Origin of the sequence: Chloroflexus islandicus (genome assembly GCF_001650695.1) — a bacterium.
Classification (GTDB): Bacteria; Chloroflexota; Chloroflexia; order Chloroflexales; family Chloroflexaceae; genus Chloroflexus; species Chloroflexus islandicus.
Window position 1 is genome coordinate 1 of the sequence record NZ_LWQS01000063.1, and the last position, 43919, is coordinate 43919.

The window sequence follows — 43919 nt, forward strand, 5'->3', positions numbered from 1 at the left end:
CAAGGCCGCTGCGTTCGACTTGCATGCATTAGGCACGCCGCCAGCGTTCGTCCTGAGCCAGGATCAAACTCTACATTATTGGTGCTGAGCCACAGCTTGCGCTGTTTCCCGTCACCGAATTGACGTGGCGTTTATCTCTGGTTCACTCGTCATTCAGTTGTGAAGGTGCTTCTGCGGAACGAGGGAGAAAACAAAACCAGGAAAATTCAGCTTGCTGAAGTTTCCTGGCGACGTCTCTGAATTGTCTTCAGCGCGTTTCGCTCGGGTTTGCTCTCCACTTGTTTGGTCTGCCTCGCTGCTCGCGAGTGAGACCTCGTTCGTTCCAGCCCGCGTAGTATAGCACGCCGGTCGTAGGTTGTCAAGAGGGTGCAAAATTTGACGTTTCTTCCCTTTATAAAGCCTTAAATCAAGTTTCCAAAGCACGAGCAATTTTGTGAATTTTTCACCACTTTCGCAACGAACCGTGCGCGCTAGCTGTGTTACGATTGAAGGAGCATCGGTCAGAACGACGAGCAGTGAGGAGCTATGCTGAACCTTTCGCAAACGTTGCGCGGCGTGTCGGTGATTGAAATCGCCAGCTATATTCCGGGGCCGCTGTGTGCGGCGATCCTTGCCGGGTTGGGGGCAACGGTGATCAAGATTGAACGCCCCGGCGGTGATCCGATGCGTACTCTACCGCCCCTCGATCAGACTGGTGAAAACCCGCTCTTTTCACTGCTCAATCACGCCAAGCAATGCCGGCAGCTCAATCTGCGCCAACCGGCCGATCAGGCTGTTTTGCGAGATTTGGTGCAATCAGCCGATGTGCTGATCGATGGCTTGCGTCCGGGTGCGCTTGGCCGGCTTGGTCTGGCTGATGATGTGTTGTTGCAGGCTAATCCGCGGTTGCTGATCGTGGCAATTGGCGGCGCGCCGGCAACCCATCCGCGCCGCGCTGAGGCGTTGCACGATTTGAATGCCCAAGCTTTGAGCGGGTTGCTCGTTGCCGGCGAGCCGCCGCCGCGCGTGCCCGGTGTTCACGCCGCCGATATGGTGAGTGGCTTGATGGCCGCCAGCGCCGTCTTGGCCGGCTTGATCGCCCGTGCGACGACCGGCCAAGGCGGGCGAATCGAAACGTCAATGCTGGCTGCTGCCCGTTGGCTTAATGCGCCAACACTGGCGCTGGCTATGGCCGGGTTAGCGGCTGATGATACGCTCAGTGGCGGTCTCGCTTGTTACCGTCTCTATCAGACGGCTGATGGCCGCTTTCTCGCGGTCGCTGCGCTCGAAACCCATTTCTGGCAACGAGTCTGCACTACGCTCAATCGGCCCGATCTCATTCCAGTACAGTATGACCCTGCTGCGCAGCCGATGCTCATCGCTGCGCTAGCGACCGCGTTTCGCCAACGTTCGCTGGCTGAATGGATGGCAATCTTCGCGCCGCTCGACGCATGCGTTTCGCCCGTCTTGACCCCGCAAGAAGCGGCGCAAGACGGGCCGGTAAGCGTGGCATTGGCGCTCGAACCCTGCTCTACGGCATCGGGTTGACTGGTTGACCAGCCGCAAGTTGGGCAATCGCCGGTCGTAGCTCGTCGAAGGTGATCCCGCCTTCGTAGCGCGCTTGAATCACACCGTTGCCATCGACAAGGAATGTCCACGGCTCGGTGCGCAGATTCCACTCTTGCATGGCCGGCACGAGTTTCGCCTGTTGGTATGACTCACCGAACGGATAGGGGTAGACCTCGACGTGAATGAAGTTGACCCGATCGCCAAATTCGCTCTTGAGTTGCTTCAAAACACTCATATTCGGTGCGCAGACCGCTGTTTGACAGAAACTTGGCGTCGAGAACGTCACCACGAACGGTTTGCCGCTCGCTATGGCATCGGCAATGGTCATCCGGTAAAAATCAGGATCAGGCCGCGGATCCGACGTCAACTGATCGAGCGCAGGCACGTCAGCCGCGGTCAGATTGCGTGACGGAATGGCTTTATCACCGACCATCGGCGCAAAGGCGCGTTCGCTAACATCGAGCCGGATCCGGCTCTTTTGCGCACCATTTGCCTGCGGAATGGCAATTTCGGCTTCCCAACCGCCGGCCCGATCGAGGTTGGCATAAGCAACGTAGAGTCCGACCGGCAACCCTTGACCACGATAGACGGCTTTGGTGGTCGTGACCGGCTGGGTGCGATCGCCGCCGGGGCCAACGTAGTACAATGTTACGTCAAGCGAAAGATTAGGATCATTGAGCGGCACGCCACCCTGCAATAAGCCAAACGGCAGCCGGTTGAGGCCGACGACGAGTTCCGATGCGGCAATCACTGGTGCAATTGGCGCCGCTTCGGCGGGAGGCGACGCTGCTTGGCGGCCACAACCTGAGATGAACACGGCCACTAGCAACACCATCGCCAAAATAAGACGCAAGCGCATAACAAACCTTCTCCTCTATTGCAAGACATCACGGCGAAACGTGGCTCGATACGTGGTTTCAGCCCGTTCCACCACAACGGTAATCTCCCACCAGCCTTCCATGGTATACGCTGTGCGCGCCCAATAACGCCCCGGCCCGTCCGGCAAGGCGACCGGTCGCGTTACCCCCATTGGCATCTCCGGCATATCGAGATCGAGATACACGTTGGCGTCATTAACCGGATTGCCCTGCGCGTCACTGAGCAACACCACAAAATCGACCGCCGTATTCATTTTGGGCCGGTCGGGTGTGTCGAGGGTGATTGATAAGCCATCAACAACTTTCGTCTCGCGCAACGGAATGGCGCTGTTGCCACACGCAGTTACGAGAACTAGCAGAACCAGAAAACCGAGTGAACCAAGAAATTCCGCGTGATTCATACAACCCTTCTTTCGGTTACGAGAACTAGCAGAACCAGAAAACCGAGTGAACGGATAAACCCCATCATAGCGATTTCCGCACACCCTCGACCAACAACGGCAAGGCCGCCAATTGCACCAGATGAAAGAGGCCGTTGTGGTCGAATGGTATCTCTCCAATCACGACTTCGAGCGAACTGGTCTGAATGCCAGCGGCGGCTATCGTGACTAAAATCCCCAGCGTCATGCGATCAGCGCCGGGCAATTGGCGACGCCGGGCCAAATCGGCGTAGATCGCCAATGCACTGACCATCGCCACCAATTCGTAGATAATGAACGCGAGAAAACCCCGCTGCAACCGCCGGCTGAGCCACGCAAAACCGGGAGCGGCCAGCGCCAGCGCCGGCAAAACCCGCTGCCCGGTTCGTTCGCCCCAGCGATCGCTGACCGCAGCCGTAGCAAAGAGCGCGATGATCAGCGCCAGCAACACGTTCAGCGGCTGCCACAGACGTTCACGGGTTGAGGGTGAGAGGCGCAACCCATGCACAATAGCCCCCAGCACACCGCTGGCGGCCAAGAGGGCAAACGCGGCTTGCCAGATGCGCCGGCGCCAACCTGCGGGACCACGCAAACGTCGTATCGCCAGCAACGCCGCCCCTGCCAGCGCCAAATCGGTCACCGCCGTGGTCTGTTCACGCGGATCGGTCATGAGGTGATCGGCAATCCATTGCTTCACACGGCAACCTTGTCTAGAGCACAATCTTGCGTTCGGCAATTAGGCGCTGGCGCAACCGGCGAAAGAGCGTGTCGTAATCAAGCCGCTCGTGCGTAATCTCGTATTTATACGCCTGCAACATCTGATGCACCTCGGCGTTCAGCCGATCTTCCACCTCGAGCTCATCGGTCATAATATCAACAATAGCCGCCCGCAGTTCCGGATCGCCAGCTTGAAACAGCACCCCATCCGTCTCGGCCAACACATCGACGAGCATCGTCGCAAGTTGCTCAACTTTCGCTGGAGAAAGCTTCATTGGTGCCTCCTCTAAATGCGTCCAGCGGCCCGAAATGCGCGCCGCACCTCGGCTAATTCGGCGAGCCGTTCGGGCGGCAACGGACGCGCGCCGCCGAAGAGATGGGCCGCCAGTAGGGTGCGCGCACAGTGTTCAATTTGTTCCATACGATGAAAGGCCTGCATCAACGTAGCGCCGTAAGTCAAGGCGCCGTGGTAGGCTAGCAAGATGGCTTCGTGATCGGCGACAAACGGGGCAATCGCCGCACCCATTTCGGGTGTGCCGGTTAGCGCGTAGGGCGCGGTTGGGATCGGCCCTAGCGCGATCAGCGCCTCCGGCAACAATGGTTCTGCTAAGTTAACGCCGGCCAGCGTCGCGCCTACTGCTGTGGGCGGATGGGCATGGACGCACGCCATTACATCGGGACGCTGGCGATAGACAAAGAGGTGCAGATAGCGCTCGGACGATGGTTGGCGGCCCGGTGCACCCCGGATCAAGCGGCCATCGAGATCAACCACGACCAAATCGTCAACGGTTAACATGCCCTTCGCCAAGCCCGCCGGCGTCATCAGGATTGTGCCATCTGGCAACCGCGCCGAGAGATTGCCGTCGCCGGCAACGATCAATCCGCGGTCATACAATAAACGACCGCACAGCACCATCTCGGCGCGCAGCGCCGCTTCTACCTCAGTGAGTTCAGTGGTTGTCATAGCGTTTGTGTTGGCGTAAACGGAAGAACAAGAAGGCGGCGACGATCCAGCCCGACCATGCTAGCAACGGACGGCTAAACCGCATCATCAGCATCACGATCAGCAGTACGGTTCGCAAACTCTGGATCACCAGCCGCTTGGCCAGATCAGGCCGTGGCGTCGCCGTCCAATCAATCTGGTTGAGACGCGGCAATAAGCCGCGTTCCACACACCCTTCAAGCGAAAAGAGGTAAATGGTATCGGTGTGATGGGCAGCGAGTTGCAAATCACGTTCGAGCGCATCCCACGCGAGCGGAGGCAAGTCTTCGGCGCTGCTTGATCGCACCGCGCTGCCGACGATACAACCGACCCCGATCGCATCAGCCGCCGGGCCGTAACTGTCGATCAGGGCGCCGCCGAGATCGTTGCCCAATTTTTCGATCGGAATACTGCTAAAGCAGAGCAATACCTCAACGTCAGCCGGCAGATCGACAATATCGAGCGCACGTTGAATGGTCGTAGTCGCGGCGCGCCGATCATCAACAATCAAGGGCAATTGGTAGGTATGCACCTCGTAACCGTCGTGATGCATTTCGGCGATCAGATCGACGTAAGCGGCCCGCGCGCTCTCGTACAAGACATTTTCGTGGGCGAGCCAAATCCGGCGAGCAATGTCACGAATCCCACGCCGCCGGCTCGCGATCACTTCCCCTAGCGGCGGCTCAATATCAAGCCCAATCGCCTGAAAGTGCAGCTTGTGCGCGATCGCCCACTGCCGCGCGGCCCGGTAGCGCTCAATCGCTTGCGGATAGTTCTGGAGGTTAAACCAGAACCCCTCTTCCGCCGGCAACAGCAACCATGCAACCACCGGAATCTGGTGCTGGTTCAGCGTAGCAATTGCTTGCGCCGTCTCTGGCGAGAGATTGTGCAGCGCGACAGCAACGCCGTATTCACCGGCGGCGAGAAAGTCGAGCAACCCCGGTGTAGCGAACAACTCAAGCAGGGCCGGCCCTTCAAGCTCACAGAAGAAGATGATGTGGGGCCGTCCCAGCGTTGATGGTATTACGGCTGGCAGTGATCTCGTTTGCACGTCTGCATTATAGCACTGTCGCTTTCACACCGTCGCCAATTGCGGATGGCGCCGCCAGTGCTGCGTCGCCTGTTCATAGGCGTAAGCCAGTTGCAAGACGCTGAAATCGGCACGGGGACGACCAATGATCTGCAATCCAACCGGCAACCCATCACGGGTGAAGCCTGCCGGCACGGCGATGGCCGGCGTGTTACAGACCGAGATGTAGTAACACGAGCGCATCCACTCGATATAGTTGCGCATCGGCACACCATTGATTTCAGTGATATACGGTTGCTCGACCGGGAACGGCGGCACTTGGCTCACCGGCGCGATGATGAATTCGTAGCGCTGCATAAACTCGTGCAGACGGGCCAGCAACGCCGCGTGCAAACGCATGGCGCGCCCGACTTGCGGCCCACTCAGCGCCCGCCCAGCTTCGATATTCCACACCACCGTATCTTTCATACGCGCACGTTCGCGGTCGAGCAACTCACCGAGGGTCAACTCGTAGCGAAAGGCGCGCATCACCTGAAAGATCTCGTCGGCGTCGCTCAGATCGGGGGTCGCCTCTTCCACAATGCAACCGAGCTGCTCGAACACGGCCCGTTGCGCGGCGATCACATCGCTCACTCGTGGATCAACCGGCAAACCGCCCAAATCCGGACTCCACGCCACCCGCACCCCGCGCAGATCGCGTTCGAGCGGTTGGGCAAAGATGCTGGCCGGCTCGCTGATCGAGAGCGGCGCACGCGGGTCGGGGCCGGCAATCGCTTGCAAGACCAGCGCAATATCAGCCACCGTGCGCGCCATTGGGCCATCGATTGCAAACGGCAGGTATGGGGTGGGATCGGGCCAGACCGGGACGCGACCGGGAGAGGTGCGAAAACCGACCACATTGCAATAGCCGGCTGGATTGCGCAGCGAACCGCCCAAATCGCTCCCATCGGCAATCGGGATCATCCCGCACGCCAACGCCACTGCCGCGCCGCCACTACTACCGCCGCAGGTTTTGCTCAGGTCGTAGGGATTGCGGGTAGCGCCAAAAACGGGGTTAAAGGTTTGCGAACCGGCGCCAAATTCGGGTGTGTTGGTCTTGCCAATGGTCACGGCGCCGGCGGCTTTGAGGCGGGCCACGATCAGAGCATCGAAATCGGGCACAAAATCGGCGAAGATCGGCGAGCCATACGTGGTGCGCATACCTTTGGTTTCGGCCAAATCTTTATGCGCCACCGGCAAGCCAGCCAACGGGCCGGGGTCTTCACCACGCGCCAGCGCCTCGTCAATGGCGCGCGCGCGATCCCGCGCACCAGTCACATCGAGCGTGACAATCGCGTTCACCAACGGATTGAGCTTTTCAATCCGGGCTAGATGCGCCTCAAGCACTTCGCTGGCCGAGACGGCGCGCTGGCGGATCAAACGGGCAATGGCGGTCGCCGGTTGCAAACAGAGGTCGGTGTGCATAGGAATCTCTCGTTCAAGGCAACGGATGATAGCGATCAGTCGTTATCGCAGCTCGCAATGGTTATGATACATCGGATTGCGAGGCTCTCCTATAATGGCGGGCCTGATTTGGGAATAGCCACGAAAAGACACACATGACGCAAAGGGGAACCATCAACATTTTTGCGCCTTTTGCGTCTTTTTGCGACTATTCTAATGCCCGTACCGCCCGTACCATCCCCCGGCCCTGATAGACCATGCTATGATTACAAAGCCCGCTGCACAGGCTGGAGTGGAATCGCCACAAAGAGACACAAGAGAGACAAAACGATTCCCATTGTTGCGTCTTTTGTGTCTTTTGGTGGCTATCGATGCGGGCCAACGGCCCGCGCCCCGCACCCTGTCACGGAGCGCGGGCGGCCCGCCCGCCCACACCAAACCGCGACCAACCGCTTCCCGCTGTGCAGGCCCCCGCCTCCAACCCGCAAGGGCTGGACGATCCTTCCGAAGCCCGCGCAGCGGTTTAGGAATGAGCGGCGATAGCCATAACCGCTCGTAAAAGGGGCGAAACAGACGCTGGTCAACGTGGAGGTTGTGTGTAGCTCTTCATCACCCCTCCCCCAGCGGGTTCAAGGGCGGACAGAACGCATGAGCGCAGGTGCGGTTCATGGCTTTGCAATGCGCCGGTGTACACTCACCCCCAGCCCCGCTCCCGCGCAGTGAGTTTCGTCACTGGGTTCCGGCCTATCCCCCGCTGTCATTGCGAGCGGAGGGGCAACGCAACGCGCTGTCCCGCAGCGAAGCCATCCCCCGCGAGCGCGAACGGAATTCCGCTCAGGCATTGTTCCCGCTCTCGTGGGAGATTGCTTCGGTTGGGCGGCTCCCAGCCGCGCTGGACGCCGCCACTCCCTCGCAATGACAACCGGCAAGCGGGTTTTGTTACCCTAGCCTCGCCCTTCAGAGACAGGATCCGAAACCTATGTTCCGCCCGTCCTTGCCCCTCCCCTTCCCAAACCGCTACGACCCTGCGCGCCTTTCGCGTCTTGGCGTGTACCGTCGTTGCACCTTGGCTTGCGTTGCGTCTGTACAGTATCGCCCCGCTTGCCGGCTATGGAGTGCGGCAGTCAAACTGCCGCACTTCATAGCTGTCCGCCCCTCCCCCGCTAGGGGAGGGGCAAGTGGTGGGAGCCACCTCCTCAACCCGCAAAGGCTGGGCGATCATGCCAAAGTCCGCTCCGCGAGCGGGGATGGAATACGGATAGCCTACCCAATTTTGCGCCTTTTGCGGCTATCGATGCAGGCCAGCGGCCCGCGCCCCGCACCCTGTCACGGAGCGCGGTCCGCTCCGTGAGCGGGGATGGAATACGGATAGCCTGCCTAATTTTGTGTCTTTTGAGTGTTTTTGTGGCTATTTCAAGCCCCACCGCCCACAATATCCCGGCCCTGATGCCGGGCGATCGTTCCGAAACCCGCGGCGCGGACTCGGATGAATACAGATGCCCACCGATTTTGCGTCTTTTGTGTCTTTTTGTGGCTATCGATGCGGGCCAGCGGCCCACCCGCCCACACCAAACCGCGACTAACCGCTTCCCGCTGGACAGAACCCCAACCCGCAAGGGCTGGGCTATCATGCTGAAGTCCGCTCCGCGAGCGGGGATGGAATACGGATAGCCTGCCTAATTTTGTGTCTTTTGGTGGCTATCGATGCGGGCCAGCGGCCCGCGCCCCGCCCCCTGTCACGGAGCGCGGTCCGCTCCGCGAGCGGGGATGGAATACGGATAGCCTGCCTAATTTTGTGTCTTTTGGTGGCTATCGATGCGGGCCAGCGGCCCGCGCCCCGCCCCCTGTCACGGAGCGCGGGCGGCCCGCCCGCCCGCACCAAACCGCGACTAACCGCTTCCCGCTGGACAGAACCCCAACCCGCAAGGGCTAGACGATCCTTCCGAAGTCCACTGGGTGAGCTAGGATGCCACTAACCAAAAGGATGACCATCAGGATCTTTGTGCCTTTTGTGGCTTTTTGTGGCTATTCCATAGTGTATGATGAGAACGAGCAACAAATTGCACAGCACCAGCCTCATCTTCGCTCCGTGGACGAGAGAAACCAAAACCAATGAACGACTGGATCATTTACGGCGCAAACGGCTACACCGGCGAACTGATTGCCCGCGCGGCAGTAGCAGCCGGTCTGCGACCGCGGCTGGCCGGACGTAATGCGGATGCAGTGAGGACGTTGGCCACCTCGCTCGGATTGCCATTCACCATTTGCCGGCTTGAGGATCGAGCAGGGTTACGCCAAGCATTGCAAGGCGCGCAAGTAGTGCTGCACTGCGCCGGCCCTTTCCAAGAGACCAGCGCGCCGATGATTGAGGCATGCCTAGAAACAGGTGTTCACTACCTCGACATCACCGGCGAGATTAGCGTCTTTGAGGCCGCAGCCAAACAAGATGCCGCTGCCCAGCAAGCGGGAGTGATGTTGATGCCGGGAGTTGGTTTTGATGTTGTGCCCTCCGATTGTCTGGCTGCTCACCTTGCTCGCCGGTTGCCGGGAGCGACGTCGTTGGCGCTGGCGTTTCGCGCCCTTGGCAGCATTTCGCGCGGCACCGCGATTACGATGTTGACCATGGCTGCGCGCGGTTGTGAGCGGCGCAACGGCCAGCTTATCATCACGCCGCCGTTGCACGAGGTGCGCATGTTCGACTTTGGGCGCGGGCCGCAGCCGTGCGTAAGCATTCCGTGGGGAGATGTCGCCACTGCCTATTACACGACCGGCATTCCCAACATCAAGACCTTCGTAGCAATCCCACGGCGCTCACGGCGCTGGATCGATCTCACGCGACGGCTGTTGCCCATTGCACAGCTTCCCCTGATCCGAAACGGACTGCGCCGCCTGCTAGCACGGACGTTGCGCGGCCCCGATGCTGCCACCCGCGCCAGCGGGCGGAGCATCATCGTAGGGGAAGTCACCGATGCGACGGGACGGCGCGTCACCAGTCGCTTGACCGGCCCAGAGGGCTATGCGCTTACTGTACAGACGGCGCTGCTGATCGTGCAGCGGGTCTTGAACGGCCACGCAAGCGCCGGCTTTCAGACCCCGGCGGGATTGTACGGCCCGGATGTGATCTGTGAGGTGCCGGGGGTGACGCGGAGCGATGAGTAGCGATATGACACTATGCCGGTAGGTTGTATAAGGCAGAAACACTTGCACTACTACGGTAGCGACTGCTAGGCGGCAGTGGCGCCGCCGCATTCCAACCTTCACCACTGCGGCAGTAATACTGCCGCACTCCATACGAGGGCCGCTGCGGCAGTGCTCCTGCCGCACGCTAGACATTACCAAACAGAACGTAGATCTGCCGGCACAGTGGGTTGAGGGGCGGACAGAATGATTGATCGAGTACAACGCTCGATCGCTGTGCGATGCCGTAAAGCCCCGTACTGCGCTCCTCATCACCCCTCCCCCAGCAGGGGAGGGGCAAGGGGTTGGGGCATCAGCCCGCGCAGCGGGCTTCGTACCCCTAGCCCGGCCCTTCAGGGCCGGGTTCCAGACAAATGTTCTGTCCGCCCTTGAATTACAGTGGGAAAGAGGCTGGGGGGTGAGGGCCATCAGCAGCATACGTTCTGTCCGCCCATGAACACTTGTGCGGGAGAGGGAAGCGCAGAATCGAGCGTTGAGACATCGCACAGCGATCAACAGTTACGATCGACGATACGCTCAACCACCGAATAGCCATGCGTTCTCACTGGTAAACGTGACACACCTATCCAGTACCTATCCACCCAAATGTGCGTGGCGTTTTGAGCGACCACTCCCCACAACAACCAGCGTGCCCGCCGGATGCCGGCGGGCACATCTGCCAAGAGCTGTCTTGTGATTGCGTTGCGCGCCTCTTAGGCGAGCGCGCCTGCCCACAGCGTGATATCCGCGCATCACCCAAACCGCAACCAACCCTTCCCGGCTCACCCCCACCACCTGCCAACCACCAGCTCGCGGTTGCCTCAGACAACGTTTGCCAGCCGCCATAGAACCCTGCTTTCTAACGACCCATCTGGCGCACGATCTGCTGCCGCTCTTCGGCAGTTACGAGACCGAAGCTGTCACCACGATTCAGGTAGACGATCTCTTCATTCTTAATCCCAACCACCAGATCGGGCAAGGCATCGCCATTCAGATCGGCCAAGCGCATCGTGATCGGCGTCAAGTCCTCGTTCGCCCCGACCAAGTACGGCCCGATCAGCGTGCGCGTCTTGCTCACGTCACCACCGGGGATTTCGAGGATCAATACTTGCCGGTCGAGATTCATTGCAATCAGGCGCGTCGGCCCAACGGTCTCCTCGGCGCGACCGACATCCGCCGTCAGGTGGAACGTGCGGGGCCGCCCATATCGCCAGTCGTCAACCACTACTTGCCCCCAGCTAATGACGGCGCTGACCAGCACGTACAGCGCCAACACTGCCAGCAAGCCGGTCACGATATATGCCGTGGTGCCGAGAGCTGGCGCCGGCACGGCCATCGTAGACATCCGGCGCGGTGAACGGATTTCACGACTTGTTACTGCCATAGCAGCCCTCCTCCGCGAAACGGCTAGTGTCATAGTAGAACAAAGGTTCTTTCGCTCACTTGTTCGGAAGTATAGCAGAGATGTGATTGACTGTCAAGAACTTTTGTGCTACTTTTTCCAACAACCGGTGGACAAGACGGTTGTGGTACAATGCAATGCGTGTAGCTATCGCATCACGTTCCGGCAATTAAACGCTCAGACGGGTACTGCGCCTGCCGTATGCTAATTGAGTTGCAGATTCAGGATTTTGCCATTATTGACCGTCTGCATCTGCGCTTTGAGCAGGGCTTTAATGTGCTGACCGGCGAAACCGGCGCCGGTAAGTCGATCATTATTGATGCCCTCGGCACCTTGCGCGGCGAACGGGTTGATCCCACCTTTGTGCGTGCCGGCTGCGCGCGCGCCCGGATTGAGGGCGTCTTTAGCCTTGATGACTGCCCGCATCTGCTCCCCCTGCTCGCCGAACACGATCTGCTAGACGAAGACGATGATCAGGTCATCCTTGCCCGCGAGATTTCGGCGGAGTCGGGGCGGAGCGTCGCCCGCATTAATGGCCGGGCTGTCAATAGCGCCACCCTGCGCGAAATCGGCAGCCGTTTGATCGATATTCATGGCCAGCACGAAGGCCAATCGCTCTTTAACTCGCGCACCCACCTTGAGCTACTCGACCGCTTCGGCGATCTGTTGCCGCTCCGCCAGCAAGTGGCCGAACAATTGGCCGCATTGCGCGCGGTGCAGGCCCAGTTGGCCGATCTGCGCACCGGCGAAGCGCGCCGGCAGGCCCGGATCGAGGAGCTAGAGATGCTGCGCGCCGATGTGGCGGCGGCGAAGCTCAAGCCGGGCGAAGAGGAAGCGTTGCTGCGCGAGCGTTCGATTGTGCAGAATGCGACCCGCATTGCCACGCTAGCCGATGAGGCATACCGGGCGTTGTACACCGGTGGCGAGGGACGTGGCGGGCGTCCGGCGGTTGAGTTGCTATCGCTGGCGGTTGATGCGCTGACCGAGCTGGCCCGTTTCGATGAGCGGGCCGGGCCGCTGGCCCAGCAAGCCACTGAGTTGCATTACCAGCTCGAAGAACTGGTGATCGGGTTGCGCCGCTATCGCGCCGATCTCGACGTTGATCCGCGCCGGCTCGATGCGATTGAAGATCGCCTCACCGTGTTGCGTGATCTGCAACGCAAATATGGCGTCGACTTGGCAACGTTGATCGAACGGGCCGCCAGCGCTGAGGCTGAGATCGAGCGGTTGAGCAACAGCGCCGCCCAAATCGCTGCCCTTGAGACGCAAGAGCAACTCCTGCTCGCTGAATTGGCCCGCCGCGCGCTTGAGCTGTCGCAACGGCGGCGGCAGGCCGGTGAGGAGTTAAGCCGCCAAATCAGCACGGCAATGCGCGATTTGGCGATGCCGAATGTCCAGTTCGCCGTCCAGATTGATCACAGCGATGACCCAAACGGCCCGCTGATCAATGGTCGCCGGCTGGCCTGCGATCGCACCGGTATCGACCGGGTCGAGTTTCTGATTTCACCGAACCCCGGCGAGCCATTGAAGCCGCTGGCCCGCATCGCTTCCGGCGGCGAAAGCGCGCGCTTGCTGTTGGCGCTCAAATCGATTTTGTCGCAGGTTGATGAGGTGCCGACCCTGATTTTTGATGAGGTTGACGCTGGGGTGGGTGGGCGCGCCGGCCATGTGGTCGGCCAGAAGTTGTGGGCGATCAGCCAGCGCCATCAGGTGTTGTGTATTACCCACCTGCCACAAGTCGCCGCTTTCGCCAATGCCCATTACCATATCCGTAAAGAAGTGGTCGCCGGACGCACCCGCACCAGCGTTGAGCCGTTGTCTCCCGAACAACGGATCGATGAGATTGCGGCTATGCTCGACGGTGTACCCAACGACCATAGCCGGGCCAATGCCCGCCAGATTTTGGAACGGGCGCAGGCGTGGAAAGGAGGGATGGCCGGGACTACCCACGAGCCGTCCCCCCAGCGAGCTTCATAACCCGATGAGCAGGGCGGCCAATCGGCTGCCCCACTAGAGAGGCCGTTGTCGCTACTATGTCCCCCCAAAGTTCACTCAGTCGCTGGAGCGCGTGGATTGTTGAGGCGAGCTGGTTGCTGGCGCTGACGCTGGTGCCAATCTACTTCAACCTCTATTCCGCGCGCCATTTTGAGCCTGATAAAGCGGCAACATTGCGTTCGCTGGCGCTGATCGGAGTCGCTGCGGCGATCGTTTGGCTGATCGATTGGCTGAATCAGCGCACTTCAGATCAGCCATCAACGAACGGCTCGTGGTGGGCCTCGCTGCGCGCAACGCCGCTCTTTTGGCCAACGGTTGCCTACACCGCCGTCTTTATCCTGACGACCATTACTTCGATTACCCCCGCCGCCAGTTTGTGGGGTTCGTACCAGCGCATGCAGGGGCTGTACACCTATCTCTCTTACCTCATGCTCGGCGTATTGGTGGCATTCACTATGCGCACCCCTGCCCAACGCGAACGGTTGATCACGGTGAGTCTCGCCGCTGCTGCGGTGGTGGCAGTGTACGGCATTATGCAGCACTACCAGCTCGACCCGCTGCCGTGGCGCGGCGATGTGATTGCACGGGTGGCTTCGACGCTCGGCAATTCGATCTTTGTGGCGGCGTATCTGATAATGATCGTGCCGCTGGCGCTCTACCGGCTGCTCGCGGCGCTCGCCGCCGCTCGCACTGCGCCGCGCGCGCCCCAACCGGCTGCCGAATGGCGCTGGGCAATCGCGCGCGGCTTGCTCTGGCTGGCTGGCACGCTGCTGACCATCGCGATTTTAAAGTTTAGCGTTGCGATCCGCACGATTGATTTCCGCTACTGGTGGCTTTTTCCGGGGGCAGTGATCTGCGCGACAGCGCTCTGGTGGTTGCTGACGATCAACCGCAGCCAACCGCTGCCACGCTGGCCTCTGTTGCTCACCTTTGCGTATCTGCTCGGTTTTGGGCTGGCTTTTGCCGTCAATGCCACCGCCGGCGTGCAACAATTCGCGACTCCCGACCTTGCCGCCAATGCACTCGATTGGTGGCTGTGGTTGGGGTTGGCAGTGGTTGCGCTGCTCGCTGGCTATGGGTTAACCCTGTTTGGCCCAGCGCCGGCGGAGCCATCGCGGTTGGGATGGCAGCTCAAAGCCGCGGCTAGCGCCATCGTGCTCGGTCTTGTCCTCGTCACCATCTTCTTTAGCCAGAGCCGCGGGCCGTGGATTGGCTTGGGAGCAGGCCTGTTTCTGTTCGTATCACTTACGCTGTGGTATGGACGAAAACGGCTACAGGCGAGCGGCAATCTGCGCGGCAGCCGGTTGCTGGCGCAGGCGCTGGCGGCTTGGGTAGCAATCACGCTGGCGACCGGCGGCTTTCTGATCGCGTTTAATCTCTCGGATGCGCCCTTCTTTACCCAATTGCGCGAGGTGCCCTACCTTGGCCGGATGGGCCGGCTGTTGGAAGTCGAGAGCGGCACCGGCTTGGTGCGACGTTTGATCTGGGTGGGAGATGAGCACGCCGGCGGAACCATTGGTCTCATCACCAGCGACCCGCTGCGATTGCTGATCGGTTGGGGGCCAGAGAGTATGTTTGTCGCGTTCAACCGGTTCTACCCGCCGTTGCTGGCCAATGTCGAAGCGCGCGGCGCGTCGCCCGACCGCTCGCATCAGGCTTTTCTCGATGAAATTGTCACCAAAGGATTGCTGGGGCTCGCCGCATATCTCTGGCTGATCGGCAGCTTTGTCTGGTTCTGCCTGCGCCAATTGCGCCAGCCGGCCAGTTGGCGACACCAATTGCTGATCATCGCTATCCTGAGCGCGATCACGGCCCATCTGGTCGAAGGTTTGACCGGCATCCCGATTGTGGCGACGTTGATGATGTTTTGGCTGCTGTTGGGTCTTGCCATTGCGGCTGAACGGATCGAGCGCAGCCAAGAACCGGCGCCGGCGCCTGAGCCGGTCGCTGCAACCAAGCCAGCAGCGCGCCAACCGGCCCGGCGCGGCCAGCAGCGCGCACCCGCGCGCCGGCCCGCCGCGCGCCGGCCTGCTGCCGGTATGCTCGGTACTGCCAGCTTGATCGGCTTCGTCGCTGCCGGTTTGATCTGGTGGCTGAACATCCAGCCGGTCTATGCCGATATGCGCTTCCAGCAAGCGCAAAGCTATAGCGAGCAGGGGCAAACGTCAGCGCGAGCGCTATTGGCCGCCCTCAACGAGTCGATCGCTACTATCCGGGCTAATCCCGGCGAAGATTTCTACTACCTGCATCTCGCCCGCACGCTGATGAACCTCGCCGATGCGCTGCGCGCGCAAGGTGCGGCGATTGGCGATGCCGGCAAGCCCGATCTCGACGCACTGCTGCGGCTTGATAGCGTGGAAGCGGTTTCCGCCTTCGTCCAACGCTCATCGCCGCTGAGCCTGCTCGCCTACGCCGAGGCCGCCTTAGAGCGCGCCCACCAACTGAGCCCCCTTAACAAGGATCACTACGCTAATTTGGGCCGGATCAACACCTTCTGGTATGGGTGGACGGGAGACGCGCAGCGGTTGTATACGGCGCTGCGGTGGTACGAGCGGGTGGCCGAGATTGCGCCGCAGGATGTGGCCCTAATGAACGAACGGGCTGGCGTGTTGATGCAACTAGCCGAACACGCGACGACCAACGGCGACGCCGCTCAAGCCGGAGCCTTTTTCCAGCAGGCTGATGAGCTGTTGCAAACCTCAGCCAGCCTTGATCCGCGTTTTGGCGACACTGCCCTCCGCCGTGGCGATTTAGTGCGCTTCCGCACCGGCGATCTCGATGCGGCCACGGCCTTCTACCTGCAAGCCATTGAACAGGCGCCGCAGCAGATGGTTGATAACCTCGACCGGATTGCGCGGGGTCTCAGCAGCCGGCCCGATCTGCTCAACCAACTCCGTGATGCTTTTGCTGTGCAGGCCGAGCGGGCTGCTCAGGCGTTGGCCGAAGCGCAAGGCAAGCCCGAACGGGCCATCGAACTACCCACCCTCACCGCACAGGCTGCCGGCTTGTACGCCGCCGTGGCCCGGCTAGCGGTGCAGACCAACGATATGGCCGGCGCAGCCGTACCGTATGCACGTGCGGTTGCTATTCAACCCGACAATGCTGCGCTGAGCGAGCAATACACCCTGATCCTCAGCGAAACGCTGCAATACGATGCGGCGCTCGCTGAAGCGCGCCGCATGCGGGCGGTTTTGCAGAGCAGCGGGCGCATCAACGAGCTGGCGCGGGTCGAGCAGTTGATTGCGCTGATTGAACAGGCGCGCAAATGACGCCAAAACCCTACGCGGCTGCTTGGCGCTGAAACGATAGGTTATGGCTAATATCGCCCTCATCTTGATCGCCGCACTCACCTTCTCAATCCTCGCCACGCCGATCGCGCGGCGGGCAGCGCTGCGCAGCGGCGTCATCGCGGTGCCCCGCGCGCGCGACAGCCATACCACGCCGATCCCGCTGCTTGGTGGGGCGGCGATCTACGCGGCGTTCGTCGCCGCCTTGCTCATCTTTGGCGATCAGGCCCATATTCGCGAATTGATCGGGATTTTGCTCGGCGCGACGATCGTATCGCTGTTTGGGTTGGCCGACGACCGCTGGGGGATGCCGGCGCTCGTCAAGCTGGCCGGGCAAACACTGGCCGCGATCGTCCTGCTGCTCGGCGGGACGCAGGTGCAACTCTTTCCATGGCCGGCGCTGAATTGGGCGATCACGCTGCTGTGGGTGATCGTGATCACCAACGCGATCAATTTCCTCGACAACATGGATGGGCTATCCGGCGGGGTAGCCACAATCGCCGCTGCGTTCTTCCTGTTGCTGGCCGCGATGAATGAACCGCGACAGGTGTTGGTCGGCGCGATGTCGGCGGCCCTGATCGGGGCCTGTATTGGCTTTCTGCGCTACAACTTCAACCCGGCTAGCATCTTTATGGGGGACACCGGCAGCCTGTTTATCGGCTTCATTCTGGCCGCATTGGCGATTAAGCTGCGCTTTCTGAGCAATACCCCACTAGTGACGTGGCTGGTGCCAGTCTGCGTACTGGGATTGCCGCTCTTTGATCTCGCGCTCGTCGTCGTGGCCCGGCTCCGCCGGCGGGTCAATCCATTCACCACTGCCGGCAAAGATCACCTCTCCCACCGCCTGCACGCGCTTGGTATGACCAAACGCGAAGCGGTGCTAACCTGTTATTTGCTGGCTGGTGCGAGTGGATTGGTGGGAGTCTATGTCACCCAAGCACGGCCATCCGAGGCTTACCTCGTGGTGGCCGGCCTGCTGGTGCTTGCGATCAGCGGAATCGTCTGGCTCGAACGGATCTGCCCATCGGGGCAGCCACGGCGGGAGGCATAAAGGGGATAGGGCAGCATACATGCTGCCCTATCCTCCTCACCAACCTACCGCTACTCCTCGCGTGATGTCCACGCCTCGTACAGCTCGTCCTTGCTCTTAATGCCGAGCCGTGGCAAGGCATGGTTGACGACGTAGGTCGCCGCGGTGTGGCGATTCTCCCACATCGCCTGATGCGCTTCGGGCAACTGCTCCCACGGCACCACTGCCGGCTCGGTGATCGTGATCAGACCGGCGCTGATCTCCTCGTTCATCCGCACAATCTCGTAGGCGTTCGAGAGGTGCGTACCGAAGATCTGGGCCGTTGGCATATAGATGCGGCGCTGGCGCACCCAGATCTGCGGCGCGAAGAACGAATAGCGCCGCCCGCCGATATCCTCGAAGTAGACGATCCGGCCAGTGAAGGGCTTGATCAGCATCGCGCTCACCGCCAGCGCATCGTGACCGGCGCGCTCGATGATCAAGTCGGGATAGCCGCGCGGGTTGTCGGGCGTGCGCAGGAAGCCGCCGACCGCGCTGCCGATCGGCTTGAAGGTCAGGTCGTTGAAGCGGCGCACCGCCTCTTTGAGACCTTGCGGATCCTTGCGCGAGTCGGGCAGCGGCGGCATTGTCTCTGGCCACTCGAAATCGTCGCCAAACCGCCGCTTGAGATCGGCGATGCTGACCACGCCGCGCAGAGCTGCGCCGAAACCGAGCGAGAGCAAGAACTCGCGCTGGGCATCGCTAACCGTCACCACCACGATCCGCGCCCCCATCAAGCGCGCCGCCTCGATGGCTTCAAGGCCGCCGCTATCAATCAGGTCGCTGCTGCTGACGCCGTAGTAGATCAACACCCCCTCACCGGCGCGCAAGCCGGCCCGCCGCAGCATCTCGGTTGGCGAAGCCGCGCCGGGCTTGCCGATGAAGGTGAAGTGATAGCCGCTGCTCGCGCCGTAGAAGGTCAGAGTTGGGATATGACCATCACGCGGTTCGCCGAGCAGTTGGAAGCTGCGCGGGAAGGCCGTCTCGCCGGCGTGCGAGACGACGTAATCGGCCAAGCGGCCATCGTTCTGGGCCCGGAACATCTCAAGCAACGGATGGCCAGCCGCCTCCCATGCTGCCCATTCAGACGGGTCTTCCGGCACGCGGGTGAAGCAATTGGCGATCGCCGGATCCTTGCGGTTAATCGCTCCCTTGCCGCCGGCCCCGATCACCGTCGCCGCCCGGTCAGCCGAGCTGACCATACCGATCACGTTAAGACCGTTGCGCGCCGCGGTACGGGCCGCATCGAGACCGGTACCAGTTGCGGCGCCCTCAATAAAGATCGTGCGACCGGGTTGCACGCGCAGCGTGGTAAAGAGCGCGCGATAGATCGTGCCTAGATTGAGGATGTAGCTGCCCGCCGCCTCGATAGTCATATCCGGCAGCACCGGCATACACTGCGGCGCTTGCGCCACCATAAACTGCTGGTGCGAACCATCGGGCGTATCGTTGCCTTGGATGACGAAATCGACCGCCATCGGATCAAGGCCCACCAGCGGCGAGAGCAGGTCGTTCTGGCCAGAGTAGATAGCGACCAAATCGCCGATCTTCAGCCGGCCTTCGCGGCGCGCCTCTTCACCAAGCGCCACCACCAACCCGATCCCGCCCGAACCGGTCACGTGCCAGTCACGGTCGTGCTCGTCGAAGCGCGACACCGGAATGCCGGTAATCGCCCAAATATCGTTGAAGTTGACTTCCGAGGCCAGCACATAGATCAGCGCCTGATTCGCCCGTGGCCGCTCGACCGGAATAATGATCTGCTTCTCGGCTACAATCGGGTCGCCATGCATTGCCGCGCCCGTCTCCGGATCGCGGATGAAGGCCTGCGCGTACTGCCACTTCGGAATCCGATCGACGCCGGGGAAGAAGGGCGAACCGATCGGCAACAGCTCTTTCTGCTCTAGCAAGAGTTGCTCCTGTTCGGGGGTGATCAATGGCCGGCGCGTCGGCAATGGCGGGCTGTGGCGATCGAGGAACTCGCGGATACCGCGCTTGCCGCCATTCGGATCAACCACCGCTTCGGCGAACAGCTTCGCCTCGTGCTCAAGGCCAGCCTCGAAGCCGTGGATGAACCCGTAGCGGATCGCCTCGAGCGCGCGATGTACAGCGGCGTCACGCCCAACGGTATGGGCCTGCTTGATGATGCGCTCAACCCGCGGATGGGCAATAATCGAGCGCAGCTCATCATCGGCGAAGTGCGGGTCAGGCTTGCGCCACTCTTCGAGTTGCTCGTGGCGATGGCGGAAGGCCTTGGTGACTGGCGACTCTTCGCGCAACGCGCCATCGGGGCCAATCGCCTCGCGGGCCAGTTCGCACGCCAACGCCAGCGCATCGTAATCGCCGGTCGCAATCCCATCGATCAAGCCCAACTCCAGCGCCTCTTCAGCCGGCACGCTCCGCCCGCCCAAGATCATCTCTAACGAGCGCAGCAGACCGGTGCCGTTGTTGCGCTTGTAGAGCAAGCGCGGCAACCGTTGCGTACCGCCGTAACCGGGCAGCAAGCGCAGGTTGATCTCAGGCTGGCCAAACTCGGCGTAGACATCGGCCACGCGGTAGTGGCAGGCCATCGCAAACTCCAGACCGCCACCAAGCGCCACACCGTTGATCGCCGCGATGCACGGCTTGTTCATGCACTCGATCTTGCGGAAGGCGAGGTGCGCGTTGTTCGGCAGCGCCATCGCCTCTTCCACCGTGTGGATCTCTTCGAGCAACTGGCGAATGTCGGCGCCGGCCACAAAGCTCTTCGCGCCTTGGCCGGTGAACACGATCACAGCCACATCATTCCGCCGGCTCAGGTGATCGACAATCGTGTTCAGCTCATCGAGCGCGCGCTCGTTGAGCGCGTTAACCGGCGGGTTGGTCACCGTCACCACCGCCAGCTTACCGGCGCTGGCCGCCGGCGGATGGTACTCGATGCGGAAGTAGCGGTAGCGCTCGATGATCTGCTGCTCTTCGGCCATGCGCTGCTTGCGCTTCCACTCGGCAATCTTGGCCGCAATCTCTTCCAGCACCTCTGGATTGCGCAGCGTGGTGGTATCGCCCAGCGGCTCATCGAGCATCATATTGCGCAGGAAGCGGCGCATGTACTTGCCGCTGCGCGTTTCGGGGAAGGCGCTGACCTCGATGTAATCTTCGGGCACGCTCACCGCACCCTTCTCGGTGCGCACAATCTCATCGAGCCGCCGGCGATCGGCAGCCGTCAGCCGCCGGCCCGGCGCCGGCTGGATGAAGGCGACCGGCGTCAGACCCTTCTCGCGGTGCGGCGCGCCGACCACGATACAGTTGCCGACCGGCGAGTCGGGCGTAATCTGGCGATCGCGCAAAATCGCGCCCTCGATCTCCTCGGTGCCCATGCGGTGGCCCGACACGTTGATCACGTCGTCCGAGCGGCCATGGAGGGTAAAGCTGCCATCGGGGTACTTCATCGCAAAGTCGCCCTGAATGTAGCCCCACTCGCCGTTTGGCCCGCGCCGCCAGTAGGTCTTCACAAACCGCTCGGCATCGCCCTTCCACGCCCGCAGCGGGATCTCGCCGCGCAGATAGGCTTCAAAGCCGGGCACATCACCCCAGATTGTGCGCGTCAGGTACGGATAGGGCGCCGTAATCACGATCTCGCCCTTCTCTTCGTAATCGGCCACCCGATAGCGCACATTGCCGCTCTCATCCGTTTCGGCCACCCACACCTCGCCGGCAATCCACGGCAACGGATAGGTGTGCGCATCGGGGCGGAGCGGGAAGTCGTTATTGCCGTAGAAATGCGTCCAAACAATACCGCCGTGCTCGGTCGCCCAGTACGAATTGATGTACTGCGGCGTCATGATCTGCATGCCGAACTGCTGCACAGCCGGGCTTACCGGCTCGGCGCAGAAGGTCGCCACTCGCAGCGTTGACATATCGTAGAGCCGCACGTCTTCCACGTTCTGCGGGTTCGACATCACCGTCTTGAGGAAGGTGACGCCGGCCTTGAAGATCTGCACATCGTACCGCTCGATGATGCTGGCATAGCGGCCCGACGAGGGGAAGAGCGGCGACCCCTCGGCGATCACGCCGGTCAGGCGGCCAGCCATCGTCGCGGTGAGCATGTAGCTCTGGCCAGTGATCCAACCCGGATCGGCGATGACGTAGATCGTATCACCCGGCTCGGCATCAAAGCTCACCGGCAACGTATGCAAAATGCCGGCGACATACCCGCCATGCACGTGGATCACACCCTTGGGCTTGCCGGTGCTGCCCGAGGTGTAGATGATAAACATCGGGTACTCGGCATCGACCGGCTCGCACGGAACACTGGCATACAGCGCGCGAATCAGTTGCTCGTCGGGCAGGCTGAGCAGCTCAGATTCGCTATGGACATCAATGCCGGCAGCGCGCGCGTTGGCCAAAATCTTCTCAAGGGCTGCCTCGAGCAGCTCGTGGCTCCAGCGATCGCGTCCCTCATTCCACAGAATCTCTTGGCCGGTGTGGCGCACCACAATCACCGCCTCAACCCGCGGCGGCGTCGCCACCAGCGCCTGCGCCAGCACGGTGCGCACCTTGGATTGGATACCAGCATCAAGATCGCGCATCTGAGCCAGCGCCGCCCCAACCCCACGCATCACGTCCGATCGCTCGATGGTGATCTCACCCTCCAACGCCGCATCAACTTCGGCAAGGATCTTCTGGCGCTGGTCATCGGTCAACGGCAGCGTCGCCAGCGTATCGATCACAATCTGGCGCACCGTTTCCACCGGCACATATTTATCGAGCGCCTGATCGGTATAGGCCTCTTTGTAGGGCACCACTTGCGCATTGCGGTAGGCGCCGTCTGAGGTGATCACTACCCGCGCGCCAGCATTGTGGATGCGATCCGACAGCGTCTTGTCAGAAAAGCCGCCGAACACCGGAGTGTAAATGATTCCCAGCCGCTTAGCCGCCTCGGTGTAATAGATCTGCGGCATAATATTCGGCATATTCAGCGCAATCCGGTCACCTTTCTTCAGACCGAGATCGCGCAACACTTGCGCCGCCTTCACCACCTCGACCAGCAACCGCCGCCGGGTAATCGTCTCTTGCACCACCGGCCCGCCACGGCCATTGTTGAGCGAGCTGTCCCAGCGATCACCCTCAAAGTAGAAGGCCACCTCATCGCCGTAGCCCGTCATGACATGGCGGTCAACTTCGTTGAAACAGGCATTGGTTAAACCGCCAAGGAACCAGCGGTAGAAGGGCGCTTCGCTATCATCAAACGCTTTTTCCCACGGCTGATAGTCGGCTGGATAATCCACCTCGACCGGCGCGCCAGTAGCCGCGTCAAGCCCTTCCCAGCGCTGGCTGGTCTCGTTGAAGCGGATCCAGCAGCGATGGGCCGGATCGTACCAGTGGATCAGCGTCCGGGCAATTGCGCCATGGAAAGCGCCGGGATCGGCCAGCGCAGCAGCGCGCTGTTTTTCCCAAGCAACGCGATCCCGAATTGGATTGGAACGGGGCGCCCGTGGTGGGGCGGGGGGCGCAGTGTCGATCATCGACAGTCCTCCTCGACGCATGTCAAAACCTAATCTACCGGTTGTGATATAGATAACAAGGGGTGCATATTATAGACTACCCCTCGTGACGCAATTCGTCAAGACTTCAATAATTGAGAATTGTTCACCGTTTACTTAACAGAGGCCCACAATCACGCAGATGCTGCTCATGTCGCCCGATCAAATCTGGATTACCGATATGCGTCCTGTGCATAACTGTCACCAACTGTTGCCAAGCGGCAGCTTGCGCCAGAGTCCAGACCAGACAGATCATTGGATTGGCCGGTGAGAACAGCAGCCGGGCCATCGGCATAACGGCAGCGAACCTCCCTACCGGCAATCGTCGCATAAGCTTACACAGCAAGGTGGTATACTAAATTGTATCATCCATGGCGCAGTTACGAACAACCCAGCCACCGCGCCAACCACTTCCGCCGCTCAGAGTATGGTTACATCCATGCCCTTCCAACCTGCGATTGACGAGCAATTAGTGATCGACGGGATCAGCTATCAGGTATGCGCCCATCCGGCCATACCCGGACGCCCGTTTGTGCAAGAGGGTCAAAACAGCCGGGTGGTTCAATTGCGCACTGCTGGCGGGTTTGTCGCGCTCAAGGTGCAAACCCAACTTTGCGAGCCGTCGTTGATCCAGCACGCGCAGCAATTGCAGAGCGTGAGCAGTATTCCCGGCTTGCAAGCAGCACGCCGCATGATTATTACCGCCGCTAACCAACCAGCATTGGTCACAACGCGGCCTGAACTCGACTATGCCATCCTGATGCCATGGGTGTATGGCCCGCCGTGGCAAGAATTGATCCATCACCGTCGCCCGCTCAGCCCTAGCCAAAGTCTGGCGCTAGCCCGAGCACTAACCAATTTGCTAGTCGAGATCGAGCAACGCGGCCTTGTGCATGGCGATCTACAATCCGCCCATGTGATGCTCCCCGGATTGATCGATCCCGCCGCCGCCGCACCGGTTGCGCTCGTCGATCTCGAAACAATGCATGGCGCCGGCGTGCTCCGCCTCCCGATGCCAGCGCCCACCAGCCCGTACCAGCACCCGGTGCCGGCGCAGGGATTGTCCGCCGATCGCTTCGGCGGCGCGTTGCTGATCCTTGAATTGCTTGGCTGGTGTGACGATGCCGTACGCGCAGCCGCCGCGACGGATAGCTTCTTCACGCCCGCTGATCTGCTGCAACCAACCGAACGCTACCATACCCTCCGCGACGCACTTGCCCGCCGTTGGGGGCTAGGCCCAGCCCAAATGCTCGATCGGCTTTGGCAGAGCGCGACCCCGCTGAATTGCCCGCTCCTCAAAGAATGGCAAGCGGTGTTGCCCTCGCCGAGAATGGCTGCCGCCGAACCGCAAGCGCCAGCCACAATTTCCCCATCGCTAACCGACCCGATCGCGCCTCTGATGAATGATGCCGCTGCGTTGCGCACTCACGGCCAACTAGCGCAGGCGCTGACCGTCTACCGTTCGGCGCTCGACCGGCTGCCTGCAGACGATCCGCGGGCCAGCGAGGTGATGCAAACCATCGACACGATCGAACGCGAATTAGCCCAAACCAGCGCCACGCCAACCCCTCAGCGCGATCTACATTGGTCGGCGCCGGTCGCCATCGGCGTCGTTACCATTATCTTGCTCGTTGTGCTGGCCGCGATTGGCCTCAACCGAGTGGCAACACCTTCGCCAACGCCGGTGACTGCCAACCCGGCCATCGTGACGGCGATTCCTTCTCCTACTCTATCACCTTCGCCTACGCCAGCGCCAACCAGATCGCCGATTCCGATCCAGTCATTCCGCGTTGATCGCATTTTTCCCATCGACCTCTTCACCGGCGCGACTCCGCTTGAGTTTACCGTCCAAGGTTCAGGCCTATCCGCCGTCCGCACGGCAACACTGCGCGCCGCCGGCTATGATCCAGTTGCCCTCGATATCTTGGCCGGCAGAAGTGACAACGAATTACGCTTGCGCATCAGCACCCTGAACATCCCGCTCGCTGGTTCGGCGCCCTTTACCCTCGAACTCAATGGCACACCGGTGCCCGGCGCTGCTGTCACCCTGCGCGACTATAGCAGTGTGCGCGTGGTATCGGGTGTGCGTCCCGATTATCGCTATACCGGACGGATTGAAGAAGATGCCCAAGGGGCGTTTACCCGGATCCGGGTTGAACCATCGCCTGAAAGCGCCGTAACTGAGCCGATCCGCAACGGTGATGAAGTAGATATTTTGAGCGAACAACCGGCTGGTTGGTACCGGGTGCGCATTCGCACCAGCACCGACTCGGGTCTGATCGGTTCGAGCGGTTATGTCGAGCGCTGGTTGATCGACAATACCGGTGTGCCACCCCCGCCAACCCCAACTGTACCGCCGGAACCACCCCGGCTGCGCTTTGTGAAACTGAACGAGAATGAAGATACGCGCTGCATCTTGATCCAGATTCGCGGGATTAATACCGCCGGCTGGATCGTGTCGATTGACGGCCTGCGTCTCAGCGGCGCGTTCGACTCCGGAGGCAATGCCCGCGTCTGCGGTTTGCGCCCGCGCCAAGAGGTGACGTTCACCGTGCGCGACGAGCAGGGTGCGCCAGTGCGCGGCGGCGTTGGCGTGCCTACCCGCGGCAGCGATGTGATGTTTGCTGAGTGGCGGTAGGGATAAGGGAGGGATCCGTAAGGGCGGGTTTGAACCCCGCCCTTACGATCCAGTATCTTGGCAACCTACATTCAGCCACTCACACCAGATGGCTATAATCCGCGTGCGGTTCCGCGGCGGCCGGATTGAGCTTATCGACTAGTACCTCTTCCAGTACCGTGGCGGCAATCGGCAGCAGCGGCACTAGGCTGAGATTGTACCGTTCACTGGCCTCGCCCTCTAACCGCAACACCCGCTGCCCAAAGAAGATCAGTCCCGGTAACGAGGCGGGCAGCGCCGCCAAGACAATCCCGCGCGGCACCCACCGCTCACGAGGTAATTTGCCGATCAACGCCTGTCCAATGGTGACAACCAAGAGCGTATTGAAGAGTAACCGGGTGTGCTCGAACGTGCTTTCGTTGCGCAAACTCAAGTAGGGAATCTTTGGCCAAAACTGGCGTGAGTTGCCGTGCAGAATAATCATCACGATCACATTAGCAACGATGAAGCCGAGGGCATGTAAAATTCGTTTGAGCATACATCACACTCCTTCACAATGCCGCACTGTGTTATCCTCATCATAGCATCTCGATGCGCCGGAAAAAAGACGTTTCGCTTCACCGCAACCATAGTTATGAGATTTATACTCAGCAAGGAAGTCTCGCATGGCATCACTGATCTTGATTGGCAGCGGCATCCTCGCCATCCTCGGCGCAGCGGCGCTGGCCGCCGTTGCCTATTGGCACGACCGCCGGCTCGCCGCTATCCAGCAGACCCCAACATGGCCGGTCGGCGATCTGCTCGATCGAGTGCGCGCCGGCTTACTGTCCATCGGCGCCGCTGTTGAAGTCACCGGTATCGCCGAAACGCAGACGTCGCTCCGCGCGCCCTACAGCGATACGCCGTGCGTTGCCTTTCGCTATATGGTGCATGAAGAGCGCGAACAAGCTGCGGGCCGCGCTTGGGACGGCAAGCAAAAAAAGACCGAAACCGCCTTCGGCGACGACTATACCCAGTCCGTGCCTGAGTTTCAGGTGCGCGATCCCAGCGGCGCGATCACGATCGTAACCGCCGGCGCCAGTTTTGATCTGCGGGAAACCGTTGCTCGCTACGAAGAAATGACCGGCCTCGGCGGCAGCGAGCGCGAAATCTGGCGCCAAGAATGGGCGTTGCCGGCCGGCAGTCCGGTCTTTGTCCATGGCTATCTCCGCCAACTCGGCGCTAACCCGCAGATTGGCGCCGATCCCCGCCAACGCGGGCCGTTTCTGATCTCGTTTCAGCCAGAACGATCCTTGCACCAGCATCTTGGCCGCCGCAGCTTGTTGTTCTATGTGTTGGGTGGCATCGCCGCCGGCGCCGGCGTGGTCGCCATCGTGATCGGCTTGCTCGTTTGACGACATGGGCCGTTCAGAGTATAGTACAGGCGAGATGATATGGGTGCGCTTGCCGTCACCTGTCGTTTGGAGTCAGCAGTCGTTGCTATTCCCCTGCGCTGGCCGCGGGGGTTTTTTGTACATCACTACATTGCACGGAGGAATGTATGGGCATCGCTTGGGAGGAAAAATTTGCGCGCGAAGGGCTGACCTTCGATGATGTCCTGCTGATACCGGCTGAGTCGAATGTCTTGCCCGCGACGGTCGATGTGAGCACATGGCTTACACGCAACATTCGCCTCAATATTCCGATCGTCAGCGCCGCGATGGATACCGTCACCGAGCACCGGCTGGCCATCGCGCTGGCCCGCGAGGGTGGCATCGGCATTATTCACAAGAATATGCCAATCGCCCAACAGGCCGAGATGGTACGTAAGGTGAAACGGTCTGAGAGCGGGATGATTACCGACCCCATCACCTTGCCGCCCGATCGCACCGTCGGCGATGCGCTCGATTTGATGGCCGAATATAAGATCTCTGGCGTGCCCGTCACCACCGCCGATGGCGATCTGGTCGGCATTATTACCAACCGCGACCTGCGCTTCGAGACCGACCGTAATCGCCCCATCCGCGAGCTGATGACCTCGCGTAATCTCGTAACCGTGCCCGAAGGCACCACCCTCGAAGAGGCCAAAGAAGTCCTCCACCGCCACCGGATCGAGAAGGTGCTGGTTGTTGATGAACGCGGCAAGCTGAGTGGGATGATCACCGTCAAAGATATTATGAAGCGGATCGAGTACCCCAACGCTTGCAAAGATGATATGGGACGGCTGCGCGTCGGCGCAGCCGTTGGCGTTAGCGGCGACTATCTCGAACGGGCTGCTGAGCTGGTGCGCGCCGGGGTCGATGTGTTGGTCGTCGATACTGCCCACGGCCATTCGCGCGGCGTGCTCGATGCGGTCGTCAAGCTGCGCGAGCTGTTCCCCCGCGTCCAAATTATCGGCGGCAATGTCTCGACCGCTGCCGCTACCATTGCCTTGATCGAGCGCGGCGTTGATGGGGTGAAAGTTGGGCAAGGCCCCGGCTCGATCTGCACCACCCGCGTCGTGACCGGCGCCGGCATGCCGCAGATTACCGCCATTTATGATTGCGCTCGCGCCGCCGAACCCTACGGGATTCCGATCATCGCCGATGGCGGGATCAAGTATTCGGGTGATATTCCCAAGGCGATTGCCGCCGGCGCTCATAGCGTCATGATCGGTTCGATCTTCGCCGGCACCGAAGAAAGCCCCGGCGAGCTGATCCTCTACGAAGGCCGCAGCTACAAGAGCTATCGCGGTATGGGCAGTATTGGCGCGATGCAGCGCGGCGGCGGCGACCGCTACTTTCAGACCAACGTTACCGAAGCGCGTAAACTAGTAGCCGAAGGCATCGAAGGCATGGTTCCGTTCAAAGGCCCGCTCAGCGACACCGTCTACCAACTGGTCGGCGGTTTGCGCGCTGGGATGGGGTACGCCGGCGCACCGAATATCGAAGCCCTCCGTCGCGATGCCCGTTTCATCCGCATCACTACTGCCGGCCAAATCGAGAGCCATCCGCACGATGTCGTGATTACCAAGCAGGCGCCGAATTACGGCGGTCGCCAGTAATGAAGAGGTATGCGCCGTGAATGAGTCGTTGATCCCAAAAGGGTTCGCCGATCTGGTCGGGCCGATGCGCACGGCTCACGAACGCATCTTGGCCGATCTGCGCCACCACCGGATCGAACTGCCACCGCCGCCGCATCTGCCGCCGGCCCGCGCGCAAGGCATCGCCGCCGCCCGCGCGTACCCAATGCAGGGGGTGCTGAAATACCACGGCCTCAGCGACTGGACGCAACGCATCGCCTTTTTGCCTTCAATTTCGCTCAATAACGCCGCGGCTCACACAACAACGCTGGTTGAGTTCGATCCGGCCCTATCCGCCGATAGCGCCATTATCGGCGGTAAACCGGCGCAAGGCCGCGAGCTCGAACGGGTCGTCACGGTGCTTGATGCCGTGCGTGAGTTGGCCGGCGTTACCAGCCATGCCCGCGTCGTCTCGCGCAATGTGCTGCGCACCCGCGTCGCCGGTAAAGGCTTGGGCACTAGCGCCTCGGCTGCCGCCGCATTGGCCTGCGCGGCGGTCGGGGCCCTCTTTGGCCCTGAATTGGCCGGCCACACCCGCTTTATCTCCACCCTCGCCCGCCGGCTGGCTGGCTCTGGCTGCCGCAGCGCCGCCGGCGGCTTGGCCCTCTGGCTCAGTTACCCCGGCATTCCGCCCTCAGAAAGCTTCGCTGTCCGCCTTGACCAAGACCACGAGCTGGAGGATGTCGCGCTGATTACGGTACCGATTGACTCGCGGGTCGGTTTGAAGACCGAACAGGCTCATCACGACGCGCCGAACAGCGTCTTCTTCCGCGCGTGGATGCGTTCGCGCGGCGAGGAGGTGCGCGAGTGCATCGCCGCTGCCCGCCGCGGCGATTGGCAAACCATCGGCCAATTGGCCGAACTCGACAGCATGCGCCTGCACGGCGTCACGATGTCTGGTTCGCGCGAGCAGAAGATTATTGGGTGGGAGCCGGAAAATATCACGCTGTTCCGGCTGTGCAACGATCTGCGCGCCCGTGGCGTGCCGGTGTATGCGAGCACCGATACCGGCCCGACTGTGGTCTTCATCACCCGCCGCGATCTCGCCCCCTCGGTGACAGCGGCTATCCACGATTTGGGCTTGGGGTTAGAAACCGTCCAAGCTCCGATCGGCGGCCCAGCCCATCTGATCTCGGTGGAAGAGGCGCTCAGCGAGCTGTCGTAGGCGCAGATACATCCGGTCATTGCGCGGGCGCGTAGGCATATAGCACGGCTGTATGCCTGCCGCCCGCAACAATCGTATCCCTAGCCCCTAAAACGATAGTCCAATCTGGCAAACGCGCTGCAATCGTCACTGATCTGCAACGGCGCAGCCAGCGCTTCAGCCAGCAATAATCCTGCGCCTACCCTACCACCACCAACGCTAAATCATTCACATTCGTGCCGGTCGGGCCGGGCCGCAAGAGGTCATCAAGCGCGGCAAAGAAGGGGTAAGCGTCGTTGCGGCGCAGATGGTCGAGCGGATCAAGGCCCAAGGCCCGCGCTCGCGCTACCGTCGCACCGGTCGCCACCGCGCCGGCGGCATCGGTCGGGCCATCGCCGCCATCGGTGGCCAGCGCAATCACCGCCGCATCGGCCAAACCCGCTAACGCCAGCGCGGCACTCAGCGCCAACTCTTGATTGCGCCCGCCAAGCCCCGTTCCCCGCAGCGTAACGGTCGTTTCGCCGCCAGCGATCACACAAGCCGGACGAGTTAACGGATGGCCATTGGTGGCAATCTCACGGGCAATCGCGGCCAGCACCTTCCCTACCTCGCGCGCTTCTCCTTCAAGCGAGGTGGTAAGCAAGAGAGCATGAAAACCGGCGGCCTGCGCTGCGGCCAAGGCAGCCTGCGCCGCTTGCGCATTGCTCCCGATCAATACATGCTGCCCCTTCGCCAACACCGGATCACCCGGCTTGAGCGTCTCTGGCTGTTCGCCGCGCGCGCCTGCCGTCAGATAGGCAAGAATGGCCGGCGGACACCGATCGCGCAACTCGTAGTGATCGAGCAGCGCCAACGCATCGGCAAACGTAGTCGGATCAGCGACCGTTGGGCCAGAGGCGATCACGTCAAGCGGACTCCCAACCACATCTGAGAGGATCAGTGTGATCAGCGTCGCCGGGGCCGCTAACCGGGCCAACCCGCCGCCTTTGAGCCGGTCAAGGTGCTTGCGCAGGGTATTAATCGCGCCAATCGGTGCGCCGCAGGCGAGCAATTCGGCGGTCAATCGCTGCAGATCGGCGAGGGTGACGCCGGGAACCGGCAGATTGAGCAAGGCTGACCCGCCACCCGAAATCAGGGCAATGACCAGATCACGTTCATCGGCTTGAGCCAAGAGATCAGCCATCTGCTGCCCGGCAACAACGCTGCGCTCGTCAGGGGTCGGATGGGCCGCCTGCACGAGTGTCACGCCGGGAATCGCTGGCAACGGCGCACCGTCGTCTTTCACCACGACGATCCCGCCGCTGAGCCGGTCGCCCAGTGTAGCCGCCGCTGCTTGCGCCATCGCGGCCCCAGCCTTCCCCGCGCCCACCAGCCACACCCGCGCAAACATGCGTAGATCGTAGCGACGCTCGCCGGCGATCAACCAGTCGCCTTCGCGGCGCAATGAGACGGCTGTGGCTTGGACTGGATCGACCGCAGCCAATGCAGCCGCCATCACCTGAGCCACAGCCTTGCCCCACGGCGCTGATCGTAACGAGGCCGTGAACAACCGCTCAGACATTGAAGAGGAAATGGCAGATGTCACCATCTTGGACGATATATTGCTTGCCTTCCATGCGCACGTGACCGGCCTTCTTAGCTTCGTGCATGCTGCCGGCAGCAATCAGATCGTGGTAGGCCACAATTTCGGCCCGGATAAAGCCGCGCTGAATATCGGAATGGATCACCCCCGCCGCTTCGACCGCCGGCGTGCCACGCGGGATGGGCCATGCGCGCACCTCATCGGGGCCGGCAGTGAGGAAGCTGATCAGTCCCAGCAAGCCATAGCTCGCCTTAATCACCCGATCGCGGGCCGGGGCCGTAATGCCGAGGTCTTCCATAAACGCGCGCGCCTCTTCATCATCGAGCTGGGCCAGCTCGGCCTCGATCTTGCCACAGAGCGGCTCGACCGCGCTGTTGCGATGCGGATACGCAATCTGCGGCGGATGGGCAATATCCGCTTCACCAATATTCGGCGCAATCAGCATCGGCTTGGCGGTGAGGAACTGGTAGCCGCGGATCATGCGCGCCTCGTCGTCGGTCAGCTCTAGCGCGCGGATCGGTATCTCGGCTTCGAGGGCCTCGCGCAGCCGCTGCAACAGATCGCGCTCAGCGGTGCGCAGTTCTTTCTCTTTGGCCGGCAATTTCGGAATCTCGGCGTTGAGCCGGTTGAGCCGGCGCTCGATAATGCCCAGATCGGAAAAGGCCAATTCCAGATCAACCGCCGCAATATCGCGCTGCGGATCGACCGAGCCGTTGGGATGGGGAACGGCTGGATCCTCGAACGCGCGCACCACGTGCAAGAGGGCATCAGCCGAGGCAATATAGTTCAGCAAGACCGGCGGCAAGCCGCCGCCGGCGCGACCGCTGCCACTGAGACCGCCAATATCAACGTACTGGACATCGGCGTAGGTAATCTTGCGTGGTTTAAACATCTGCGCCAGCACATCGAGCCGCGGGTCAGGCACCTTCACCGTCGCCAAATTCGGCTCAAGCTGCCCCGATGAATAGGCCGCCGTCTCGGCATGGCCGCGGGTCAGCGCATTAAAGACCGTTGTTTTGCCACTGTTGGGCAAGCCAATAATTGCTATTTTCATCGCCACTTCCTCGCGCGGTTCTTCCCATTGCTGCACACTATACCATAAGTTGCCGGCGCCCCTCCTGCTTCCTTCCCACCGCATATTTGCGAAGCTTGTCACAAAATTGCAGACTGTTTGCACAAAAAATTGTGGTACTATAGATGAAGATGAGCCCATAACCACCAAGTTCTGTCACCATGGCGTGACAAAGGATGCGAGGTATGCCGCGCGCACAGCTAATGCACAATATGCAAAAACATGTCACCTAAACCACGTTGTTAAGTTCGCATTTTCGGCATTACATTAGGCAAGAACGATGTTAGCGCGTCCGAGTATTTGACGCAAAAGCAAAACGGTTCTATAATACCGGCAGGCTCACACCGTGCAGTTCGCTTCCTGAACAGGGTAACGCAGCATGGCACAGATCTTCCCCCGCAATGCCAACCTTCTGGCTCGCCTAAGCATCTTCGCGCTCGTCTTGCTCGTCGTTGAAGGCATCCTCATTCTCGGCGTTTACTTCCGCTCCAACTACTTCCGGCAAGTAAACGTGGCGATCGAACAGCCGGTGGCGTTCAGCCATCAACTCCACTACAACATCGTCGGCATCGATTGCCGCTACTGCCACGTTTCGGTTGACCAATCGTATTTCGCCAATATTCCGGCAACCGAAACCTGCATGACCTGCCACTCACAGATCAAGACCGCCAGCCCGCTGCTGGAAAAGGTGCGCGAGAGCTACGCCACCGGCAAGCCGATCGAGTGGGTCAAGGTGTACGACCTGCCCAATTTCGTGTACTTCAACCACTCGATCCACGTCAACAAGGGCATCGGCTGCTCGACCTGCCACGGGCAAGTGAACAATATGCCGGTGGTCTGGCAGCAGCAGGCGCTGTATATGGGTTGGTGCCTCAACTGTCACCGCAATCCTGAATTGTACGTCCGGCCACGTGAAGAGGTCTACAACATGGATTACGTGCCGCCGTCGAACCAACTGGAGATCGGTCGCCGGTTGGTGGCGGAGTACGGCATCATGCCGCCCGACCAATTGACCAACTGTTACGTGTGCCATCGCTAAGCCGCTCGACTGCGTGCCGCCCCGTTTCGGACGGCACGCCTATGTGCCCGCTGGATTCATTAGCAACGGTGGTGGTAAACAACCATGACACAGCAGCAACCTGACCTCGAGGCCATTCGCGCTCAGTTGCGCGACGCGCGCGGACCGCAGTTCTGGCGTTCGCTCGATCAACTGGCCGATTCGCCGGCGTTCCGCGAACTAGTGGAGCGCGAGTTTCCGCGCGGCGCGAGCGAGATGAGCGATGGAATGAGCCGGCGCACATTCCTGAAGCTGATGGGGGCCTCGTTAGCCTTGGCTGGCGTGACCGCCTGCACCTATCAGCCGCGCCAGTATATCGCGCCCTTTGATCGCCAACCGGAAGGCCGCATTCCCGGTGTTCCACAATTTTTCGCCTCCACGCTCACCCTCGGCGGTTATGGCGCTGGGGTGCTGGTGCGCTCGAACGAGGGGCGCCCGACCAAGGTGGAAGGCAACCCGCGTCACCCGGCTAGCCTTGGTGGTACCGATCTGTTTGCGCAGGCCGAGATTTTGACGATGTATGACCCCGACCGCTCGACAACCGTGTTGCGGCAGGGGGTGGCAAGCACGTGGGCCGAGTTTACCGCGACGCTGGCTAATGCGTTGACGGCAGCCCAAGCGTCACAGGGAGCCGGTGTGCGGCTATTGACCACCAATGTCACATCGCCATCGCTGGCTGCGCAGATCGAGCAGTTTTTGCAGGCCTATCCGCAGGCGCGCTGGTATCAGTACGAGCCGGTCAACCGCGATAACGTGGTTGAAGGCGCGCGCCTCGCCTTTGGCCGCGATGTCACCACCCGCTACGATCTGTCGAAGGCGCTGGTCATCGTCAGCCTTGACGCCGACTTCCTTGCCCCCGGCCCCGGCTTCGGCGCGTATGCCCGTGCCTTCGCCGATGCGCGCAAGGTGCGCAAGGGCAGCAGCGAGATGAACCGGCTGTATGTGGTTGAGGCGAGCCCGTCAACCACCGGTACCGCCGCCGATCACCGGCTGCAGCTGCGCGCCGATGCCATCGCTGCCTTCACTGGGGCATTGGCCCACGAATTGGGGGTTGGCGGCGCCCCGGCTGAGCTTGGCCCAAAGGCGGAAGAGTTCCTGAAAGCGATCGCCAAAGACCTCGAAGAGCATCGGGGCCGCGCAGTGGTGATTGCCGGCGATCAGCAGCCGCCGGTGGTGCATGCCCTTGCCCACCTCATTAATGCTGAGCTTGGCAATGTCGGTCAAACGGTCTTCTACCACGAACCAGTGGAAGCTCGCCCCACTAACCAGACCAACGATCTGGTGACGTTGGTCAGCGAGATGGCCGCTGGCCGGGTCGAGACCTTGATTATGATCGGCGGCAACCCGGTCTACAATGCCCCCGGCGACCTCCGCTTCGCCGACCGGATGGCGACGGTGCCGCTGACCATTCACCTGAGCCAGTTCGTTGACGAGACGTCGGTGCGGGCCACGTGGCATATTCCGCAGGCCCACCCACTCGAAAGTTGGGGTGATGCGCGCGCCTTCGATGGCACCGCCAGCATTGTGCAGCCGCTGATCGAGCCACTTTATGGCGGGAAGACGGCCAACGAGTTGTTGGCGGCGATGCTCGGCCAACCTGATGCCGAGAGCTACGATCTGGTGCGCGGCTATTGGGAAGAGCAGATCGGCAAGACGAATTGGGAGATCGCGCTGGCGACCGGCGTGATTGCCGATACGGCGGCGTCGGTGATTACGCCAACCTTGAACGAAGCCGCTATTCGGGCAGCCGAGATTCCGCAGCCGGGCAGCGGCGTCGAGATCGTCTTCCGGCCTGACCCATCAGTTTTCGATGGCTTCTATGCAAATAACGGTTGGCTGCAAGAGCTGCCTCGCCCGCTCACCAAGCTAGTCTGGGATAATGCGGCGCTGATGAGCCCGCGCACGGCGATTAAGCTGCTTGGCCTGCCCTTTAACGCTGACCGGCTGGTTGGCGGTGAAGAGGACGATCGCCAACGCCAAATCTACCTCGAACAACTCTCGAAGGTGAATGGCACGATTGCCCGCATCGAATACCGCGGCGGAGTGGTCGAGCTGCCGATCTGGCTGCTCCCCGGCCACGCCGAAGACTCAATTACGCTGAACCTCGGTTATGGCCGCACCAATGCTGGCCGGGTCGGCAATGGCGTGGGGGTTGATGTCTACCCCATCCGCACCAGCGATAGCCCGTGGTTTGGCGCCGGCGCGCGCGTGACTAATACCGGTCGCACCTACTTACTAGTCAGCACCCAAAACCACTGGACGCTGGAAGGGCGCGATATTTATCGCGTCGGCGAGTTTAAGAAGTTTAAGGAAGACCCCAAGTACATCGCAAAAGAGGTGTACAAAGAAGAGTATGGCCGTGAGTCACCCGGCTATCTCTCGTTGCAACCCGGTGATGATTACGCCGGTCGCAATGCGTGGGGCATGACGATTAATCTCAACGCCTGCATTGGCTGCAACGCTTGTGTCGTCGCGTGCCAAGCCGAAAACAACATCGCGGTCGTTGGCAAGGATCAAGTCTCGCGCGGGCGTGAGATGCACTGGATCCGGATTGATCGCTACTACGCCGGCGACGATTTGGATAATCCTTCCACCTACATGATGCCTGTCAACTGCATGCAGTGCGAAAAGGCGCCATGCGAGGTTGTCTGCCCGGTTGCGGCCACCGTTCACGATTACGAAGGTCTTAACAACATGGTGTATAATCGCTGTGTCGGCACGAAGTATTGCTCGAATAACTGCCCGTACAAGGTGCGGCGGTTTAACTTCTTGCAGTACAGCGATACGACGACCGAGACCTTCAAGCTCGCGTTCAACCCAGATGTGACGGTGCGCATCCGAGGTGTGATGGAGAAGTGTACCTACTGCGTGCAGCGCATTAGCGGGGCGCGCATTGCTGCCAAACGCGCAGCGGTGCAGGCTGGCCAATCGTCGTATGTCATCAGCGATGGCGCCATTCAGACTGCCTGCGAACAGGCATGCCCGACTGGTGCGATCGTCTTTGGCGATATTAACGACACCACCAGCCGCGTCGCCAAGTGGAAGGCGGAAGGGCATAACTACGGCCTGCTCGGCTTCCTGAACACGCTCCCGCGCACGACATATCTGGCCCGTGTCCGCAACCCGTCTGAGGATCTAGAAAAGGTGGAAGGCTAGCGATGGCACAGGCGCAACCACTCCGAACCCGGCCCGTCGATGACGGCGAAGCCTATCTGCTGCCGGGGGAAACCTACACGTCGATCACTCAAAAGATCGGCGATGTCCCGTTAACGCCGCCGCTGAAGACCCCAAAGGGCTGGCTGGCCGGCTTTAGCGTGGCGTTCTTCTTGCTGATGATCTTCTTTGTGTCGGTGACGTGGCTGTTCATCCGCGGCGTCGGTATCTGGGGTATTAATATCCCGGTCGGCTGGGGCATGGACATCATCAACTTTGTGTGGTGGATCGGTATCGGCCACGCCGGTACGCTTATCTCGGCCATTCTGTTGCTGCTCAATCAGGGTTGGCGCAACTCGATCAACCGCTTCGCCGAAGCGATGACGCTGTTTGCGGTAGCGTGCGCCGGTCTCTACCCGATCCTGCACCTTGGCCGGCCGTGGTTGTTCTACTGGTTGATCCCGTACCCCAATACCCACGGCATGTGGCCGCAGTTCCGCAGCGCGTTGGCGTGGGACGTGTTCGCGATCTCGACCTACGCCACGGTGTCGCTGGTGTTCTGGCTGGTCGGTCTGATCCCCGACTTCGCGACCCTGCGTGATCGGGCCAAGAATATTTGGGTCAAGCGCCTGTATGGCATTGCGGCCCTCGGCTGGCGCGGCTCGGCCCGCCATTGGCACCGCTATGAGATGGCCTCGATCCTGCTGGCCGGTCTCTCGACCCCGCTGGTGGTCTCGGTTCACTCGATCATTTCACTCGACTTCGCCATTTCGCAAGTCCCCGGCTGGCAAGTCACGGTCTTCCCGCCCTACTTCGTGGCTGGCGCCGTGTTTGCCGGGTTTGCGATGGTGTTGTTGTTGATGATCCCGGTGCGCACCTTCTACGGCTTCGAGAATTACATTACCCTTCACCACCTCGATGTGATGGCGAAGGTGATGCTTGCCACCGGTATGATCGTCGTCTACGGTTATTTCATGGAGGTCTTCGCCTCGCTCTACAGCGGTAATGAGTACGAGGAATACCTCCTCTACAACCGTATGTTCGGGCCAAGCTCGTGGGCCTACTGGGGCCTGCTCTTCTGCAACGCGGTGGCAATCCAGCCGCTGTGGTTCAAGAAGGTGCGCCAGAATATCCCAGCCTTGCTCATCATTTCACTCATTGTGAGCGTAGGCATGTGGCTTGAACGCTACGTGATCATCGTGATCTCGCTCGAACGCGACTTCTTGCCCTCGTCGTGGGGTCTCTACATTCCGACGATTTGGGATTGGTCGCTCTACCTTGGCACCTTTGGGCTCTTCTTTACCCTGCTCTTCCTCTTCATCCGCGTCCTGCCGATGATCAATATCTTTGAGATGCGGTTGTTCCTCCATCAAGAACAGGAGAAGGCGAAGCGGCGGGCAGAGCATGGCGCGCATGGGCACGGGCACGGGCACAGCCACGAGCACGGTACGGCCCACGGCACAGCCTCGGCAGACTAGGGGAGTGATGCGATGCGAAACGATGTCTACGGCGTGATGGCTGAGTTTCCCACGCCAGAAGCCTTGATTGAAGCAACCCGCAAAGCTAAGGCGGCGGGCTATACCAAAATGGATGCCTTCTCACCCTTCCCGATTGAAGAGGTGATCGAGGAGATTGCCCACGGCGATACGGGTGTGCCGCGCTTGGTGCTGCTGTTTGGGCTGATTGGGGCGGCGACTGGTTTCATCTTGCAATACATCGGTAATCTGATCGATTACCCGCTGAATATCGGCGGTCGCCCGCTTGATATTACCAACTGGCCGGCGATGATCCCGATCACCTTCGAGAGCGGTATTCTGCTGGCAGCGTTTGCGTCAGCGATCGGGATGGTGGTGCTCAACGGCCTGCCGGCTCCATACCACCCGGTCTTTAATGTGCCCCGGTTCCAGTATGCGTCGCAAGACGCCTTCTTCCTGTGCATTGAATCAACGGATCCGCTGTTCGATCGTTCGCGCACTTCGCAGTTCCTGCGCTCGCTCAACCCGATGCAGGTCTCCGAGGTCGCATACTGAGGGAAGCCCATGCAGACGCCTCGCCTAACAACGCGCATGATTCGCTTCGGTTGGATCGGCCTGTTGGTGTTGCTGCTCACTGCCTGCCATCAGGACATGTACGATCAGCAGAAGTACACGACCTACGAGCCGAGCAGCTTTTTCGCCGATGGCCGCTCGTCGCGCCCCAACGTGCCGGGCACGACGCCGTATGAGGTGGTAAAGACCGATGAGTTTCTCTACACCGGCCTGATCGATGGCAAAGAAGTGGATGCAATGCCCTTCCCGGTGACGAAAGACTTGCTGCTCCGCGGGCAACTGAAGTACAACATCTACTGTGCCGTCTGCCACGGCGAGTCGGGCTACGGAACGAGTATGGTGGCTGAGCGCGGCGGCATTGTGCCGGCCAACTTCCACCAGCAGCGTCTGCGTGAAGCGCCGCTGAGCCACTTCTTTGTGATTATTACGAATGGCGTGTACCGCGGCGACCCCAATAACGGCGGGTATCAGTCGATGTATAGCTATGCCTCGCGCATTACGCCGGAAGACCGCTGGGCGATTGCCGCTTATATTCGGGCTTTGCAGTTGAGCCAGAATGCGACCATTGATGATGTGCCTCCCGCCGAACGCGCGCGGCTGGGGAATTAGGCTGGAAGGTTAGACACATGGCGACGACAAGTCTTTCACAGACCCGCATCCCGCAGCTTGGGCAGGTGCAAGTTCTCGGTCTGGCCGCGGCTGTGATTGGGATCGGTGTGCTGGTTGCGGGTTATTTTCTCAACCCAACCTCGTTTTTTGAGTCGTATATTTACGGCTACTATGTGGCGATGACCATCCCGCTCGGCTGCCTCGGCTTTCTGATGGTGCAGCACCTGACGGGCGGCGCATGGGGCGTCACCGTGCGGCGCATGCTCGAAGCCGGCGCGGCGACGCTGCCGATCATGGGTCTGCTCTTTATCCCGATTGCGTTGGGCTATTTCGACACCTACAAGTCGTTGGGCCTTGCCCATCCGCTCTACGAGTGGGCCAACCCTGAGATCGTGACTCCCGGCGGCGCCGAGTTCGATCCAATTATCGCGCACAAGGTGCCATGGATGAGCCCGCTGTGGGTGACGGCCCGGATCGCGATCTTCTTTGTGATCTGGACGGCGCTGGCCTACACGCTGCGCGGCTGGTCGCGCCAGCAAGATGCCGGCGGCGACGCCAAGAAGCTGGCGACCCGTATGCGCCGGTTGAGTGGCATCGGCGTGGCGTTGTTCGTCATCACCGTGACCTTCTTCTCGTTCGATGTGGCGATGTCGCTCGACCCGCACTGGTTCTCGACCATCTACGGCGCGCACTACATGGCCAACGCGGGTTTGATGACGCTGGCTTTCTTGGCGGTGATGATGAGCCGGGTGCGCGATGCGAGCCTCTTCCGCGAGTATGTGTCGGTGAAGCCGATCCACGACATTGGCAAGCTGATGTTCGCCTTTACTGTGCTGTGGACGTATATGTCCTACGGCCAGTTGGTGATTATCTGGTCGGGTGATGTGGCCGAATTTACGCCGTGGTATGTCCACCGCACGCAGCACGGCTGGGTCTTTGTGGCGCTGGCATTGATGCTGTTCGCCTTCGCGCTGCCCTTCTTTGTGCTGCTGTTCCGCGGCACCAAGCGCAATTTGAGCACACTGGCCACCATCGCCGGCTGGATCATTGTGATGCGCTTCGTTGATATGGCGTGGATCGTGCTGCCAGAGTTCCGCGAGCATCTGTGGGATATTACTATCACCGATGTGGCAGCACCGATCGGCCTGATCGGTCTGGTGGTAGCCCTGTTCGCTGCCAATGTGCAACAAGCGCCGCTCTTGCCGCTGCGCGATCCCAATATGGAGCAGTTGCAGAATAGTGGCCATCACTAACGCGGAGGAGAGACACGTATGAGCTTTCGCCCGAACTATTCGGCGCCACGGTATGCACCACCGCGTCCGATGCAAGCGGCCCGTCCGGCGCCCGTGGCCGCCGAACCGCCGCTCAGCCGCTTGATGATTGCGAGCTTAATGGTGTTTCTTGTGCTGAGTCTGGTGGTGTTGCTGGCCGGTCGAGTTCCGTTTACGCCGCAGCCAGCCCCGGTAACGGGCAATACGTACCGCAGCTACGTCACCGAAGCCCGCACGTTGCTCAACAGCTATGGCTATACGCTGGAAGGCAAGGTGCATATCCCGATTGATCGGGCGATGGATCTGATCGTCGAGCGCGGGTTGCCGGTACGGCGATAGACTGGCGACGATCTACGGCAGGTAGCAGGGGCCGGTTTGAAACCGGCCCCTATCGGTTTGTTTGGCGCAATAGATCGGCAAGATGCGCCACCGCTTCCGCAGCATAGAACAGATGCCCGCCGCATCCGGTATCCGACGCGCCAAAATGCGGGATTGGCCGGCTCAGCTCTGGCAATCCGGCGAGGGCGGCGCACCAGCGGCATTCCAGCCGTTCAGCGGCCACTGCGGCCCACATTTCCTGCAATGCGAGATAAGGGCGGAGATAGTCGATATGCCAATGCGCGCGTTTCTCGACTTCGCTATGCCGGCGGAGACGCGCCGCCAGTCCCCCCGGCCCAAATGCGCTCCCGACGTAGTAGTAATGGCCCGGCGCAAGATCGAAACGCCCTAACTGCCCAATCGCAAGCTGGGCCAGCGGTTGCGCCAACCAGAAATGAAGCAGATAGGTGCCCCGTGCCCGTAGCGCCGGTATCTGCGTGATCAGCGCTGGCGATACCAAGAAGATCTGCATCAAAGACCTCTTTTTGCCATCTAATCGCAGCAACCATGCTATACTGAACAGCAATTGTACGGCAGGACGCCGCTCAGTGTGATTGACAAGCCTATGAACGTATTACTGATTGGTTCCGGTGGCCGTGAGCACGCACTGGCATGGAAGATTGCCCGCTCACCCAACTTTACCAAACTGCTCACCATTCCCGGCAATCCCGGTACCGGACGGTATGGCCGGAACGTCCCCTTCCCGCTCAACGATTACCCGGCCTTGATCGATCTTGCCCGCCAAGAGCAGATCGATCTGCTCGTTGTTGGCCCCGACAACCCGCTGGCAGATGGCATCGTTGATGCCTTTCAAGCCGCCGGCATCCCGGCGTTTGGCCCCACCGCCGCTGCTGCCCGCATCGAAAGCAGCAAGTCCTTCGCCAAAGAGATCATGGCTGCGACCGGCGTCCCTACTGCCGAGAGCCACGTCTTTGCTTCGGCGGCGGCAGCGGCTGATTTTGCTCGCGCCAGCGGCAAGGCATGGGTGGTCAAAGCAGACGGTCTGGCGCTGGGCAAGGGGGTGATCGTCGCTGAGACGGTGGAAGAAACCCTCGATGCGATTGCCAAGTTGAGCACGATTCCTGCCGGCCACCATCTCTTGCTCGAAGAGCGGCTGTACGGGCGCGAAGTATCGGTGCAGGCGCTCTGCGACGGCGAACGGCTGTGGCCGCTCCCGCCAGCCCGCGACCACAAGCGGCTCGAAGAGGGGGATCGCGGCCCCAATACCGGCGGGATGGGAGTGATTGCGCCGGTTGATGAGGTCACGCCGGCCTTGCTCGACGAAATCGTCAATCGCTGTATGCAACCGGTAGTCAACGAGTTGGCCGCGCGCGGCACACCGTTTCGCGGGTTGCTCTATGCGGGCATGATCCTTACCGCCGACGGGCCGAAGGTGCTGGAGTTTAACGCCCGCTTTGGCGACCCGGAAGCGCAAACCGTCTTACCGCTGCTCGAAGGAGATTTCCTCGGCGCGTTGTACGCCTGCGCCACCGGCCAATTGAAGCCTGACACGTTGCGCCGGCGCAAAGGCTACGCGGTCTGCGTGGTCTTGTGCGCGGCTGGCTACCCCGGACGGCCACGCAAAGGCGATCTCATTCGCGGCGTCGAGGCGCTCGATGAGGATCAAGTGCTCGTCTTCCACGCCGGCACTGCGGTTGGCCCGAACGGCCTCTGCACGGCAGGCGGGCGGGTGTTGGGGGTCACCGGTCTCGGCTCAAGCTTGCGGCAAGCCCGCGAACGCGCCTACGCCGCCGCCGACCAGATCCGCTTCGAGGGCAAGCATTTCCGCCGCGATATTGGTCAGGAGTAGGGTGTGCCAAGCATTGCGGTGTTGTTGAGCGGCAGCGGCAGCAACTTGCAGGCGCTGCTCGATGCGCAGGCTGCCGGTGAGCTGGCCGGCGAAGTGACGTTAGTAGTCAGTGACCGCGCCCAAGCTTATGGTTTGCAGCGGGCGCTTAACGCCGGGATTGCCGCCGCGCACGTGCCGCTCAGCGCGCCGCGCGGCCCGCTGCGCCAACAATGGGAACGGCGCTTGGCCGGCGTGGTCGCTTGCTTTGAGCCAGACCTGATCGTGCTAGCCGGCTTCATGCGCGTGCTCTCGGCAACGTTTCTCGAACAGTTTCCCAATCGGGTCATCAACCAACACCCGGCGCTCTTGCCTGCCGATGGCGGCGATACTGTCACCACCAGCAGCGGCATTGTGATTCCGGCCCTGCGCGGCGCGCACGTGGTGGCCGACGCCATTCGCCTTGGCCTGCCGGTCACTGGTTGCACGATCCACCGGGTGACGCCGCGGGTTGATGATGGCCCGATTTTGGCCAGCGCCGAAGTGCCGGTGATGCCCGGCGATACGGTCGAATCGTTGCACGAACGGATCAAGGCGGTGGAGCGGCGGTTGATCGTGGCCACCGTGAACCGGTTGTTGGGGGGATAAAACACGGCGGGGTAGGGGCGCAGCGTGCTGCGCCTAGGGGCGCAGCAC

31 protein-coding genes and 1 rRNA gene are annotated in these 43919 nt (G+C 61.0%); 18 read left to right on the forward strand and 14 right to left on the reverse strand.

Annotated elements, in window-relative coordinates:
* Nucleotides 1–79 (reverse strand): 16S ribosomal RNA (locus A6A03_RS12640); the annotation flags it as partial.
* A gap of 446 nt (nt 80–525) precedes the next feature.
* On the opposite strand from A6A03_RS12640, the gene A6A03_RS12645 reads away from it, so the two are divergent.
* Nucleotides 526–1527, forward strand: coding sequence for a CaiB/BaiF CoA transferase family protein (locus A6A03_RS12645; protein ID WP_066788859.1), 1002 nt, complete (start codon nt 526–528; stop codon nt 1525–1527).
* Here the strand turns inward: A6A03_RS12645 and A6A03_RS12650 are convergent.
* From A6A03_RS12650 to A6A03_RS12680, 7 genes are all read right to left on the reverse strand, one after another.
* A complete protein-coding gene (locus tag A6A03_RS12650; protein WP_066788862.1) occupies nt 1511–2407 on the reverse strand; it encodes a TlpA family protein disulfide reductase in 897 nt (298 codons plus the stop codon). The two genes, A6A03_RS12645 and A6A03_RS12650, sit on opposite strands and share 17 nt — an antisense overlap.
* 15 nt (nt 2408–2422) lie before the next feature.
* Nucleotides 2423–2827, reverse strand: coding sequence for a FixH family protein (locus A6A03_RS12655; protein ID WP_066788865.1), 405 nt, complete (start codon nt 2825–2827; stop codon nt 2423–2425).
* A 64-nt stretch (nt 2828–2891) separates the two neighbouring features.
* Nucleotides 2892–3542 (reverse strand): DUF6962 family protein, encoded by a 651-nt coding sequence (locus A6A03_RS12660; RefSeq protein WP_245668977.1) that lies wholly within the window; start codon nt 3540–3542, stop codon nt 2892–2894.
* Nucleotides 3543–3555: 13 nt separating this feature from the next.
* Nucleotides 3556–3837, reverse strand: coding sequence for a DUF507 family protein (locus tag A6A03_RS12665; RefSeq protein WP_066788868.1), 282 nt, complete (start codon nt 3835–3837; stop codon nt 3556–3558).
* A gap of 11 nt (nt 3838–3848) precedes the next feature.
* Nucleotides 3849–4526 (reverse strand): class II aldolase/adducin family protein, encoded by a 678-nt coding sequence (locus A6A03_RS12670; RefSeq protein WP_066788871.1) that lies wholly within the window; start codon nt 4524–4526, stop codon nt 3849–3851.
* Nucleotides 4513–5595 carry a hypothetical protein gene (locus A6A03_RS12675; RefSeq protein WP_066788874.1) on the reverse strand — a complete coding sequence of 361 codons (1083 nt, stop codon included), beginning with the start codon at nt 5593–5595 and terminating at the stop codon, nt 4513–4515. Before A6A03_RS12675 ends, A6A03_RS12670 begins: the two co-directional genes overlap by 14 nt.
* A gap of 24 nt (nt 5596–5619) precedes the next feature.
* Nucleotides 5620–7038 carry an amidase gene (locus tag A6A03_RS12680; RefSeq protein WP_066788877.1) on the reverse strand — a complete coding sequence of 473 codons (1419 nt, stop codon included), beginning with the start codon at nt 7036–7038 and terminating at the stop codon, nt 5620–5622.
* Nucleotides 7039–9129: 2091 nt separating this feature from the next.
* Here A6A03_RS12680 and A6A03_RS12685 point away from each other — a divergent pair.
* Nucleotides 9130–10176 carry a saccharopine dehydrogenase family protein gene (locus A6A03_RS12685; protein WP_066788881.1) on the forward strand — a complete coding sequence of 349 codons (1047 nt, stop codon included), beginning with the start codon at nt 9130–9132 and terminating at the stop codon, nt 10174–10176.
* Nucleotides 10177–11053: 877 nt separating this feature from the next.
* Here A6A03_RS12685 and A6A03_RS12690 read toward each other — a convergent pair.
* A complete protein-coding gene (locus tag A6A03_RS12690; RefSeq protein WP_066788884.1) occupies nt 11054–11578 on the reverse strand; it encodes a hypothetical protein in 525 nt (174 codons plus the stop codon).
* A gap of 219 nt (nt 11579–11797) precedes the next feature.
* Here A6A03_RS12690 and recN point away from each other — a divergent pair, with 219 nt between their 5' ends.
* From recN to A6A03_RS12705, 3 genes are read left to right on the forward strand one after another with little or no spacing between them, the layout of a single operon-like run.
* Nucleotides 11798–13573 (forward strand): DNA repair protein RecN, encoded by a 1776-nt coding sequence (gene recN, locus A6A03_RS12695; RefSeq protein WP_066788887.1) that lies wholly within the window; start codon nt 11798–11800, stop codon nt 13571–13573.
* A 56-nt stretch (nt 13574–13629) separates the two neighbouring features.
* Nucleotides 13630–16860 (forward strand): hypothetical protein, encoded by a 3231-nt coding sequence (locus A6A03_RS12700; RefSeq protein ID WP_066788890.1) that lies wholly within the window; start codon nt 13630–13632, stop codon nt 16858–16860.
* 43 nt (nt 16861–16903) lie between these two features.
* Entirely contained in the window at nt 16904–17929 is a 1026-nt protein-coding gene (locus A6A03_RS12705) for an MraY family glycosyltransferase (RefSeq protein ID WP_066788893.1), read from the forward strand.
* 50 nt (nt 17930–17979) lie between these two features.
* Here A6A03_RS12705 and pcs read toward each other — a convergent pair whose 3' ends face one another.
* Nucleotides 17980–23448 carry a propionyl-CoA synthase subunit Pcs gene (gene pcs, locus A6A03_RS12710; protein WP_066788896.1) on the reverse strand — a complete coding sequence of 1823 codons (5469 nt, stop codon included), beginning with the start codon at nt 23446–23448 and terminating at the stop codon, nt 17980–17982.
* 457 nt (nt 23449–23905) lie between these two features.
* Here pcs and A6A03_RS12715 point away from each other — a divergent pair, with 457 nt between their 5' ends.
* Entirely contained in the window at nt 23906–26104 is a 2199-nt protein-coding gene (locus tag A6A03_RS12715) for an SH3 domain-containing protein (protein ID WP_066788899.1), read from the forward strand.
* Between the two features lie 79 nt (nt 26105–26183).
* On the opposite strand, the gene A6A03_RS12720 is transcribed toward A6A03_RS12715, so the two are convergent.
* Nucleotides 26184–26621 carry a hypothetical protein gene (locus tag A6A03_RS12720; RefSeq protein ID WP_066788901.1) on the reverse strand — a complete coding sequence of 146 codons (438 nt, stop codon included), beginning with the start codon at nt 26619–26621 and terminating at the stop codon, nt 26184–26186.
* Nucleotides 26622–26748: 127 nt separating this feature from the next.
* Here A6A03_RS12720 and A6A03_RS12725 point away from each other — a divergent pair, with 127 nt between their 5' ends.
* The 3 genes from A6A03_RS12725 (at nt 26749) to A6A03_RS12735 (ending at nt 30288) form a co-directional block, all read left to right on the forward strand.
* Complete coding sequence (locus A6A03_RS12725) at nt 26749–27477, forward strand: GIDE domain-containing protein (RefSeq protein WP_066788903.1); 729 nt, start codon at nt 26749–26751, stop codon at nt 27475–27477.
* A gap of 146 nt (nt 27478–27623) precedes the next feature.
* Nucleotides 27624–29105, forward strand: a complete 1482-nt coding sequence (gene guaB, locus A6A03_RS12730) for an IMP dehydrogenase (RefSeq protein ID WP_066788905.1) — start codon at nt 27624–27626, stop codon at nt 29103–29105.
* A gap of 16 nt (nt 29106–29121) precedes the next feature.
* The gene (locus tag A6A03_RS12735) at nt 29122–30288 is read left to right on the forward strand and encodes a diphosphomevalonate decarboxylase (protein ID WP_156525337.1); all 1167 of its coding nucleotides are present in this window, start codon (nt 29122–29124) and stop codon (nt 30286–30288) included.
* A gap of 178 nt (nt 30289–30466) precedes the next feature.
* Here A6A03_RS12735 and A6A03_RS12740 read toward each other — a convergent pair whose 3' ends face one another.
* On the reverse strand, nt 30467–31828 hold the full coding sequence (locus tag A6A03_RS12740) for a glycerate kinase type-2 family protein (protein ID WP_066788907.1): 1362 nt from the start codon (nt 31826–31828) through the stop codon (nt 30467–30469).
* The gene (ychF, locus tag A6A03_RS12745) at nt 31821–32903 is read right to left on the reverse strand and encodes a redox-regulated ATPase YchF (protein ID WP_066788940.1); all 1083 of its coding nucleotides are present in this window, start codon (nt 32901–32903) and stop codon (nt 31821–31823) included. The genes A6A03_RS12740 and ychF overlap by 8 nt, the downstream gene beginning before the upstream one ends.
* A gap of 397 nt (nt 32904–33300) precedes the next feature.
* Here ychF and A6A03_RS12750 point away from each other — a divergent pair, with 397 nt between their 5' ends.
* The 7 genes from A6A03_RS12750 to A6A03_RS12780 all read left to right on the forward strand — a co-directional run bounded on the left by A6A03_RS12750 (nt 33301) and on the right by A6A03_RS12780 (nt 41398).
* Nucleotides 33301–33960: a cytochrome c3 family protein gene (locus A6A03_RS12750; RefSeq protein WP_066788909.1), complete on the forward strand. Its 660-nt coding sequence runs from the start codon at nt 33301–33303 to the stop codon at nt 33958–33960.
* 84 nt (nt 33961–34044) lie between these two features.
* Nucleotides 34045–37134 (forward strand): TAT-variant-translocated molybdopterin oxidoreductase, encoded by a 3090-nt coding sequence (locus tag A6A03_RS12755; RefSeq protein ID WP_066788912.1) that lies wholly within the window; start codon nt 34045–34047, stop codon nt 37132–37134.
* Between the two features lie 2 nt (nt 37135–37136).
* On the forward strand, nt 37137–38609 hold the full coding sequence (gene nrfD, locus A6A03_RS12760; protein WP_066788914.1) for an NrfD/PsrC family molybdoenzyme membrane anchor subunit: 1473 nt from the start codon (nt 37137–37139) through the stop codon (nt 38607–38609).
* Nucleotides 38610–38621: 12 nt separating this feature from the next.
* The gene (locus A6A03_RS12765) at nt 38622–39161 is read left to right on the forward strand and encodes a DUF3341 domain-containing protein (RefSeq protein ID WP_066788916.1); all 540 of its coding nucleotides are present in this window, start codon (nt 38622–38624) and stop codon (nt 39159–39161) included.
* Nucleotides 39162–39170: 9 nt separating this feature from the next.
* Nucleotides 39171–39788, forward strand: coding sequence for a c-type cytochrome (locus A6A03_RS12770; protein ID WP_066788918.1), 618 nt, complete (start codon nt 39171–39173; stop codon nt 39786–39788).
* A 17-nt stretch (nt 39789–39805) separates the two neighbouring features.
* Nucleotides 39806–41041 carry a hypothetical protein gene (locus A6A03_RS12775; protein WP_066788920.1) on the forward strand — a complete coding sequence of 412 codons (1236 nt, stop codon included), beginning with the start codon at nt 39806–39808 and terminating at the stop codon, nt 41039–41041.
* Between the two features lie 18 nt (nt 41042–41059).
* A complete protein-coding gene (locus tag A6A03_RS12780) occupies nt 41060–41398 on the forward strand; it encodes a hypothetical protein (protein ID WP_066788922.1) in 339 nt (112 codons plus the stop codon).
* Nucleotides 41399–41447: 49 nt separating this feature from the next.
* Here A6A03_RS12780 and A6A03_RS12785 read toward each other — a convergent pair whose 3' ends face one another.
* Nucleotides 41448–41909, reverse strand: a complete 462-nt coding sequence (locus A6A03_RS12785; protein WP_066788923.1) for a GIY-YIG nuclease family protein — start codon at nt 41907–41909, stop codon at nt 41448–41450.
* A 93-nt stretch (nt 41910–42002) separates the two neighbouring features.
* Between A6A03_RS12785 and purD the strand changes: the two genes are divergently transcribed.
* Both purD and purN read left to right on the forward strand, forming a co-directional pair.
* The gene (gene purD / locus A6A03_RS12790) at nt 42003–43247 is read left to right on the forward strand and encodes a phosphoribosylamine--glycine ligase (protein WP_066788943.1); all 1245 of its coding nucleotides are present in this window, start codon (nt 42003–42005) and stop codon (nt 43245–43247) included.
* A gap of 3 nt (nt 43248–43250) precedes the next feature.
* Nucleotides 43251–43871, forward strand: a complete 621-nt coding sequence (purN, locus tag A6A03_RS12795; protein ID WP_066788924.1) for a phosphoribosylglycinamide formyltransferase — start codon at nt 43251–43253, stop codon at nt 43869–43871.
* The last annotated feature ends 48 nt before the right edge of the window (nt 43872–43919 follow it).

Excerpts from the sequence above, each read along its gene's own strand:
- nrfD (WP_066788914.1), top strand. The coding sequence starts at position 37,137 with ATGGCACAGGCGCAACCACTCCGAACCCGGCCCGTCGATGACGGCGAA.
- guaB (WP_066788905.1), top strand. The coding sequence starts at position 27,624 with ATGGGCATCGCTTGGGAGGAAAAATTTGCGCGCGAAGGGCTGACCTTC.
- A6A03_RS12785 (WP_066788923.1), bottom strand. The coding sequence starts at position 41,909 with ATGCAGATCTTCTTGGTATCGCCAGCGCTGATCACGCAGATACCGGCG.
- A6A03_RS12750 (WP_066788909.1), top strand. The coding sequence starts at position 33,301 with ATGGCACAGATCTTCCCCCGCAATGCCAACCTTCTGGCTCGCCTAAGC.
- A6A03_RS12650 (WP_066788862.1), bottom strand. The coding sequence starts at position 2,407 with ATGCGCTTGCGTCTTATTTTGGCGATGGTGTTGCTAGTGGCCGTGTTC.
- purD (WP_066788943.1), top strand. The coding sequence starts at position 42,003 with ATGAACGTATTACTGATTGGTTCCGGTGGCCGTGAGCACGCACTGGCA.
- A6A03_RS12655 (WP_066788865.1), bottom strand. The coding sequence starts at position 2,827 with ATGAATCACGCGGAATTTCTTGGTTCACTCGGTTTTCTGGTTCTGCTA.
- A6A03_RS12725 (WP_066788903.1), top strand. The coding sequence starts at position 26,749 with ATGGCATCACTGATCTTGATTGGCAGCGGCATCCTCGCCATCCTCGGC.
- A6A03_RS12665 (WP_066788868.1), bottom strand. The coding sequence starts at position 3,837 with ATGAAGCTTTCTCCAGCGAAAGTTGAGCAACTTGCGACGATGCTCGTC.
- recN (WP_066788887.1), top strand. The coding sequence starts at position 11,798 with ATGCTAATTGAGTTGCAGATTCAGGATTTTGCCATTATTGACCGTCTG.
- A6A03_RS12720 (WP_066788901.1), bottom strand. The coding sequence starts at position 26,621 with ATGCTCAAACGAATTTTACATGCCCTCGGCTTCATCGTTGCTAATGTG.
- A6A03_RS12755 (WP_066788912.1), top strand. The coding sequence starts at position 34,045 with ATGACACAGCAGCAACCTGACCTCGAGGCCATTCGCGCTCAGTTGCGC.
- A6A03_RS12645 (WP_066788859.1), top strand. The coding sequence starts at position 526 with ATGCTGAACCTTTCGCAAACGTTGCGCGGCGTGTCGGTGATTGAAATC.
- ychF (WP_066788940.1), bottom strand. The coding sequence starts at position 32,903 with ATGAAAATAGCAATTATTGGCTTGCCCAACAGTGGCAAAACAACGGTC.
- A6A03_RS12700 (WP_066788890.1), top strand. The coding sequence starts at position 13,630 with ATGTCCCCCCAAAGTTCACTCAGTCGCTGGAGCGCGTGGATTGTTGAG.
- A6A03_RS12780 (WP_066788922.1), top strand. The coding sequence starts at position 41,060 with ATGAGCTTTCGCCCGAACTATTCGGCGCCACGGTATGCACCACCGCGT.
- A6A03_RS12775 (WP_066788920.1), top strand. The coding sequence starts at position 39,806 with ATGGCGACGACAAGTCTTTCACAGACCCGCATCCCGCAGCTTGGGCAG.
- A6A03_RS12690 (WP_066788884.1), bottom strand. The coding sequence starts at position 11,578 with ATGGCAGTAACAAGTCGTGAAATCCGTTCACCGCGCCGGATGTCTACG.
- A6A03_RS12680 (WP_066788877.1), bottom strand. The coding sequence starts at position 7,038 with ATGCACACCGACCTCTGTTTGCAACCGGCGACCGCCATTGCCCGTTTG.
- A6A03_RS12770 (WP_066788918.1), top strand. The coding sequence starts at position 39,171 with ATGCAGACGCCTCGCCTAACAACGCGCATGATTCGCTTCGGTTGGATC.
- A6A03_RS12765 (WP_066788916.1), top strand. The coding sequence starts at position 38,622 with ATGCGAAACGATGTCTACGGCGTGATGGCTGAGTTTCCCACGCCAGAA.
- A6A03_RS12685 (WP_066788881.1), top strand. The coding sequence starts at position 9,130 with ATGAACGACTGGATCATTTACGGCGCAAACGGCTACACCGGCGAACTG.
- A6A03_RS12740 (WP_066788907.1), bottom strand. The coding sequence starts at position 31,828 with ATGTCTGAGCGGTTGTTCACGGCCTCGTTACGATCAGCGCCGTGGGGC.
- A6A03_RS12715 (WP_066788899.1), top strand. The coding sequence starts at position 23,906 with ATGCCCTTCCAACCTGCGATTGACGAGCAATTAGTGATCGACGGGATC.
- A6A03_RS12670 (WP_066788871.1), bottom strand. The coding sequence starts at position 4,526 with ATGACAACCACTGAACTCACTGAGGTAGAAGCGGCGCTGCGCGCCGAG.
- pcs (WP_066788896.1), bottom strand. The coding sequence starts at position 23,448 with ATGATCGACACTGCGCCCCCCGCCCCACCACGGGCGCCCCGTTCCAAT.
- A6A03_RS12705 (WP_066788893.1), top strand. The coding sequence starts at position 16,904 with ATGGCTAATATCGCCCTCATCTTGATCGCCGCACTCACCTTCTCAATC.